This is a genomic window from Echinicola arenosa (genome assembly GCF_014841125.1).
In the GTDB taxonomy this organism is placed as follows: Bacteria; Bacteroidota; Bacteroidia; order Cytophagales; family Cyclobacteriaceae; genus Echinicola; species Echinicola arenosa.
In genome coordinates this window covers 1-57671 of sequence record NZ_JACYTQ010000001.1, presented here as the reverse complement: position 1 = coordinate 57671, position 57671 = coordinate 1, and the positions used below count along the sequence as shown (strand labels likewise).

The 57671-nt window shown below is 39.5% G+C and carries 55 protein-coding genes (1 of these 55 running past the window's edge); 41 read left to right on the top strand and 14 right to left on the bottom strand.

Annotation, left to right across the window (positions count from 1 at the left end; translation table 11 throughout):
• Positions 1-743, top strand: the 3' portion of a protein-coding gene (locus IFO69_RS00270) for a Gfo/Idh/MocA family oxidoreductase (RefSeq protein ID WP_192006957.1). Its footprint begins 742 nt before the window's first position; the window shows 743 of its 1485 coding nt (coding positions 743-1485); its start codon lies off the left edge, out of view; the stop codon is at positions 741-743.
• 36 nt (positions 744-779) lie between these two features.
• Here the strand turns inward: IFO69_RS00270 and IFO69_RS00265 are convergent, their stop codons facing one another.
• Positions 780-1610: an AraC family transcriptional regulator gene (locus IFO69_RS00265; RefSeq protein ID WP_192006956.1), complete on the bottom strand. Its 831-nt coding sequence runs from the start codon at positions 1608-1610 to the stop codon at positions 780-782.
• 68 nt (positions 1611-1678) lie between these two features.
• Between IFO69_RS00265 and IFO69_RS00260 the strand changes: the two genes are divergently transcribed.
• The 3 genes from IFO69_RS00260 to IFO69_RS00250 all read left to right on the top strand — a co-directional run bounded on the left by IFO69_RS00260 (position 1679) and on the right by IFO69_RS00250 (position 3248).
• The gene (locus IFO69_RS00260) at positions 1679-2089 is read left to right on the top strand and encodes a MauE/DoxX family redox-associated membrane protein (protein ID WP_192006955.1); all 411 of its coding nucleotides are present in this window, start codon (positions 1679-1681) and stop codon (positions 2087-2089) included.
• A 3-nt stretch (positions 2090-2092) separates the two neighbouring features.
• Entirely contained in the window at positions 2093-2887 is a 795-nt protein-coding gene (locus IFO69_RS00255; protein ID WP_192006954.1) for an SDR family NAD(P)-dependent oxidoreductase, read from the top strand.
• A 67-nt stretch (positions 2888-2954) separates the two neighbouring features.
• The gene (locus IFO69_RS00250) at positions 2955-3248 is read left to right on the top strand and encodes a hypothetical protein (protein ID WP_192006953.1); all 294 of its coding nucleotides are present in this window, start codon (positions 2955-2957) and stop codon (positions 3246-3248) included.
• A gap of 815 nt (positions 3249-4063) precedes the next feature.
• Here the strand turns inward: IFO69_RS00250 and IFO69_RS00245 are convergent.
• Positions 4064-4579 (bottom strand): class I SAM-dependent methyltransferase, encoded by a 516-nt coding sequence (locus tag IFO69_RS00245; protein WP_192006952.1) that lies wholly within the window; start codon positions 4577-4579, stop codon positions 4064-4066.
• A 162-nt stretch (positions 4580-4741) separates the two neighbouring features.
• Here IFO69_RS00245 and IFO69_RS00240 point away from each other — a divergent pair, with 162 nt between their 5' ends.
• The 3 genes from IFO69_RS00240 to IFO69_RS00230 are packed head-to-tail and all read left to right on the top strand — an operon-like array spanning position 4742 to position 6668.
• Positions 4742-5245, top strand: coding sequence for a QcrA and Rieske domain-containing protein (locus IFO69_RS00240; protein ID WP_192006951.1), 504 nt, complete (start codon positions 4742-4744; stop codon positions 5243-5245).
• Entirely contained in the window at positions 5245-5805 is a 561-nt protein-coding gene (locus IFO69_RS00235; RefSeq protein ID WP_192006950.1) for a YceI family protein, read from the top strand. Before IFO69_RS00240 ends, IFO69_RS00235 begins: the two co-directional genes overlap by 1 nt.
• Before the next feature lie 2 nt (positions 5806-5807).
• Positions 5808-6668 carry a DUF5777 family beta-barrel protein gene (locus IFO69_RS00230; RefSeq protein ID WP_192006949.1) on the top strand — a complete coding sequence of 287 codons (861 nt, stop codon included), beginning with the start codon at positions 5808-5810 and terminating at the stop codon, positions 6666-6668.
• Here the strand turns inward: IFO69_RS00230 and IFO69_RS00225 are convergent.
• A complete protein-coding gene (locus IFO69_RS00225; RefSeq protein WP_192006948.1) occupies positions 6582-8249 on the bottom strand; it encodes an ArnT family glycosyltransferase in 1668 nt (555 codons plus the stop codon). The two genes, IFO69_RS00230 and IFO69_RS00225, sit on opposite strands and share 87 nt — an antisense overlap.
• 130 nt (positions 8250-8379) lie before the next feature.
• Between IFO69_RS00225 and IFO69_RS00220 the strand changes: the two genes are divergently transcribed.
• Complete coding sequence (locus IFO69_RS00220) at positions 8380-9318, top strand: helix-turn-helix transcriptional regulator (RefSeq protein WP_192006947.1); 939 nt, start codon at positions 8380-8382, stop codon at positions 9316-9318.
• 11 nt (positions 9319-9329) lie between these two features.
• Here IFO69_RS00220 and IFO69_RS00215 read toward each other — a convergent pair whose 3' ends face one another.
• Positions 9330-9911 carry a DUF4377 domain-containing protein gene (locus IFO69_RS00215; RefSeq protein WP_192006946.1) on the bottom strand — a complete coding sequence of 194 codons (582 nt, stop codon included), beginning with the start codon at positions 9909-9911 and terminating at the stop codon, positions 9330-9332.
• 1019 nt (positions 9912-10930) lie between these two features.
• On the opposite strand from IFO69_RS00215, the gene IFO69_RS00210 reads away from it, so the two are divergent.
• Entirely contained in the window at positions 10931-12406 is a 1476-nt protein-coding gene (locus IFO69_RS00210) for a S10 family peptidase (protein WP_192006945.1), read from the top strand.
• Here the strand turns inward: IFO69_RS00210 and IFO69_RS00205 are convergent.
• Positions 12403-13287, bottom strand: a complete 885-nt coding sequence (locus IFO69_RS00205; protein ID WP_262891599.1) for a glutamate--tRNA ligase family protein — start codon at positions 13285-13287, stop codon at positions 12403-12405. The two genes, IFO69_RS00210 and IFO69_RS00205, sit on opposite strands and share 4 nt — an antisense overlap.
• Before the next feature lie 180 nt (positions 13288-13467).
• Between IFO69_RS00205 and IFO69_RS00200 the strand changes: the two genes are divergently transcribed.
• The 4 genes from IFO69_RS00200 (at position 13468) to IFO69_RS00190 (ending at position 16547) form a co-directional block, all read left to right on the top strand.
• Entirely contained in the window at positions 13468-14208 is a 741-nt protein-coding gene (locus IFO69_RS00200) for an NYN domain-containing protein (RefSeq protein ID WP_192006943.1), read from the top strand.
• Between the two features lie 29 nt (positions 14209-14237).
• Positions 14238-14363, top strand: a complete 126-nt coding sequence (locus IFO69_RS21675) for a hypothetical protein (protein ID WP_262891598.1) — start codon at positions 14238-14240, stop codon at positions 14361-14363.
• Positions 14364-14654: 291 nt separating this feature from the next.
• A complete protein-coding gene (locus IFO69_RS00195; protein WP_192006942.1) occupies positions 14655-15449 on the top strand; it encodes a M48 family metallopeptidase in 795 nt (264 codons plus the stop codon).
• A gap of 162 nt (positions 15450-15611) precedes the next feature.
• Positions 15612-16547: a serine hydrolase gene (locus tag IFO69_RS00190; protein ID WP_192006941.1), complete on the top strand. Its 936-nt coding sequence runs from the start codon at positions 15612-15614 to the stop codon at positions 16545-16547.
• 50 nt (positions 16548-16597) lie between these two features.
• Here IFO69_RS00190 and IFO69_RS00185 read toward each other — a convergent pair whose 3' ends face one another.
• Both IFO69_RS00185 and IFO69_RS00180 read right to left on the bottom strand, forming a co-directional pair.
• Positions 16598-17065, bottom strand: coding sequence for a carboxymuconolactone decarboxylase family protein (locus tag IFO69_RS00185; protein ID WP_192006940.1), 468 nt, complete (start codon positions 17063-17065; stop codon positions 16598-16600).
• Between the two features lie 57 nt (positions 17066-17122).
• Complete coding sequence (locus IFO69_RS00180) at positions 17123-17959, bottom strand: sigma-70 family RNA polymerase sigma factor (protein ID WP_192006939.1); 837 nt, start codon at positions 17957-17959, stop codon at positions 17123-17125.
• Between the two features lie 373 nt (positions 17960-18332).
• Here IFO69_RS00180 and IFO69_RS00175 point away from each other — a divergent pair, with 373 nt between their 5' ends.
• The 19 genes from IFO69_RS00175 (at position 18333) to IFO69_RS00085 (ending at position 35566) form a co-directional block, all read left to right on the top strand.
• On the top strand, positions 18333-18905 hold the full coding sequence (locus IFO69_RS00175) for a YceI family protein (protein WP_192006938.1): 573 nt from the start codon (positions 18333-18335) through the stop codon (positions 18903-18905).
• 17 nt (positions 18906-18922) lie between these two features.
• Positions 18923-20188, top strand: coding sequence for a hypothetical protein (locus IFO69_RS00170; RefSeq protein ID WP_192006937.1), 1266 nt, complete (start codon positions 18923-18925; stop codon positions 20186-20188).
• A 76-nt stretch (positions 20189-20264) separates the two neighbouring features.
• Entirely contained in the window at positions 20265-20840 is a 576-nt protein-coding gene (locus tag IFO69_RS00165) for a YceI family protein (RefSeq protein WP_192006936.1), read from the top strand.
• Positions 20841-20931: 91 nt separating this feature from the next.
• Positions 20932-21642, top strand: coding sequence for a Crp/Fnr family transcriptional regulator (locus tag IFO69_RS00160; RefSeq protein WP_192006935.1), 711 nt, complete (start codon positions 20932-20934; stop codon positions 21640-21642).
• A gap of 215 nt (positions 21643-21857) precedes the next feature.
• Positions 21858-22481: a hypothetical protein gene (locus IFO69_RS00155; protein ID WP_192006934.1), complete on the top strand. Its 624-nt coding sequence runs from the start codon at positions 21858-21860 to the stop codon at positions 22479-22481.
• Positions 22482-22561: 80 nt separating this feature from the next.
• Complete coding sequence (locus IFO69_RS00150; protein WP_192006933.1) at positions 22562-24994, top strand: heavy metal translocating P-type ATPase; 2433 nt, start codon at positions 22562-22564, stop codon at positions 24992-24994.
• On the top strand, positions 24985-25170 hold the full coding sequence (ccoS, locus tag IFO69_RS00145) for a cbb3-type cytochrome oxidase assembly protein CcoS (RefSeq protein ID WP_192006932.1): 186 nt from the start codon (positions 24985-24987) through the stop codon (positions 25168-25170). The genes IFO69_RS00150 and ccoS overlap by 10 nt, the downstream gene beginning before the upstream one ends.
• A 2-nt stretch (positions 25171-25172) precedes the next feature.
• A complete protein-coding gene (gene ccoN / locus IFO69_RS00140; RefSeq protein ID WP_192006931.1) occupies positions 25173-27323 on the top strand; it encodes a cytochrome-c oxidase, cbb3-type subunit I in 2151 nt (716 codons plus the stop codon).
• A 12-nt stretch (positions 27324-27335) separates the two neighbouring features.
• Complete coding sequence (locus IFO69_RS00135) at positions 27336-27527, top strand: cbb3-type cytochrome c oxidase subunit 3 (protein WP_192006930.1); 192 nt, start codon at positions 27336-27338, stop codon at positions 27525-27527.
• Entirely contained in the window at positions 27514-28449 is a 936-nt protein-coding gene (locus IFO69_RS00130; protein WP_192006929.1) for a c-type cytochrome, read from the top strand. The genes IFO69_RS00135 and IFO69_RS00130 overlap by 14 nt, the downstream gene beginning before the upstream one ends.
• 86 nt (positions 28450-28535) lie before the next feature.
• Positions 28536-29963: a cytochrome c oxidase accessory protein CcoG gene (gene ccoG / locus IFO69_RS00125; protein WP_192006928.1), complete on the top strand. Its 1428-nt coding sequence runs from the start codon at positions 28536-28538 to the stop codon at positions 29961-29963.
• A 12-nt stretch (positions 29964-29975) separates the two neighbouring features.
• Positions 29976-30401, top strand: coding sequence for a FixH family protein (locus IFO69_RS00120; RefSeq protein ID WP_192006927.1), 426 nt, complete (start codon positions 29976-29978; stop codon positions 30399-30401).
• Entirely contained in the window at positions 30402-31106 is a 705-nt protein-coding gene (locus IFO69_RS00115; RefSeq protein ID WP_192006926.1) for a sulfite exporter TauE/SafE family protein, read from the top strand.
• A gap of 158 nt (positions 31107-31264) precedes the next feature.
• Complete coding sequence (locus IFO69_RS00110) at positions 31265-31828, top strand: RNA polymerase sigma factor (RefSeq protein ID WP_192006925.1); 564 nt, start codon at positions 31265-31267, stop codon at positions 31826-31828.
• Positions 31797-33044 (top strand): hypothetical protein, encoded by a 1248-nt coding sequence (locus tag IFO69_RS00105; RefSeq protein ID WP_192006924.1) that lies wholly within the window; start codon positions 31797-31799, stop codon positions 33042-33044. Before IFO69_RS00110 ends, IFO69_RS00105 begins: the two co-directional genes overlap by 32 nt.
• A gap of 126 nt (positions 33045-33170) precedes the next feature.
• Positions 33171-33677 carry a CHRD domain-containing protein gene (locus IFO69_RS00100; RefSeq protein ID WP_192006923.1) on the top strand — a complete coding sequence of 169 codons (507 nt, stop codon included), beginning with the start codon at positions 33171-33173 and terminating at the stop codon, positions 33675-33677.
• A 70-nt stretch (positions 33678-33747) separates the two neighbouring features.
• Positions 33748-34110: a 2-polyprenyl-6-methoxyphenol hydroxylase gene (locus tag IFO69_RS00095; protein WP_192006922.1), complete on the top strand. Its 363-nt coding sequence runs from the start codon at positions 33748-33750 to the stop codon at positions 34108-34110.
• 10 nt (positions 34111-34120) lie between these two features.
• Complete coding sequence (locus IFO69_RS00090) at positions 34121-34657, top strand: YceI family protein (RefSeq protein WP_225443933.1); 537 nt, start codon at positions 34121-34123, stop codon at positions 34655-34657.
• A gap of 3 nt (positions 34658-34660) precedes the next feature.
• Positions 34661-35566, top strand: coding sequence for a DUF5777 family beta-barrel protein (locus IFO69_RS00085; protein WP_225443932.1), 906 nt, complete (start codon positions 34661-34663; stop codon positions 35564-35566).
• 178 nt (positions 35567-35744) lie between these two features.
• Here the strand turns inward: IFO69_RS00085 and IFO69_RS00080 are convergent, their stop codons facing one another.
• Positions 35745-36818 (bottom strand): LacI family DNA-binding transcriptional regulator, encoded by a 1074-nt coding sequence (locus IFO69_RS00080; protein ID WP_192006920.1) that lies wholly within the window; start codon positions 36816-36818, stop codon positions 35745-35747.
• A gap of 584 nt (positions 36819-37402) precedes the next feature.
• On the opposite strand from IFO69_RS00080, the gene IFO69_RS00075 reads away from it, so the two are divergent.
• Entirely contained in the window at positions 37403-40816 is a 3414-nt protein-coding gene (locus IFO69_RS00075) for a SusC/RagA family TonB-linked outer membrane protein (protein ID WP_225443931.1), read from the top strand.
• Positions 40817-40850: 34 nt separating this feature from the next.
• On the top strand, positions 40851-42434 hold the full coding sequence (locus IFO69_RS00070; protein ID WP_192006919.1) for a SusD/RagB family nutrient-binding outer membrane lipoprotein: 1584 nt from the start codon (positions 40851-40853) through the stop codon (positions 42432-42434).
• Positions 42435-42520: 86 nt separating this feature from the next.
• On the opposite strand, the gene IFO69_RS00065 is transcribed toward IFO69_RS00070, so the two are convergent.
• Positions 42521-43612 (bottom strand): serine hydrolase domain-containing protein, encoded by a 1092-nt coding sequence (locus IFO69_RS00065; protein WP_192006918.1) that lies wholly within the window; start codon positions 43610-43612, stop codon positions 42521-42523.
• A 242-nt stretch (positions 43613-43854) separates the two neighbouring features.
• The gene (locus IFO69_RS00060; RefSeq protein ID WP_192006917.1) at positions 43855-45039 is read right to left on the bottom strand and encodes an MFS transporter; all 1185 of its coding nucleotides are present in this window, start codon (positions 45037-45039) and stop codon (positions 43855-43857) included.
• Between the two features lie 234 nt (positions 45040-45273).
• On the opposite strand from IFO69_RS00060, the gene IFO69_RS00055 reads away from it, so the two are divergent.
• Positions 45274-45555, top strand: coding sequence for a SelT/SelW/SelH family protein (locus IFO69_RS00055; protein WP_192006916.1), 282 nt, complete (start codon positions 45274-45276; stop codon positions 45553-45555).
• Positions 45556-45559: 4 nt separating this feature from the next.
• On the opposite strand, the gene IFO69_RS00050 is transcribed toward IFO69_RS00055, so the two are convergent.
• Positions 45560-45931, bottom strand: coding sequence for a DUF1801 domain-containing protein (locus IFO69_RS00050; RefSeq protein WP_192006915.1), 372 nt, complete (start codon positions 45929-45931; stop codon positions 45560-45562).
• A gap of 261 nt (positions 45932-46192) precedes the next feature.
• Here IFO69_RS00050 and katG point away from each other — a divergent pair, with 261 nt between their 5' ends.
• A complete protein-coding gene (gene katG, locus IFO69_RS00045; protein WP_192006914.1) occupies positions 46193-48424 on the top strand; it encodes a catalase/peroxidase HPI in 2232 nt (743 codons plus the stop codon).
• Between the two features lie 94 nt (positions 48425-48518).
• Positions 48519-48776 (top strand): hypothetical protein, encoded by a 258-nt coding sequence (locus IFO69_RS00040; RefSeq protein ID WP_192006913.1) that lies wholly within the window; start codon positions 48519-48521, stop codon positions 48774-48776.
• Positions 48777-48942: 166 nt separating this feature from the next.
• Here IFO69_RS00040 and IFO69_RS00035 read toward each other — a convergent pair whose 3' ends face one another.
• Positions 48943-49938: an IS110 family RNA-guided transposase gene (locus tag IFO69_RS00035; RefSeq protein WP_192006912.1), complete on the bottom strand. Its 996-nt coding sequence runs from the start codon at positions 49936-49938 to the stop codon at positions 48943-48945.
• A gap of 1497 nt (positions 49939-51435) precedes the next feature.
• Between IFO69_RS00035 and IFO69_RS00030 the strand changes: the two genes are divergently transcribed.
• A complete protein-coding gene (locus tag IFO69_RS00030) occupies positions 51436-52599 on the top strand; it encodes a glycosyltransferase family 39 protein (protein WP_192006911.1) in 1164 nt (387 codons plus the stop codon).
• A gap of 386 nt (positions 52600-52985) precedes the next feature.
• Here IFO69_RS00030 and IFO69_RS00025 read toward each other — a convergent pair whose 3' ends face one another.
• Entirely contained in the window at positions 52986-53426 is a 441-nt protein-coding gene (locus IFO69_RS00025) for a hypothetical protein (RefSeq protein ID WP_192006910.1), read from the bottom strand.
• A gap of 212 nt (positions 53427-53638) precedes the next feature.
• On the opposite strand from IFO69_RS00025, the gene IFO69_RS00020 reads away from it, so the two are divergent.
• From IFO69_RS00020 to IFO69_RS00010, 3 genes are all read left to right on the top strand, one after another.
• Entirely contained in the window at positions 53639-54235 is a 597-nt protein-coding gene (locus tag IFO69_RS00020; protein ID WP_192006909.1) for a hypothetical protein, read from the top strand.
• 105 nt (positions 54236-54340) lie between these two features.
• Positions 54341-54967, top strand: a complete 627-nt coding sequence (locus IFO69_RS00015) for a hypothetical protein (protein WP_192006908.1) — start codon at positions 54341-54343, stop codon at positions 54965-54967.
• Between the two features lie 409 nt (positions 54968-55376).
• Complete coding sequence (locus tag IFO69_RS00010; RefSeq protein WP_192006907.1) at positions 55377-56390, top strand: HEPN domain-containing protein; 1014 nt, start codon at positions 55377-55379, stop codon at positions 56388-56390.
• A 515-nt stretch (positions 56391-56905) separates the two neighbouring features.
• Here IFO69_RS00010 and IFO69_RS00005 read toward each other — a convergent pair.
• A complete protein-coding gene (locus tag IFO69_RS00005; protein WP_192006906.1) occupies positions 56906-57052 on the bottom strand; it encodes a hypothetical protein in 147 nt (48 codons plus the stop codon).
• Between the last annotated feature and the right edge of the window lie 619 nt (positions 57053-57671).

The window sequence follows — 57671 nt, the reverse complement described above, 5'->3', positions numbered from 1 at the left end:
GGTTAACAACTGCTCAAGAACATAATTATAACAAGGACTTTATCAATGGGCAGTGGAGGTGTTGGTATGACTTTGGTATGGGCGCTTTGGGAGACTGGGGAGCGCATATAATGGATAGCTTCCACCAATTCTTAGACTTAGGATTACCATATGAGGTTGACCCTGTAAAAATCGAAGGCCACAATCCTTTATTTTATCCCCAAGCCACCACTTTGGCATTTAAGTTTCCTAAAAGAGGAAAAATGCCGAAACTTACTGTAACATGGTATGATGGTCTCGATAATGTTCCTGAGGTGCCTGCAGGTTATGGTACTTCAGAGTTGGATGCGGATATTCCTGCAGCTAGTAATGGTAAGATTCAACCATCTAAGCTTAACCCTGGAAAGATTATTTATGGAAAGGATTTGACGTTTAAGGGTGGGTCTCATGGTAGTACACTTTCCATCATCCCGTCTGAAAAAGCCAAGGAAATGGAAGGCAAGCTTCCTGAGGTACCGGAAAGTACTTCAAACCATTTTGCCAATTTCCTTTTAGCATGCAAGGGAGAAGAGAAAACCAGGTCTCCTTTTGAGATTGCAGGACCATTGAGTCAGGTATTTACTTTGGGTACTTTAGCACAAAGGTTAAATACCAAACTGAAATTTGACAGGGACAAAAAAGTGATCACCAATAATTCGCTGGCCAATGACTTGCTCGTTGGTGAGCCACCTAGAAAAGGTTGGGAAGAATATTATAAAGTTTAATAACTAGTTTGAAAGGCCTGAAAAATCAGGCCTTTTTTATTTGGAAGGATTTGCAGCCTCCTTTAAGTTTTTTCCGGTTTTTGTCTTTACAAATTTGTAAAGATGGCTTTCATCCACAAACCCGAATTCAGCAGCGATCTGTTTGTTGCTTAGCTGTTGTTTTTCAAGTAATCGTAAAATAAGTTTAAGTCTAAATTCTCCAATATATTCTCTGAGTGAACTTCCGACTTGTTTTTTAAACCAAATGCCTAGGTAGTTGGGAGAAAGATGAAAACAAGTTGACAAATGTTGGATGGTAAGTTTATCGGGATCCCGAATATTTTGATCTATATATTCTAAAATTTCTTCTGTGATAGGTTTAGATGTGGAGCTATAAAAATCCTCTTTAAGGTTTCTCTTAATGATCAATGCGAGTGCAATAAACAATTGATAAATCACCTGGCCACTGTTGGGCTTCAAAGATTCTACAATTATTAACTCCATTAATCTCGAAGTTTGTTTTTTGTCTGTGTCAAGTTTGATCAGGCTTCCTCTTTTTCTTGCAGGGTGTTTGATTAAGGTTTCAGAAAGCGATTTCCAAGTTGCAGGAATAGTCAGTGGACTTGGGTCGTTAATGTACCTTTTAGTGAATTTGAAATAAATAAATCTAGTCTTTTCATCAATCATAAACTCATGTTTATCTGAAGGTCCCAAAAGAAATAAATCTCCTTGGCTATATGCTATTTTTTGCCCATTCAGAATATGTAAACCAATTCCATGGGCGATAAAAATGATTTCATAGTGATTGTGGTTATGAAGCGGATGATTCCAAGAACTGAGCTCAAAATCATCAATAATCAAGTCATCAAATTGCTTGTACCTTTTCATAATAGAAATTTACCTAATTAACATTGAAATATACACATATGATCAAATAGTGTATTCGTTGAATAGGTATGGTTAAAGAAATAATACACAGACGAGAAATGGCCTTTACCTTGGCAAGGTTGCCGATTGGCTTTAGTTTTTTGGGACATGGAATAGTCAGGTTGCCCAAGCTTACCGCTTTTGCTGAAGGTATGGCCCAAGCTTTTGACATGACTTGGCTTCCTGATTTCTTGGTAAGGGCTTTTGCGAGTGTCTTACCCTTTGTGGAACTCCTACTAGGTTTGACCATTTTGCTCGGTCTATGGGTAAGATTTACCAGCGCTTTTGGGGTATTGCTTGTCTGTCTGTTGATTTTCGGGTCAAGTTTACTGGAGAACTGGGATGGCGTAAGTATCCAACTTTTCTATGGACTATATCTTACAGGTTTATACCTGTTTCATGATTATAATTCAAATATATTTTCAATTAATAAACACTAAGAAATGGATTTACAGCTTAAAGGAAAAAGAGCATTAGTCACTGGATCTACTGCCGGTATTGGTTTTGAAATTGCACTTTTATTGGCAGAAGAAGGCGCACAAGTCATTTTAAACGGTAGGAAAGAAGTGGATGTAAATAAAAAAGTAGAGGAAATTCAGCTAAAAACTGGAAATAAAAATGTGTCTGGAATTGTGGCCGATTTTTCAAAGGTAGCAGAGGTAAATGCTTTGTTAGAGAAAGCTTCAGATGTAGATATCTTGATTAATAATGTAGGGATTTTTAATCAGGTTGACTTTGGAGAGATTTCAGACGAAGAATGGCAAGAAATGTTTGACATCAATGTGATGAGTGGAGTAAGGTTATCTAGGTATTATTTTCCTAAAATGCTTGAGCAAAATTGGGGTAGGATTATTTTTATCTCCAGTGAATCTGCTATCAATATTCCGACAGAAATGGTGCATTATGGGATGAGCAAGACCGCGCAATTGGCCATCTCAAGGGGGCTAGCGAGATTGAGCAAAGGGACTGGTGTTACAGTGAATTCAGTATTACCTGGCCCGACGTGGAGCAGGGCCAACAAAGCTGATATTTCAGCTACAGCAAATGAAAAGGGAATTTCGGAAAATGAGGTATTGAAGGAGTTTTTTGAAAAACGACGCCCTACTTCGTTGATCCAGCGCTTTGCAGAGTCCCGAGAGGTAGCGAATATGGTTGCATATGTTGCTAGTCCACTTTCTTCAGCCACTAATGGAGCCGCGCTTAGAGTAGATGGAGGTGTTGTAAATTCAATTATCTGATTTCACGATTATGGAAAATATTTGTTAGGGAATTGCTTTTACGGCTTTGGGAGACACAAGGTTACTTGTGTCTTTTATTAGTGATGGGTTGTTTGTCCTAAGAGGAAAGTTGTTTTTAGGCCATTTAGTTGTCAAGCCTCAAATGGTGTTCTACTATTTGAAAGCATTGAAAGGGAGCATAAACAGCGCAGTGATCATCGATAAGGTGAGTGTCACTCCGAACCCTAGAATTCTAAATGGTAATACCAACAACCATATTAGGGGATATAGCAAAAGTAAAAGCAAGGCAAGTGGCCAACAAAGTACAAAAAGAATGGTCCAAAGAACGAGGCTTATGAATAGTTTCATTGATGAAAATTAATGGTAAAATAGATTTCCATCTTCTTGTACCAAAAATATGCCAATGGCCTTGGAAGCGTTTTAAACAAGATTTTCTATTGTTACATTGATAAAAACGAACAACAACTGGTCGATAGTGAACATTGATTTTGAATGTGATCAGGGATAATTTCTATTTGCTTGATTGCTTTTTTAGTTAAGGTCTGTGGAACCAAGCTTGTCTGAATCAGATGCAGGTGAGCTTGGTTTTTGTTTTTTGAGTCAAATTATTATTTGGTGTAATATTGGATGTATAGATATTAAATATACTTTTTATAAAATATACTATAACTATATATTTAATTATAAAATATTTTATTAATGTATTTATGGCGATAAAAAAAGTTTTACCTTTGTAAGGTAAGTTTGTTGAATGTTAGGGTGTTGAGATTGGCAAATCTGTCTTACATTTTTGTTTAAGCAAAGAGGTTTGATTTAGTAGTTGAAGTCCTGTTTTGTTTGATAAATTGTTGGGCACTCACCCTTTAAGACTTACTTATGGGTTTATTGTTAATTGATTAAAGCTATGGGACTTTGTTTCATAGCTTTTGCTTTTTAACCTAAATTCAAAATTTTGATCAGGTTATACATTTCTATTTTTCAATCTGATTATCCGCAATGATGCCAGTAACCTTAAATCCTTTGCTTAAAGTGGTCAGAAGTTTGAAGCCTGAAGACCGAAGCAGTTGATATTTTAATTAAAACAAACATTTCGACTCGCTTTTAACCTTTACTGGTGCAATTGCGGATATACATTTTTTCAAATATAATAATAGAAGTTTCCTACTTCGATTGATATTAAATGATTTGAGCAGAATATATTTCCCCACCATAGATTGACTTTGTTTTGTTCAATAATCTAATTTTTGAAAAACCTGCTGCAAATATGACATCACTGAGTCGGAGATAGTTTAGAGGGTATGGAATCCAAGGATTGGGTTTATCTGTGTTGTATTCGATAATTATAATACTTGAAGTGGATTCAAGCCTTTTTTTAATAGACTTTAAAAAGGTGCCAGGATCCTTTACATAATGCAGGCTATTAGCCATAATAATTCCGTCGAGTTGGACTGCAGGTAGGTCATGATGTATAAAGTCCAACTGTAAAAATTGAATTTCAAATTTAGTATTGATCCATTCTTCTACTTCTTGGTAAGTTTTGTCAATTGCATAGATGGTGCTATTTGGAGGCAGTATATTTCCTAGCGCCCTACTGAAAACTCCTGAACCACAGCCCAGATCCATCCATTTTTGCCCATTATGATCCTGAATATTTGCTGACTCTATTAGCGTAATGGCTTCTTTTAAAGTCATGTTCCCGAGTAGTTAGTGAAAAATGAATTCTCAATTTACTATTTCTAACTGACTTATTTTCAGTTTGGTAAGTGTCAATAATGTTAATTAGTAAAGAATGGTGTGATTAACAAAATATTATTCCGGAAATCTGCGAGGTAGCCAATGTGCGTATATCTCGATATGAAAAAGCAAAATAACCCAAACTCAGGAACACTCTCACAAGATAGGAGGGAGTTTTTAGCCAAAGCAGGATCACTATCGGTAATGTCCATGTTTGGAGTATCATTTTTTACAGCTTGCGGCAGCTCTGAAGATATGGAGCCCTCCATTCCTTCCAACCCTAGCAATGGCAACAACGATGGTATTTCAGTTAATGGAAATTTGGTAAGCGTGGATCTAAATAAGCAAGTTGGGCTTAAAACCTCTGGTGGCTGGTTGCTGATAGCTTCCGCAAAAGTATTGGTGGTCAATACAGGTAATAATGATTTTAACGCCTTGACATCTATTTGTACCCATCAAAATTGCGATACCAATTGGTCTTTTCAAAGTAACCAATTTATCTGTGGTTGCCATGGTTCAAGGTTTAATGTGTCAGGATCTGTAGAAAATGGCCCTGCATCGACCCCATTGAAATCTTATACTACTTCGGTACAAGATGATATTTTGACCATAACCAAAAGATAATGAGGAAGCTCTTCATCATATTTTATATCATTTACTTGGGGAATACCCAACATGCTTTTAGTCAAGCTTATCAAACGACGTCTGGTCATGTGGAATTTCTTTCAAATGCTGCTCTGAACGAATTTAAAGGGAAATCTGATCAGTTGAATGGACTGATTGATTTAGATAAAAATCTGGTGGATTTTTACATTGATCTCAATACTTTACAAACAGGGATAGGCCTAAGAGATAGGCATATGAGAGAAAATTACCTTGAAACAACTGAGTTTCCATATGCAGAATTTACCGGTAAGGTAGTGGATATGGATGAAGCGCTGAAGGAACAATTCAAAAATGGCAAAGAAGTCATGGTGGATGGAGAGTTTAAGATTCATGGGGTAAGCCAAGACATGAAAATCAAAGGCACCTTGAAACAGTCAACTGATGGAGAAGTACTGGAATTGTCAGCCCAGTTTAAAGTCTTATTAGGTGATCATGGTATTGCTATTCCCAAAATCATGTTTTATGAGCTTTCTGAAGAACAAACGATTACTGTAAAAGCTAACCTTAAATCACCATAACTATGAAGAATATCGTTTTTTTATTGGTTTTGTTTTTTCTCTCAAACTGTGTTTTAGCGCAGTTGGAGCGAAAGCCTGCAGAAGAAAACAGGAAAGTTGATTTGATTTTTCATGCTCCTAGACATATTAATTTACTTACGGTGGAACCTTTGGAAAAGAAGAGCCTTCATTTTGCCATCATGCATACTTTTGGAACTTTGGATGGAGGGATTCAAAATCTTTTTGGCTTGGATAATGGGGCGAACATCCAATTTAGTTTTGAGTATGGGGTTTCTGATAGGTTCTCATTGGGTATGTCCAGGTCAAGTTTGGACAAGGTTTATGACCTGTATGGTAGATACCATTTATTTCAGCAGACTTATAACAATTCAATACCTTTTTCTGTCAGCTTAATGGGAGGAGCCGGGATAAACTCAGTAGATTATTCCTATGTGACTGAACCAGAAGTTAGCTTTTCAGATCGGTTAAGTTATGCTGCTCAGGTAATGTTAGCGAGAAAGTTTAACGATAAAATCAGTGTACAGTTAAGTCCAATGTTAGCTTATTTTTCCAACCCACTTTCTGTATTCAGAATAGAAGAGAATGAGAATTTGTATCTGGCGTTGGGGATGAGTGCAAAGTATAAAATTACGGGAAAATCCTCCTTGACATTTCAATATATCCCGAACCTCAATAATGATTTGAAAAACAACCTAGGACTAGGGATTGATGTGGAAGCAGGAGGGCATGTGTTTCAGATGTATTTTGTGACCAGTCAGGCTTTAAATGAGCAATATTTATTGGCCGGTGTCAATGGAACTCCAGGAGAACAGTTCCGAGTAGGGTTCAATGTTAATCGAATATTCGCTGTTGGAAAAAGGTGACAAAGGAGAAACTCTCTTGAAGTGGGTGATTTTTATCCATTTGTCTTCGAAAATATTCACAGGGACATAGTGGTTGTTTTCCGTAATACGGTTGACCTCATTTACAAAACCCACTTCTTCTGGGTAAGCATGTTTGTAGTATTTGTAAATAAACACTTGAAATTCTTCTGGTTGCTGATCAAGACGGACTTTTTCTTTTAAGCCGTCCAAAGCAAGTGCATGAGGGGCTTTGTTATAGTTTCCTGTAATTACTCCTCTGCTCTTCAACAGAAAGTCGTGTGTAACTAAAGGGAAAGAAGAGCGGCTTTTTTCCATTGCTTTTGTAAATTCCTCTTTCAAATGTGGGTAGTTTTTCAAATGCTTTTGATATCCAACAGAAATAAAAGTGGGCAAAATCAGTAGAATGACTAATGATACTGTTTTGATTGGTTTGGGACATAACAGCAATGCACCTGCAAAAAGAATATAGTATGTTCCCAATTTCCAATCTAGCGCTCCAAGGGCTATGAAACCACCAAATGCTATCCAAAGTGAGCAGAAGCGGTTCCAAAAAAAATTGTCCATCCATCTTTTACTTTCCAAAGCAATGTTTACTGAAAATGGGACTAATAGAATAATGAGGTGTCTGGGATTCAGGTAAATAGGGTTGTAATAGGAAAAACTAGTACTCATAAACCAAAAGCCCAAGATCAGGCAAATTGAGCTAAAGGCAAAGATCAACGATAAATCTCTTTTGTTTTTAAAAGCCCTAAAAATCCCAGGAACTGCTAAAATAAACCAAAGCCAATAGGCTCTTTCGACAAATGTAAAAACAGGGGAGTAGGTGATGCGCTGAAGCATAACTTTCCAGTCTTTGTCAAAATAAGTATATGGAGAGATATAATGACCGTCTTGAATACTTTTAAAGCGAAACAATGGATCTTCAAATTTTAAAGAAAAATAAGTAAGGTATCCAATAGCTAAGATTACCAAAGAACTAAAAAAATAAACATAAAACAGCCTTTGTGCTTTATTTCGGAAATCCAACCACCATAGCATTAAAGGAAGTGGAGCCAGAAATACGATGGTTTCTTTTGTGCAGAAACCAACAAAGAAAGCTGCGGACATAAGGAGAGCGGACCATAAGGGTTTTTGATGACGATAGAATGCAGCAAACAGAATTAAGGCCGTCCAAAATACTAACGCAGCATCCGGATAAACTTTGGTCAAAAAGTGGAGTAAATAGACATTGCTGGCAAAAAAAAGCACAAAGAACCCTCTGGAGGTTGGGTTGGGAAGGGTTTTCCAAATCATTAGCATTGCCCCTAAATAGTAAATCAAAGATGAAAGTGATGCCAGATGATCGTTGTAGCCAAAGAGAAAGGTGATCAAGCCAGAAAATATATAAGCTCCCCACCGACTAGTAAAATGGTCATTGGTCAGCACCTCTTCCCCCATCCAAAACCTTTGGCCAAGTTCAAGGTAAGAGACGTCATCACTGAAAGTAATCCCATCATAGCCAAATATCCAATAGACTACCAGAAAGAAACCCCCAGCTCCTAATGTTAAATATTGCTGGTTTTGATTGAGTTGATTAGGCATATAGACTTCAAATAGGCTGGCAAAACAATACTTTGCCAGTGCACGTAATAATTAAAAATTGACAATTCGTGTCACTAAACTGCACTTTTATTTACTAAAACTTAAATTGCATTCTGAAATTTAATGGGTCATGGCTAAAACTAAAAGTGTAGAGCAACAAAAAATACTGAGGGTCTTTAAATTAATTAATTTGCTCCGTTCTAATGTTGGTAAACCAGTAGGACGGTTAGCGGAGTCTTTAGGGACTGATAGACGTACGATATACAGGTATTTTAATCTTTTGAAAGAACTGGGGTTTCAGGTAAAAAAACAATATGGGAAGTTTAAAATTGAAGACCGAATAGATCATCATAAGGATTCATTTTATGGAACTTTCACCGAAGATGAAACTTCCTACATCATTGATTTGATGAATAAAGGAGTGAAGAAAAACCTGTTGAAGGATTCTATACTTCAGAAGGTTCATATAAGATCGGATTTTCAGCAAAGCGTCTCTCAACTTTTTAATGCGCACTTAGGAATGTTTGTGGATGAAATTAGTGATGCCATTAAAAATAAGTTGCAAGTAACACTCAAAGATTATTATTCATTGAGCAGTGATTCTATTTCTGATAGGTTGATTGAGCCGGTGGCATTCAATAATAATTTTGAATCTGTGTATGCTTTAGAAGTGGCTAGTAAAGAGATGAAGCTTTTTAAACTGGAACGGATTGGAGCAGTTCATGTGAGTACTAAGAAGCAAGAGTATGAGCCATTGCACGAAGTTTTGGAGCAGGGACTTTTTGGTTTTACAGGAAAAGATCAATTTAAAGTAAAGCTTAAATTGTCAAAAAAAGCCTATCAGTTACTAATGGAAGAGCATCCTGATGCCAAGCCTTTCACTTATGTCAAAGGCGGGCGATATTATTTTGAGTCTGAGATACCTGAGTTACCTGGCGTCGGTAGGTTTATTTTGGGATTGCCTGGAGAGGTAGAACTGGAAGAAGGGGAGGAATTGAAGGCTTATTTGGAAGAACAAATAAAAAAGGCTGAAAAAATTTTCTCAGCCTTTCAACATAATAAAGTATAACTTGTGGTAGCCTACTTTAGTTGAATTAATTTTATGTATCCATCTCCCTCGTGCTTGAAGACTCCTGCCACTTCTGCGTTTGTGGCTAGATTTGATTCCAAATCATTACAAAGAGAAGTACAAATGATGGGGATTTCCCCAAGCAATTTGTAGCCAAGTTCCACACTTCCATAAACAAGATTGGTAGGATTGTATGCACTCGATTTAAGGGGTATTTCAAATGTTGTGTTTGAGCTAACTGGCTCTTTTGAAATTTCTGAAAGTAAAGTGTATTTTACATAATACATATCCGAGGCACTGTGATATGCCTCTTCTTTTCGTATGCTTAATTCATAATTATTACCAATTTCATAGTTAAAGCCCTCAATATCATGGATAGCTATTTCAGACCACTCATCTGTCCCTTTTTGGTGGCTAAACTGAACCCTTAACCATAACGTAGGATTGTCAACATCATTGTTTTTGACTATAGGGTAATGTTGAACATTAATTACTTCTTCTTTCATTGGGGTTTCTTCCATACAGGATACGAAAGCCACTATTGATACCAGCAGAAAACTAGCAATTGGACATTTCTTTAAAAATATTTTCATTGGTCAAAACATTGATAATTAGGATGTATTTTATTCAGTACATCCATTTGCAATAAAAGTGCCATAAGTACACCATTATTTGAGGGTACAACTGATAATATCGTTCCCTTAAAATCACTTTTTGACCACCATTATGAATCTTGCTAAATGTAGTCTAATAAATTTTTCTGAATATCCGCCATGACGCCAGTAACCATACATTCTTTGCTTAAGTGGTCGGAAGCCTGTCTAACTGCCAGATAGAACTGAAGCCTGAAGCAGTGGATACCTCAATCAAACAAAACGATCGTTTCCATACGCTTTTAATCTTTTCTGGTACAGTTGCGGATGTACCTATTATTAAAAATGTTTCCTTGCACATAAATCATTTGTTTAAACTATTAAATGGATCAACTCAAGCATTTACAATATAGCTTTTCTTCAGTATGCATTTATTAAAGCCCGATGCTACAATTTGACCAAAGTAGGATAGCAACCTTTGTGTTGGTCGAAATATGTGGCAAGAAAGAAAATCTTATCCGAGCTATCTGATCCCCCAACAATTCGAAAAATCAAATCAGCCATTCAGCTCCTTAATAGTTGGAAAAATATTGGCTTATCGCGATGAGGGACAGAAGGATTCCCAAGGTTCTTATAACCAAAACATTGAAAGGGATGTACCCAAGTTTTTCCAGTACTTAAGGTGTAGACAAGCCTGAATCACTGATAAGAGAAACACGGCTAAAACACGGGATAAACACGGCTTAACTAGGGGTTAAATATGGGTTAAAGAGTCAATGTTAAAAATGTTACATTCATTAATATGGACCAATTTCACACCAGTAACCTGACTCCCACTGCCTGTCCGTCCCGCAACGGAGATTCCATGGACCTAGCAGGGGCAGTAGAAAGGTTTAGACAATCATTTCTGTGAGATCTGAGCTGTCCTTGAGAGAATGTTTTGAAGGGTTAAATGTCCTGGTGAAATAGCGGATATACAGATAAATTTTTATATTCAGCCCTCACTTAATTTAGATTTTATGAAAAGATCGATACTTTCAGTATTAACATTTTTAGGGATTTCATTGTCCCTTATGGCGCAGGAAAAGCTAAACTCTGACTCTTCTGCTACCTCCAAGCATCAGGTTACCATAAAAGGAAAGGTCGTACCCTATTCTGCCACAGTTGGGACGCAACCAGTTTGGGATAATGATGGTAAAGAAGTGGCTTACCTTTTCTACACTTATTATGAGCGTAATGATATTTCTGATAAAGCCAATAGGCCTTTGGTAATTTCATTCAATGGTGGCCCAGGATCGGCTTCGATTTGGATGCATATTGCCTATACTGGGCCAGTATTGTTGAATATCGATGATGAAGGTAATCCTGTCCAACCTTATGGGGTGAAAGATAATCCGCATTCAATCTTGGATGTAGCAGATATTGTTTATGTGGATCCGGTGAATACAGGTTATTCCAGGATAACTGACAAGGAAGCAAAGCGATCCATGTTTTTTGGAGTAAATGCCGATATTGATTATTTGGCAGAATGGGTTAGGACATTTGTTAACCGCCAAAACAGGTGGGCTTCACCAAAGTTCCTAATTGGAGAAAGTTATGGCACTACCCGTGTATCAGGTTTGGTCAATAGGTTGCAGGGCAATGAGTGGATGTATTTTAATGGGGTAGTTTTGGTTTCTCCCACAGATTTGGGGATCGATCGGGAGGGGCCAATCGCTGCAGCAAACTACCTCCCTTATTATGCTGCAACGGCTTGGTATCATGGCGTGCTGGATCCAAGTCTACAAAGTAAGGATTTAGAGGAAATATTGCCTGAAGTGGAAGAGTTTACCGTTAGTGAATTGATTCCTGCTATGGTTAAAGGAGGTTTTTTGGAAGAGGAAAGAAAAGAGTCTCTAGCCAAGAGAATGTCTCTTTACTCAGGCTTGGATGAACGAGTGATTTTAGAACATAATTTAGCTGTTCCTACAAGCTACTTCTGGAAAGAGTTGTTAAGGGATAAGGGCTTGACCATAGGTCGCTTGGATAGTCGATATAGAGGGATTGATAGGCAAGATGCCGGAACACGATATGACCATGACCCCGCTTTGACGGCTTGGAACCATGCATTTGCTCCTGCATTCAATGATTATATGATCAATGGCCTGAATTTTAAGACTGACTTAAATTATTACCTTTTTGGCCCAGTTCACCCCTGGGACAGGTCAGGAGATAGGACAGGTGAGAATTTACGTTCTGCTGTAGCTCAAAATCCTTACTTACATGTCATGATCCAATCGGGATATTATGATGGAGGTACAGATTACTTTAATGCCAAGTATTCCATGTGGCAAATGGATCCAAGCGGAAAGTTAAAAGATAGGTTGGAATGGAAAGGATACCGAAGTGGACACATGATGTACTTGAGGTCTGAGGACTTGGAAACAGCTAATGATGACATTAGGGACTTTATCCAAAAAGCTTTACCTGAAAAGGGAGCTCCTGCGAAATATTAATTTTGAATAGCCGGGTTTATCCCGGCTTTTTTTAAAAATGCATCTTGGAAGGTGCTTAAGTCATGGACAGTATTATTAAACTGTAGGATTTCACCAAGCATCTGGTAGATATCTTCTTTGCGGGCTCCAGCCTTTCTCAATGCTTGAATAGATTTAGCTCCTTCGGACTTTGATAGTTTTTGCATTTTTTTATCCCTAACCAACTCGTGGTGGTAAAAGACAGTTTTAGTGAACTTGTTCTTTTGGATTTTTTTGGCCAAATGCAGCTGCATTAATGTGGAATCATAGAGGTCTTGTCCTCTTACTATCAGGTCCACACCATAGTAGATGTCATCCACCAATGAAGCTAATTGATAGGCCGGCATCAGGTCTTTTTTCCTTACTATAAAATTTTGCTGTTTTTCTGGAAGCCTTGTCTTTATTTTAGGTTCAAAAAGACTTCTCATTTTGATAGCTTTTTGATCGGTAATCAAGCGCCAGTTTACTTGATCATGAAAGAGATTTAATCCTTTAGTTATGCAAGTGCCGGGGTAACTTCCCTCATCTGTTTTTTCCAAAATATCCTTTCTGCTACAATCACAGGCAAATAATTGATGGGTTCCTATAAGGTGTTGTAAGACCTCTTCATAAAAATTCAATCGATGGGTTTGAGAATAAAAGTTTTTATAGGCCTGGTAGTTTTTTGGGCCTTGGTCCCAAGGTATTTCCAGATAGTTTAGTGTGTCGAAAATATCCTCCACGTAGGCTTTTCTTACTCTGTCTTGATCGAGGTCATCGATTCTTAGCATGATCTTGGCTTCAAAGTGTTTGGCTAATGAAACGGTAATGGCAAACGACAATGCATTTCCCAAATGTAAATAGCCGCTTGGTGTTGGTGCCAATCTGGTTAATTTAAACTTTAAAGCATTATCGGGCATTTGATATCAGGCTGTTATGAGATTCTAAAATACAAAAGTTGGTGGATGTCAAGCAATGGTAAATCATAAAATTGCCATTTAATGCCTTAGCCAATTTATTTCGGTAACTTTAAGTGACACTTTTAAAAATTTGATAATCCAATAATGGAAAACGAACTAAAACTTGCCGTATTAATAGATGCGGACAACATCCCTTCTAATTATGTGCAGGAAATGATGGAGGAAATCGCTAAATATGGAAATCCAACCGTAAAGCGAATTTATGGTGACTGGACCCAACCTCAGTTGGCAAAATGGAAAGCAGTGCTTTTGGAAAATGCCATTACACCCATGCAACAATACAGCTATACCTCTGGGAAAAATGCGACAGATTCCGCAATGATTATTGACGCAATGGATATCCTATATTCTGAAAAAGTAAATGGGTTTTGCTTGGTGTCAAGCGACAGTGATTTCACTAAGCTGGCGACAAGACTTCGGGAAGCAAGCATGAAGGTTATAGGTATTGGAGAGAAGAAAACACCCACTCCTTTTATTGCTGCATGTGATAAGTTTATCTATTTGGAGATTTTAAAGCAGGAAAGCAAAGAGGATAAAGTGGATGTAGGGAAGGACACCAAGGGTAGTTCTGATGTCGATAAAATCACTAATAAAGTAATTCGATTAATCGCCAATACCATTTCAGATTGTGAAGATGATGATGGCTGGGCATTTTTGGGAGACGTAGGGAACCTGTTGCAAAAGAAGCAGCCAAACTTTGATTCCAGAAACTATGGCTTTCAGAAGCTGACTCCAATGATTGGTTCAATAAATAAATTTGAAATCGAACAGCGAGAAAGTCAGAGAGGAAGACATAAATTGATCTATGTAAGGAATAAAAAATAATTTTTTTCAAGTGTATTAAATTTAAAGGCTTGAAATTGAATAATCTGATTATCCGCTATGATGCCAGCAACCATACATCCTATGCTCAAGTGGTCGGAAGCCTGCCTAACGGCCAGGTAGACCTTAAGTCTGAAGCAGTTGATACTTTAATTTAAAGGGCAGTTTCTACTCGCCTTTATTCTTTTCTGGTAAAATTGCGGATATATATTGAATAATATTTAAATGCGATTTATGAATAAAATTTTTGGGTTTATTTGTTGGTTTTCTGTGGTTTAACCTATTTGAAAAAATAATGAACATTACTTTTTTGGTACTAGTACTGTACTATCAAAAAATGTTCTCCTAATTTGCATTAAAAACAGCCTTGGTCTGAATTTGAGCTCTTAAGGTTTATTTTGGTCTGGCACCTTTTTTGGTTTAAACCTATTAATCAATTATTAAAAGATATGTTGAAACGAATATCAGTTTTATTATTAACAGCTTTGGTTTTGTACAGCTGTGCAACTGTTCCTTTGAGTGGCAGGAAGCAATTAAGTTTGGTGGATAACTCAGAAGTGCTTCCTATGGCCTTTCAACAGTACAATGAAGTAAAGTCAGAAAGTAAAGTGGTTACCAATACCGCTGATGGTGAGAGTGTGGTGAGGGTTGGGAAAAGAGTAGCCGCTGCAGTTGAAACTTACCTGAATGATAATGGCTATGGAGATATATTAGAAGGGTTTCAATGGGAATTTAACCTGATTCAAGACGATCAGGTAAATGCTTGGTGTATGCCAGGAGGAAAAGTGGCTTTTTATACTGGAATTCTTCCAGTTTGCCAAAATGATGAAGGCATTGCAGTGGTAATGGGGCATGAGGTGGCTCACGCCATTGCCAGCCATGCCAGAGAGAGAATGTCCCAAGGATTGGTAGCGAATGGTCTTTTAGGTGGAGTACAGGCGGCACTTGGTCAAAACCCTACACTGACAGAAACGATTTTTATGCAAGCTGTTGGTATGGGAAGCCAAGTAGGAATGCTTAAATTCTCTAGAGACCAAGAGTTGGAAGCTGACCAATTGGGACTGATTTTTATGGCGATAGCAGGATATGATCCCCGAGTAGCACCTGAGTTTTGGGAAAGAATGGAAGCAAGTTCAGGGGGGGCAGCTCCACCTGAGTTCTTGTCCACTCACCCCGGTCCTGATAGAAGGATAGATGAACTTAAGTCACAAATGCCGGAAGCACTGAAATATTACAAGAAATAATTTTTAGGATAAAACTAAATAGATAAAGGCTGCAGTCACTGAGGATTGCAGCTTTTTTTGTGCTTTTCACTGAAAATGGGGATTCAAAGATGGCTTTTAATTCGTTTATTGTAGATGAAAATTAATTGGTTTTAAGGGTTAATCCTTTATTGTTTTGTTTCGATGAAAAAAATATCAATTCTTACCATTTTAATGGTAGCAATGGGTTTAACTTTGGTGAAGGCCCAAAATTTAAAGCTTGATAAAAAGCTTCAAGAAAAACTTAAGCCCCTGATTAGCCAATTTCATGGTACTGCCGGAATATATGTGGAGCACCTCCCCTCAGGAAAATATGCTGCGATTAACGCTGATACCATTTTTCCTACAGCCAGTATAGTGAAGATTCCCATTTTAGTTGGGGTATTTCAGAAGATAGCAGATGGGGAACTCGAGTATCATCAGCCAATGGTATACCATGATTCTATTCAATACGGGGGATCAGGGTTGATGCAGTTTTTTAAGGATAGTACAGTTACTGATCTGAGCACACTCTTGGCATTAATGATCAGCTACAGTGATAATACTACCTCGCTTTGGAACCAAGCTTTGGCAGGAAGTGGGGAAACCATCAATCCAATTTTGTCATCATACGGTTTTGAGTTTACCCGGGTGAATTCCAGAACCGAGGGCAGAGAAGAGAACTGGAGGCAGTATGGATGGGGGCAAACCACACCAAAAGAAATGGCTACCCTTCTCAAGATGATCAGGAAGGGTGAAATAGTCAATAGGGCAGCTTCTGAAAGAATGTATCGCCTCATGACCAATATTTATTATGATGATTATGCGCTTTCCCAAATTCCTCCCTATATACAAACAGCCTCTAAGCAGGGAATGGTGAATGCTTCTCGTTCTGAATTGGTGATGGTTAATGCTCCTCATGGAGACTATGTTTTTTATATAGCTACCAAGAATAATGAGGATAAGAGTTGGAAACCGGACAATGAGTCCTGGGTTTTAGCGCGAAAAGTATCTGCCCTTCTTTGGGAGTATTTTGAGCCAAAGTATGAATGGAGGCCAGCTCAAGGTATTGGAGACTTTCAAGAAGGTTTGAGTTATTGAGGAATGAATTTGTTGGCCTTTCAATCAAAATTGAAAGGCCAACAAATTCATTAAACATTAGTCTTACTTTGAACTTTATATTGACCAGGAATAAAGCCGAAAGACCTTACCAAACGATTCCACGAATTGATTTGGATAATGGCTAATGTCAGGTTAGCAATTTCTTCTTTGGAGAAATATTGATCTAGCTTTTCATGGATATCATGGCTATGTTCTTCCTCAGCCATTCTAGTTAGCTTTTCAGTAAACTCCAGCACAGCTTCTTCTTGAGGTGAATAGTAAGGTGTTTCCCTCCAGGCTGATACAGAAAATAGCCTCAAAGCGGATTCTCCAGCTTCAATTCCCTCCTTAAAGTGCATATCCATACAATAAGCACAGCTATTAATTTGGGATACTCTCATTCTGATTAACTCCAATAATCCCAAGTCGATCCCACACTGGTCCACATAGTTTTGGGGTGACATCATCGCATTGTACAGCCCCTTGGGTAAGTTTTGATAAGCAATTCTTTCTTTCATTGTTTTGAAATTTTTGATTTGCTCTAATGACAAATTATGATACTTATATGTGACAAGTTAATGAGGCTTTTTCTCTAAATTTTTCAGTTTATCAGGATTACGGATAAAGTAGACGTGGCTGATTTGTCCCTTATCTACTGCGAACACCTGGCAATTGTTTAAGGAGCCATCGGGTGAATAGTAGAAAATGGCAGGTTGGTGATTGACCTGTCGAAACTCGAGGTGCGCTTCTTTATAGAATTTTTTATATAAGCCCATAAACATGGCGATGGAATCAGTGAGGCCAATGATGGTTTTTCTACTTGCAGAAGCTTTGCCACCACCATCAGAACTGACAAGAATATCTTCTTTCAATAGCTTTTCTAAACTGCCAATATTACCCTCATGGATAGCATCAATATAGTTTTGAACAATCAAAGAATTATTAGCTAGCTCTTTTTGATTAGTTTCATTTTTCAAGTTTTTTTTGGCCCTACTTAATAGCTGTCTAGAAAGTTCTTGGCTAATTTCGAGAGTTGAACTGATCTCTTCATGGCTATAATCAAAAGCTTCTCTTAATACAAAAACAGCTCGTTGTTTGGGGTCTAACTTTTCCATCAATATCATCAATGAATAGGTTAGGATTTCTTTTTTTTCATATTCTGAGTTCTCTGTATCTATAGGCTCTGGTAGCCAAAGCCCAGGATAGCTCTCCTTTTGAGATTTTGAGGATTTTTTAAGGTTTATGGCACCGTTGATGACCATTCTACTTAGGTAAGATTTTTCATTTTTGATGGTGCTTTGATCTAATTTCAAATACTTAAAAAATACATCTTGAACCAAGTCTTCAGCTTCTTCAACAGATCCAAGAATATTATAGGCATAGGTAAAAAGTAATGGTCTGTAAATTTCCATTTTTAAGTTTTATCTAATTCAAAATAAAGAATTCTACTTTAAATTTAAGGTATATCTTCCTTAAAGACGTAAATGTATCAGTTAAACGTTGAAATGAATATATGTAGTTTTAAGTGTTATTTCTAATTGTTATCTGGAGTTAGTTATGTTTGGTTGGGTATTTTTTTAAATAAATCTGTTTGTTGATAAAATAAATAGATTTATAGATAGTTTATATTGACTTATTTTTAGTTTATTTTTAAATTAAAAAGATGATAAAAGTCATGTTTTGAGGCTTTTTTGCTCATGTTAATCCTACAGGTTTCAGTATAATTTTGATAGAAACAAAAAGCACAAGGCGTTTTTAAATACTTACCAACTAAATTGAAAATTTATGAACTCTCTTAAACACGCTCTATTATCTCTGCTCTTGGTTTGGATCGTTTTTCACGTGAATGCCCAGAAAAGTTTTACATTATCAGACAAGCAAGAATTCAAGGTTTCTGGTACTTCCACACTGCATGATTGGGATATGGTTTCTGAAAAGGGAGCTACAGGAACCATGAGTGCAAAGCTAAATGGTGCAGTCATAGAAGAAATAAAATCTTTGAAAATCACCCTACCTGTGAGTGAATTGAAAAGTGGCAAGTCTGCTATGGACAAGAAAGCCTATGAAGCCATGGATACCAAAAAGAATCCCAATATCTATTTTGAACTGGAAAAAGTAAATGAAATTACCAGTGATAAGATCAATGCTACTGGTAAGTTGACCATTTCTGGAAATAGTAAATCAGTCAGTATGGATGTCGGGTATAAAGTGAGCGGGGGAACAGTGACTTTCGAAGGTGAGGTTCCCATTACTTTTACCATCTTCAATGTAGATCCTCCGACAGCTATGTTCAATACGATCAAAACAGGAAATGAGCTTAAAATCGCCTTCAATACTCAATTTAAATCTGCCAACTAATCTCAAAAATTAAAGTCATGAAAAAGTTTAATAGAAGTATTACTTATACCGTCCTTTTTCTGATGATGTTTTTCATTGTAAACGCATCATGGGCGCAAAGGGATCTGATGTATTATAGACCAGATAACTCGCTCGGGTTGAATGTATTTGAAACCACCAAAAGTACTGATTATGTTTTTGATGGTCTTCAGGTAAAAGTAGGAGGGGACTTTGCCCTCCAGTTTCAAGGCTTGAACCAAGAAAACAGTTTGGACAATTTGGTAGAATTAGGCTCCAACCTTAATCTTCCCACTGCCAATCTCAACTTGGATGTCCAATTGGAAAATGGGCTGAGAATGCACCTTAGAACCTATCTTTCTGCCAAACACCATCAAGAAGCTTGGGTGAAAGGGGGCTACCTTCAAATGGATAAATTGGATTTTGTATCGGATGGTTTTCTGGAAGGTATCATGCAGTTTACTACTATCAAGGTGGGTATGGATGAAATCAATTATGGCGATGCCCATTTCCGCAGGACTGATAATGCAAGGGCGATCTTTAACCCATTTGTAGGAAACTATATCATGGATGCCTTTAGTACAGAAGCTTTTGCCGAGGTTTTTGTGCAAAATAATGGTCTACTGGCACTCGTTGCCATTTCAAATGGTAAGCTTAATCAATCTGTAGTGGTCAATGACAATACAGATAACAAGCTGTCTTTTTATGGGAAATTGGGATACGACGATTATGTAAGCGAGGATTTCAGGTTGAGGTTGACAGGATCTTGGTATATTAATCATGGAACATCCACTGGATCCTATATTTATGGAGGTGATAGAGCGGGAGGAAGATACTATAATGTGATGCAGACTTTGGATGGTGATGGCTCTGATTTTGAAGGAAGGTTTAATCCTAGGTTCACAGAGTTGACTGCTCTGCAATTCAACCCATTCTTGAAATACAAAGGTTTAGAATTCTTTGGAATCTATGAAGTGGCTATGAATGGCGAAGACCAAGGCAATGGCCAGTTTACCCAATTGGCTGCAGAACTGTTGTATCGATTTGGTGAGGATGAGCGTTTTTATCTAGGAGGGAGGTATAACCAAGTCAAAGGTGAGCAAACTGAGGATGCCGCTACCTTGACCATTGATCGTTTTAACATTGGAGGAGGTTGGTTTATGACCAAAAATATTGTAGCTAAGATTGAATATGTGAAACAAAACTATGACGGTTATCCAACTGAGAGTAAATACAACGGTGGGGAATTTAGTGGCCTTAATATTGAAGCAGCAATAAGTTTCTAGTATGAATAAAAGGAATAAGGGATAAACAATCCCTTATTCCTTGACTTATATGCAACGATAAAAATAGATTGGTTTTATGATGACTTTTTATATAGTGATTTTGACCATTTTACAGCTTTTGACTTCAGGGGAAGAAAAAGTAGTCATTTGGGATGTTTTAGGGGAAAGCACCTTGGAGATCAAAGGAAATACCAATGTCAATAGTTTTAATTGTTTGTCCAAAGAGTATAAAGGAAAGGATAAATTAAGAGAAACAACAGTTGATGGGACAAACTATTGGGATGGAGCAATTAAAGTTCCTGCAGAAGGTTTTGACTGTTTTAATAAGATGATGACCAAAGATTTTAAGGAAACCATCAAGGCTAATGAATTTCCATTGATTGAAATGGAGTTTGTAAAAATGAAGAAATCAGAAAGTCAAAGCAACCTTTTATCTGGTGAGGGGATAGTGACACTTGCCAATGTCTCAAAAAGAGTAGACTTAACCTGTGAGCTAGAGGAAGTGGGAAATGGTGTAAGAAAACTTGTAGGGATTAAGAAATTCCTTTTTTCTGACTTTGGTATAGATCCACCAAAGAAATTTTTAGGAACGATCCGGGTAAAAAACGAGCTGGAAGTCGAGTTCTCTATACTGATTAGTGTTGCTGATTAATCTCTTCAAATGAGATTAGTATGACAAATGTCATGTTTTTTTTATAGGTTTAATCTTTACTTTGCAATGAACACAATTTTTATAAACCAACATGACAGAAAAAAATACCCCTTGTGAACTATGTTTAAGCCGGAAATTTTCCATGTTTTCTGGTTTGTCCGAGGAGCATTTATGTAACCTGTCTGACAGTAAGAACCTGATTTCCCATAAAAAGGGACAAATTCTTTTCTATGAAGGTACCAAGCCTTTAGGTGTATTTTGTATTAGTTCAGGGATTGTTAAGACTTATAAAACAGCTTCCAATGGTAAAGAGCAAATCATAAGGTTGGCCCAGAAAGGTGATTTTCTTGGTTATACTTCTCTTTTGGGAGAGGAAACCTATACCAGCTCTGCTACCATTGTGGAGGATGCGAAAATATGCTTTATTCCCAAAGAGACGTTTTTGGATATATTGTCCAAAGACAATAATTTCCACCGTAGGTTGACCAAATCAGTTTGCCAAACTTTGGGGATGATGGAAAATCAACTTACCGATGCTACCCAAAAAACCATCCGGGAGCGATTGGCTTTTACTTTGATCAAGCTAAGTGAGTCATATGGAGTGGATGGAGGTGAGAGCCAAAAAATTGACCTTGTACTCACACGAGAGGAGATAGCTGGTCTGGTGGGTACAGCTACAGAGACGGTGATCAGGTTGTTGTCTGAATTTAAGAAGGACAACTTGATAAAATTTGATGGAAAAAGAATCATAGTCCTAGATCAAAAGGGCCTAGCAAGGCTTTCAGACTTTTACAATAACTGATAAGTTTAGTAGCCAACAACTTAAGAAGGGAAGAGTTCGAATCTATGGTTCGGACTTTTTTTATGATTGATTTTTTTGAGTTTGTACAAAACCTTTTTTGCGTATTTGAAATGGTAGTATCAAAACCTGACAAAAGTCAGGTTCTGGGTTTTTAAATGTCATGCCTTCGTACAAGGTTTAAAAGTAGCTTTGTGTAAATCATCAACGGGTAATTTATGTACAGCAATGATCTAAGCCATATTGAAATTCCATCAGATATTCTGATGCCGGTTTTCGATAGCCGTATCCCCGCTGGTTTTTTTGGAACAATAGCCCAAAGCACAGCCAATGCTATAGAAACGGACCAGGAAATAAAAATGATTCTCGCCAATCTCCCAAAAGTGTTGGATTGGTTACATGAAGCGGATTATCCACAGGTCTTGGAAAAGCGTCCTTGTGGAATTCCCTTGTTCTTGTATGATAAAAATATATCCTTTAGAAAGGTACTCTTTCATTATGATGGTACTCCTTCATCTGCAAAAATTATTAGGGATTTCTTAATGATGTTTGAGGTTCAAGTAGTGGAGAGCCAAGCCACAATCATCTCACCTAGTTTTATACCTAAGTCGAAAATAGCAGAAGAACAAGCTCTGATTCAGCTTATCAGTGACCATACCAAGGAAACCAGTTTTATCAAATTCAATTTCACAAAAATTGGGGATTTCTGGTCTTATGCTACTAAAAGGGATTGTTCTTTACTGGTGACGACCAAGGACTATCAGGCAGATTTGGCAAAAGTACTTTTTCATTTTTATAAAGGTGATGTTTGGCATGATAACCTGTCCTTTTATTTAGCCTAGTATAAATGACCTGTTTTAACTGTGATATCTTGATTAATAGGGTAATTTATAGTTAAATTGTAATATAACCACTAACAAATATGGAAGATATAAAAGATGAGCATATCGTGTTGTGTTTTCATTGTGGTGAAAAATGCCAAGAAGATGCGCTTATCTTTGATCAACGAGAATTTTGTTGCCACGGATGCAAATTGGTATATGAGGTGCTTCAAGAAAATGGTCTCTCTAGTTATTATGCTTATGGCGAAAATCCCGGCACAAAAGCACCCATTGGCGATCAGGCCACTAACCGCTTTGATTACCTCCAAGAGCCTGAGGTGATCCAGCAATTGGTAGATTTTCAAAATGATATAGAAACCCACATTACTTTTTCTGTTCCTGCCATCCATTGTGCTTCTTGCATCTGGCTATTGGAAAACCTACACCAACTGAATGAGAATATAGTTTCAGGAAGAGTAGACTTCATAAAGAAAGAGGCCAATATCAAATTTCATCATCAGCAGCTTAGTTTGTCGGAAGTGGTCAGGCTATTGACTAAAATTGGTTATGAACCTGCAATCAACCTTTCTAATCTAGAAGCGGATAAATCAAAAAGCAGCATTGACAAAAGACTGGTCTATCAATTGGCTATTGCCGGTTTTTGCTTTGGGAACATGATGTTTTTTAGTCTTCCTGAATATTTCAGTGAGGTAAGCTTATTGGAAGAGAATTTTAGAGGCCTCTTCAATTATTTGAACTTATTTTTGGCTTTACCAGTGGTGTTTTACGCCGCTTCAGACTATTATCGATCAGCTTGGTTTTCCCTGAAAAATGGTCGTGTCAACATGGATGTTCCTATTGTCATAGGAATCGTGGCTTTATTTCTTTACAGCTTGTTTGAAGTTTTATTTACAGCGGGTTCTGGGTATTTTGATTCACTAGGTGGCTTACTTTTTTTCCTTCTGTTAGGAAAGTATTATCAACAAAAGACCTTTGAAACACTTTCATTTGATCGTGATTACAAGGCATACTTCCCTTTGGCCATTACCCGGATTTCAGGTCAGATAGAAGAGGTGGTTTCCTTGCCGAAATTAGAAGTCGGAGACACCATAAAAGTCAGGAAAGGAGAATTGATTCCTGCAGATAGTCTACTCATAGATGGTGAAGCACAAATCGACTATAGCTTTGTGACAGGAGAGGAGATACCAGTACCTGTAAATAGAGGTCAAGTGATTTATGCAGGCGGGAGACAGCAATCGGGTCCCATACTGTTAAATGTGCAAAAGTCTCCCTCTCAAGGCTATTTAACGAATTTATGGAACCACGATAGTTTTAAGAAAAAAAAGAAATATGGATTAGGTTCATTGGCTGATGCACTGAGTGGAAAATTCACTTTGGTGGTATTACTAACAGCTTTCGGGACACTGGCCTATTGGAGCTTTTGGGACATTTCAATGGCGGTCAGGGCTTTCACCAGTGTACTGATAGTGGCTTGCCCATGTGCTTTGGCGCTTTCAACTCCTTTTACACTTGGAAACACCTTGAGGGTTTTCGGAAGAATGGGCTTCTACCTGAAAAATAGCCGGGTGGTGGAAGATCTGGCCAAAGTGGATACTTATGTTTTCGACAAGACTGGAACCCTAACGGATCCTGCTACGGCGAAAGTAAGCTTTGTGGGGATTGGACTGACGGAAGAATTAAAGGCTGCTATCAAGGGTATGGTGCAATATTCAATTCATCCATTGAGCATTCGGATCAATTCATGGCTGGGTCAAGTTAAGCCCGCTTATGTTGAAGGGCTTGAAGAATACCCAGGAAGGGGAATAGAGGCCATATATTGTTCCGGTATCATCCGGATGGGATCTGCTAAGTGGCTAGGATTGGGAGAGGTGCATACCGCCGATAATGGTAATCGGGTCTATTTATCAGTTGAAGGAGAAGTATATGGCTATTTCCATATCCAAAGTAGTTTGAGGAAAGGTGTCGTTAAAGTAATTGATGACCTTAAAAGTTATGGGTCAATTCACTTATTATCTGGTGATCATGACCATGAGCGGTCCAATTTGGTGAAAGCCATGGGTGCTGAGGTGATCATGAATTTTAACCAAGGACCTACAGATAAACTGCAATATCTCAAAAAACTCAATGATCAGGGCAAGCAAACTTTAATGGTGGGAGATGGGCTCAATGATGCTGGTGCACTTCAAGAAGGGCTCGTTGGAGTAGCAGTTTCTGATCAGGTAACTCATTTTTCTCCTGCAAGTGATGCCATAATGAACGCTTCAATATTGGGTGACCTACCCAATATGATTGGATTGGCTAAAGATAGTAAAAGGGTCATCATCTCCAGTTTTGTGATCAGCTTCTTCTACAACCTTTTAGGGGTCACTTTAGCCGTGCAGGGGATGATAAGTCCCGTTGTGTGCGCCATCATAATGCCCTTAAGTAGTATTTCAGTGGTGCTCTTCACCACTTTAGCAGTTAATTATTTCGCAATGAAAAGGGGACTAAAGAAAAATTGGACATGGAAGTGATATTTATTTTGATTGGAATAAGCTTGCTCCTCGCCATTGGATTTTTATTCCTTTTTATTCGGGCAATGAGGAAGGGGCAATATGATGACACCTATACTCCTTCGGTGAGGATCTTATTCGACAAAGCAAAAGACAATAAATCAAACAAAGATAAACCGTCAACTAAAACCAAATAAATATGTCAGATGCATTACTGGAAAAGTTCAGTTACGATAATAAAATCGTAAAGTACTTTGGAGCTGCCACCATGATTTGGGGCATAGTCGGGATGCTGGTGGGTATTTTGGCCGCCACACAGCTTTTTCTCCCTGAGGCCAACCTTGGAAATCCATACACCACTTATGGGAGAATCAGGCCCTTGCACACCAATGCAGTGATATTTGCATTTGTGGGCAATGCCATATTCGCAGGAGTTTATTATTCCATGCCCAGGCTGCTCAAAGCGCGGATGTGGAGTGATGCTCTGAGCTGGATCAACTTTTGGGGATGGCAATTGATTATTTTGGCAGCAGCCATAACGCTTCCATTAGGTTTGACCACCTCCAAGGAATATGCAGAGTTGGAATGGCCGATTGATATTGCCATTGCAGTCGTATGGGTAGCTTTCGGAGCCAATATGATCGGTACATTGCTCAAAAGAAGAGAAAGACACATGTATGTAGCCATTTGGTTTTATCTGGCTTCATTTGTGACAGTGGCGGTGCTGCATATTTTCAATTCTTTGGCATTGCCAGTGTCCTTCTTTAAAAGTTATTCGGCTTATGCTGGGGTTCAGGATGCTTTGGTGCAGTGGTGGTATGGCCATAATGCTGTGGCCTTTTTCTTGACCACTCCCTATCTAGGTTTAATGTATTACTATTTGCCAAAAGCCGCCAATCGTCCGATTTATTCCTATAAGCTTTCCATTATTCACTTTTGGTCGCTGATTTTTATCTATATCTGGGCTGGACCGCACCATTTGTTGTACACAGCGTTGCCCAATTGGGCACAGGTGCTTGGGGTTGCTTTTTCAATTATGTTGATCGCTCCATCTTGGGGAGGTATGGTGAATGGACTTTTGACATTAAGAGGAGCATGGGATAAAGTGCGGGTAGATCCGGTATTGAAGTTTATGGTAGTGGCCGTAACCGCTTATGGTATGGCCACACTTGAAGGGCCATTGCTGTCTTTAAAATCAGTGAATGCCATTGCTCACTATACGGATTGGATTGTGGCCCACGTACATATCGGTGCCTTGGGTTGGAATGGTTTCTTGACATTTGGAATGCTGTACTGGCTATGGCCTAAGTTGTGGAAAACCAAGCTTTTTTCTACTAAGCTGGCCAATACCCATTTTTGGTTAGGCACCTTGGGGATTATTTTCTATGCCTTGCCCATGTACGTTGCTGCTTTGACGCAAAGTTTGATGTGGAAGGAGTTTAATGAAATGGGCAGACTTGCTTATCCAAACTTCTTGGAGACTGTTTTGGAGATTGTTCCCATGTACATGTTCAGGGCATTTGGAGGGGTACTTTATCTAATTGGTGCCTTGCTTATGGTTTATAACTTGATCAAAACCTCTAAAATCGGAACTTTTGTCGCAGAAGAAGCTGATGAAGCTCCTGCCTTAACCAAACATGTCGCCCAAAAAGGAGAGTACTGGCACCATGTATGGGAAAGAAAACCCATCTTCTTTACATTGCTAGCCACCCTTGCTATCCTTATTGGTGGAGCCATTGAGATTGTGCCGACTTTACTAGTAAAGTCCAATGTCCCGACCATCAGCAGTGTGGAGCCTTACACACCCCTGGAGCTTCAAGGGAGGGATTTGTATATCTCGAATGGATGCGTAGGCTGTCACTCCCAAATGATCAGGCCTTTCCGGTCAGAGACGGAGCGTTATGGGGAATATTCCAAGGCAGGTGAATTTGTTTACGACCGGCCATTTCTTTGGGGTTCCAAAAGAACTGGGCCTGACTTGCACAGGGTAGGACGTAAATATCCGGATAGCTGGCATTATCACCATATGTTGGATCCGAGGACCATGTCTCCGGGATCCACGATGCCTGCCTATTCATGGATGATTACCAACACCATGGATCATGAGGATATGCCCGATAAGATTCGGACCATGCAAAAGCTTGGTGTACCATACCCAGAAGGCTACGCCGATGGACAGGCAATGATGGATTTGGAAAAGCAAGCCGAAGAAATAGTAGCAGGGCTTTCAGAAGATAATATTGAAGTGTTGCCTCATGCAGAGATCGTGGCTTTGATTGCTTATTTACAGCGTTTGGGAACCGATATTAAAAAGGTAGATGCGCCAACAGACAACAGTTTAGCCAAATAAAACCTGAAAGTCATGCAAAAAGAAATATTAAGTTCGATCGAAAACGTGGAAATCTATCCGATCATCTCACTAATTATCTTCGTGCTCTTTTTTGTCGGCATGGGCTGGTGGGTGTTCAGGGTGGATACCAAGTACATTGATCACATGAAATCACTACCAGTAGATGGTGACCACCAAAAAAAAGATGACCATGAAGAAAAATAAGTTTTTAGCATTACTGTCTTTATTGGGAATGGCAAGCTCTTCAGTATTTGCTCAGAAAGCATCTGGAGAAGGTGTCATAGCCGCATTGAGTAACATGGATAGCAGTCAAATCACCTTGTTAATTCTGATTGTGGTTGTGTTGGGTGTCATGGTTTTGTTACTGATCTTGATGATTTACCTCATGTCCTTTATGGGGGCGGTACTGAGAAAGGAAAACCCTGAATTGGCCAATGAACCTACTTGGTGGGAAAGTTTTAATGAAAAGTATATTTCCGGAAAGTATCAGCCCATCGAAGAAGAAGAGGAAATTATGCTGGATCACAGCTATGATGGCATTGTCGAACTAGACAATTTTATGCCTCCCTGGTTAAAATATGTTTTCTATGGTACCATCATTTTTGCAATTGGTTACTTGGTCAATTATTCTACACTGGGATGGGGAAAGACTCCGTCAGAAGAGTATAAGGCTGAATTAGAGGCGGAAGCTATTGCAGCTGAAAGTCGAAAGGCCTTGGCTTTGGCATCTATCGATGAAAATAATGTTGAATTTGATCAATCTGATCAAGTCCTGATAGCGGGTGGAAATATCTTTCAAAACAACTGTGTGGCTTGTCATGCCGCAGATGGAGGTGGTGGCGTGGGACCGAACTTCACCGATGAATATTGGATTCATGGCGGAAGTATCAAAGATGTCTTTACCGTGATCAAATACGGTGTACCTGAGAAAGGAATGATTCCATGGCAAGATCAGCTAAGCCCTGAGGAGATCCAGCAAGTAGCCAATTTTATATTGTCGCTTAAAGGAACAACACCCGCCAATCCAAAAGAGCCACAAGGTGAATTATATGACCCTGAAGAAGAAGGAAGCATCGAAAGTGGAGAGGACAGTGCAGCAATGGATAGTACAACAGTAGCTTCGTAATGTAATTGAGGTTGCCTCTAAGGTTATTTAGACGTCTTCCTATCCTCGAAATGACCAATTATGAGACAACCTCAACTAACAAGGATATGAGCAAGCAAGTAGAAAATAGTAGCCATAATGAGGCTTTTAGAGATTCTCTTTCCACGGTGAAAGCAGATGGAGAAAGGAACTGGGTATACCCTAAAAAGGTAAAAGGATTCTTTTACAAATGGAGAACTTATCTCTCATGGTTATTACTAGGTTTTTTGTTTGCGGGGCCATTTCTGACCATAGGAGGTAAAACCTTTTTACTGCTCAACATATTTGAGCGTAGATTTGTGATCTTTGGTCAAGTATTTTGGCCTCAGGATACACATATTTTGTTGTTCTTGCTGTTGATCCTCATCTTATTCATCATCCTGTTTACGGTGGTGTTTGGGCGGGTGTTTTGTGGTTGGGCGTGTCCACAGACTTTATTCATGGAAATGGTATTCCGAAAGATTGAATATTGGATTGAAGGAGATGCCAACCAGCAAAGGAAGCTCAATGCGATGTCATGGAATCGGGAGAAGATTTTAAAGAAAGGAGCCAAAATGGTGATTTTCGTATTGATTTCTTTATTGATAGCCCATTTGGTAATGGCTTATTTAATAGGAGTGGAAAAAACCTTTCAGACGATCTCAGGTCCTCCTACTGATAATGTTACTGGTTTTGTAGGATTGATGGCGTTTACAGGGATTTTCTTATTTGTTTTTACTTGGTTTCGCGAACAGGTTTGTACGGTAGTTTGTCCATACGGGAGACTTCAGGGAGTCCTACTAGACACCAACTCCATCAATGTATCCTATGATTATGTGCGGGGAGAACCGAGAGGAAAGATCAAAAAACATACTGTGGAAGAAAGTCCAAAAGGAGATTGTATTGATTGTACTTTATGTGTACAAGTTTGTCCTACCGGAATAGATATTAGGAATGGCGTACAGATGGAGTGTGTCAATTGTACCGCCTGCATTGATGCCTGTGATGAAGTGATGCTGAAGGTGGATAGGCCTACTGGTTTGATTCGATATGCTTCTGAAAACAGCATTAAAGAAGGACATCAGAAACTGTTAACCCCGAGAGTAATGGGGTACTCCTTGGTCTTACTATTATTGATAGGGGCGTTTATTGGGCTTTTGGTGACACGGACAGCGCTCTCTGCCACTATTACCAGATTTAGAGGAATGACCTATCAGGAGCGAACAGATGGGCAGATTAGTAATTTATATGAGGTTACTTTCATCAATAAAACCTTTGGTCCGCAAAATGTTCAGGTGAGAGCTGTTGATGAAAGGTATAGTATTGAAGCGACAGGAGAAGGAAACTGGGAAATGGAAGGTCAATCCAAGCTGGAGGGAAGGTTTTTTCTTGTCATGGATGCGCAAGCGGTAGCTCAAATCAATGAGAAGGTGAAACTGCAACTGTTACAGAATGGTGAAGTCATTGATGAGATTGAAACCAATTTTATGGCGCCTTTACCGAAGAAAAATGACTAAATTAATTTAACTATGAATTGGGGAACAGGAATCGTATTAGTATTTGTAGGTTTTGCTGCGGTGATTTTTACCATGGTGGGGATTTGTATGAACCAAGATGACATCCATTTGGTCACAGCGCACTATTATGAAGAAGAAATAAAATATCAGGAACAGATAGAAAAAGCCTCCAATACTGCCCAGCTTGAAGAGAAGGCGCTAGAGTTTGATACTCGAGGCAAGTCATTGATGATTCATTTAGATAAGGGTGATAAAGGAACATTATGGCTTTTTAGACCTTCAGACGCTAGATTGGATCAGAAGATAGAAGTGGTTTTTGCGGATGATCTGGTTAAATCCATTTCTTTAGGTCAGCTAAAGCCAGGATACTGGAAAGTGAAATTAGCTTGGGAAAGAAACGGAAAGTCCTTTTACGAAGAAAAGAAAATCAATATTTAGATGATTTGGACAGCACTTCTTCTGGGTTTTTTTGGATCATTCCACTGCTTGGGCATGTGTGGCCCAATAGCCATGGCAGTGGCGGCCGCTGATACCAAACGGTATTGGCCTAGGAAACTTTATTACAATCTTGGACGAACCATTACCTATAGTTTACTGGGACTATTGATTGGTACCATGGGATGGGGGCTTCAGCTTGCAGGAATTCAACAGTGGATGTCCATTGCCTTAGGAGTGATGATCATTCTTTTCGCCATGATGTATAAAAAGGGCGAACAAGCCATCGTTAAGGGCGGTCTTTACCAATTGGTTGGCAGGATCAAGTCGGGGCTGTCTTTTTGGTTAGGTAAAGGAGGAACTTGGGCATTTTTCATGACCGGATTGGTCAATGGACTTTTACCTTGTGGTATGGTATACATTGCTTTATTAGCTTCTCTTGCGCTTTCAAGTCCCTTGGAAGGTGCTTTGTATATGTTTGCGTTTGGAACAGGAACTGTTCCTTTACTCTTTGTTTTGATGCTGGGGGGGCAATTATTTAGTTTGTCCACTCGGCAGCGCGTATTTAAATTGATGCCTTATGTGGCGGTGTTCATAGGTTTGCTTTTTATTGTTCGTGGCTTGGGTTTGGGGATTCATTTTTTAAGCCCAGAGCTTAGCTCTTTAGTCCCATCAATAGCCCCTACAGAAATTACCATCTGCAAATAACCAGAAAGGGGAGCTGTTCAACTCTGAAAAGCAGTTAATGTCCTTTATAATTTTTGTAAATTAAATCAGAAGTCCAGGACTAATTGAGAAAAAAATCCAGAGGAACGCAACCCTTTTTAGAACATTCTTGTATTGGCTTTTGCAACCCTTTCAACAACGTGAACCATGAACCAACTAAAGCGCTGATTGAGGGGCTTTCTAGCAATGATAGAAAGTCTCAAGAACTGCTATACCGGCAGTTTTACAGCTATGGTATGAGCGTTTGTTTGCGGTATACTGCCAATAGGGATGAAGCAGTGGAGGTGCTTAATGATAGCTTTATGAAGGTTTTTTCCAAGATTAATCAGTTTAATCCTGATTTGTCTTTTAAGACCTGGTTTAGAAGGATATTGATCAATACAGCGATCAATCACTTTAAGCATGAGCTAAAACATGCCCAAACTGAAAGCTTGGATCAAGCGGAATACTTAAATGGTAAAGATCATGGCGTGATCAGTCAAATGAGCTATGAGGAAATGATTGAGGCGATCAGAGGATTGTCACCAATTTATAGGACGGTTTTTAATTTATATGCAATAGAAGGTTATACACACGAAGAAATAGCAGCGCAATTGGGGGTGACCGTTGGAGCTTCCAAGTCAAACCTATCCAGAGCTCGGGCAAATTTGAGGGAAATATTAAGAAGAAATCATGAAAAAGGACTGGCGAAATATGAGCGATAGCGAGCTGGATGATTTCTTCAAGGAGAAATCATCTCATCCTGAAATTCCCTTTTTGCCAGAGGATTGGGAAAAGATGAAGGAGAAATTAGCTAACTCCCCAATGGGGACGAAAGTGAATTGGTATAAGAAACCATGGGTTTGGCTTGTTGGGATTGTTCTATTATTTCTAGGAAGTATTGTGGTGTTTGACTGGAATGCAAAGGAAGCAGGTAAAGTAACAGAAAGTAATCCAGTGGTGCAGGAAAATGGTTCCGTAAAGAGTGGGAGCACTTTATCATTTGAAGAAAACAATGTTTATGAAAATAATGGTGAATCTATCCCTCAGCAACGAAATGAAAATAATTTGTTGGAAGAAACCAAGAGTAATACAAGTGATGAGTTTACAGAAAATTCATCCAAGTCTATAGCTGGCAAACAACAGAATAATTCTCCCCAAAACGAAAGGGAAGAACATTGGGGAGGCTCTACGGCTTTCAATAAAAATGACTTGGAAAGCCTGTCTGGAATAAAGATATGTAATAGAAACCTGCCACAGCTAGATGGGCCGTTGAAGGAAGTTGCCTTGGTTGAAATGAATCAGTTTGAAGCCCCTTTGGATGCCCAAAAGGAACACAGTAACGATAAATTGGTATATAGAAATGATCGAAGGTGGAGCGTTGCTGTAGTGCTTTCACCAGATATAAGTGCACTGAAGTTAAATGATGTTCATGGGGTTGGGACAAGTTTGGGTATTAATGTGGAATATTTCTTCCATCCTAGGTGGAGCATTAATATAGGAGGCTTGTATGCCTTCAAAACCTACGAAGGAAAAGAAGGTTACTTATCACCTGGATATGGAAGTTCTCCGACTGGAGTAAAAGGGGATTGCTATGTGTTGGATATTCCTTTAAATGTTCGCTTTTATGCTATCAGAGGAGATTTGGATAGTTGGTACATCAGTTCAGGATTATCTTCCTATTTGATGTTAAGGGAAAAATATGAGTTAGAATATGCAGGAAATGGTGGGTATCCATCTTACTCGGATTTGGATATCAAAAATCAAAACCAGCATTATTTTAAAATAGCCAATATCAGTATGGGATATGAAAGGGTGTTATCAGAAAAACTATCCCTACAGGTAGAACCCTATTTTAAAGTGCCTTTGACCGGAGTAGGTGAAGGTCAAGTAAATCTAAAGAGTGCCGGTGTATGGATAGGATTAAAATACAATTGGTAAGCAAAGCCGGCTAATCAATCTAAAAAAAATTAAGTGTACAAGGTAAACTTTCCAGCCAAAAAAAATGGCTTCTGAAGGTTTAGTGGAAAACTATTGTGTCAAATCTAACCAAGAAATGATGTATTAATGATGAAAAAGCAAGTAAAATACTTCGTTGCAATGATACTGATGGTCACTATGGTGATTGTGGTTTCCTGCGACGATAAAGATGATGAACCAAGTCCACAAGGTCAGAAAAAGGTTTATACACTTAACTCTGTGGCAGGATCAGGAGTGACAGGTACGGTGACTTTCACCAGACAAGATGATGGCACCACACAGATTTCCATCGTCTTGACAGGGACAGCTGCGGGAGATATGCACCCTTCCCATATTCATGCTAATTCAGCTGCTGAAGGCGGAGGGATAGTTATTGACCTAACTGATGTGGATGGTGCAAGCGGAATGAGTGAAACCATTGTAGATGAAATGAATGATGGTACTCCTATTACCTATCAGGAGTTAATCAATTTCGACGGCTATGTAAATGTCCATAAAAGTGCGTCGGAACTCTCTACACTGGTTGCCCAAGGTGATATTGGAAGTAATGCTGATGGGTCAGCTGATGACGATGGAGGGGGAACAGGTTATTAATAAAGTTGGAGGAGGTGAAATGCCTTCTCCTCCCTTTGGATAATGTTTTAAAACCAAACTAGATAAAACTATGAAAAACCTTTTTTGTATTGTCATCGGACTACTGTTGGTTACGGGGTTGGCTTGTAGCAGAGAAAATGAAGAAGATATTATCCCAACCCCCACCCCAGATAAATGTGCAGATAATACCGCTACCTTGTCAGGGGAAGTATCGACCATTATCCAAAACAATTGTGCGGTTTCTGGATGCCATGTTGCGGGTACTGGTAGGGTGAACTTTACCATAAAGCAAAATATTATCGATAATGCCACTCAAATCAGGACTTATACACAAAGTGGATTTATGCCACCTTCTGACTCAGGAAGGAGTTTGACAACATCCCAAAAGGATGATATTTTCTGTTGGGTATCAGCCGGTGCTCAAGATAACTAAGCAGAATGTTATGAAAGGTTTAATTATGACTTTGTTGCTCTGGACCATGACATTACCGACAGTAGGACAGTCCTATCGAACTGCTGTTTGTGAGCTCAGCTTTTTCTCTAACGCTCCATTGGAAGATATTAAGGCCAATAATAAGGAAGCGATTGGTGTATTCAATGCTGCAACAGGAGATATCGCTTTAGTGGTCCAAATCAGAGGATTTCAATTCGCCAAATCTTTGATGCAAGAGCATTTTAATGAGAATTTTATGGAATCCGAGGAATTTCCCAGGGCTACTTTTGAGGGAAAGGTTAAAAAGTTTGATATGGAAAAAAGTGGAAGCCAAAATGTTGATGTATCTGGTGATATGACCATCCATGGGGTAAAGAAACCGATGGATATTAGTGGTCGGTTTGAAGTAAGAAATGGGATCGTTTTTATGGATGCCGTCTTTCCGATTAGGCTGGAAGACCATGATATTGAAATTCCACAAATATTATTCAAGAAAATCGCAGAGGAGGTAGAGGTGACAGTGCATTTTGAACTTAAAAAAGACTAGCAAATGCAGCATTGTCTTAGAACAATTAAGATCATTATTTCCTTGGTTATGGCTTATTATGCAAACCCATTGAAGGCGCAAGATAGCTTACTGGATCAGTTGGAAAGTCAAGTTCAGCCCATGGATGAATGGGTGATGGGGACTTTCAAGGGAACGAGGCTGATTAATGGACATACCATTGAAACGCGGGGAGAAGGAAACCTGGACTTTATGATCTCTCATAGATTCGGTAGAATTAATTCAGGTGCCTATAACTTTTTTGGGTTAGACGAAGCGAATATTAGGTTGGGGCTGGAATATGCATTTACCGATCGGCTTACGGTTGGGGTTGGGAGGAACTCCTTTCAGAAAGTTTATGATGGGTTCGCAAAGTACCGTTTATTAAAGCAGCAGACAGGGGCAAAACAGGTACCTATTTCCATGACATTGTATTCCAGTATGGCAGTCAATACCTTTAAGCGACCGGAACTTCCCATGACATTTGAAAGAAGGCTTTCTTATGCGCACCAATTATTGTTGGCAAGGAAGTTCACAGAAGGGCTTTCCCTACAGCTTATGCCTAGCTATGTCCATCAAAATTTGGTGCCTACCAATATGGATAAAAACGATCTTTTTGCGGTAGGTTTAGGTGGTCGACTGAAACTTACCAACAGAACTTCACTGAATATGGAGTATTATTATAGGGTAGCTCCCAATGAGAATGATGGCTTTTACAATGTGGTGGCTCTCGGTTTTGACATTGAAACAGGAGGCCACGTTTTCCAATTGCATTTGACCAATGCCCAATCTATGACGGAAACGGGCTTTATTCCATCAACTACCGGGAATTTCTGGGATGGGGATATCCATTTTGGTTTTAATATTTCCAGGTCTTTCCAATTAAAGAAGAATGAAAAACAAGCATGGTAAAAACTGTTTTTTTGAGGGGAAATGTTGGTTATTGGTTAATCTGAGAGTAAAGCCATTTATTTAGCCAATTTCTGGTAGTGTCAGGCTTAGTAGGGTCGAGGTTTAGACATAGCCTTCGACCCAGTTAAGTGTGATATTTTTTCTTTTAGCCCTAAACTAAATGGCATTACACCTGGAATTAATGTATGGTTGATTTGATATAGGAATCTACATTTTCCCTTGTAATAACCTCTAGTGGAAAAAGCTCTTTTTCAGGTGCTTGTTTATTGAAGAGCAGGAGATTGGCAAGGTGATGGATTCCTCTAAATACCTGTCTGTTTGGGTTTTGGTTGATCAGGAAATTGATGTCTCCTGATTTTAGCAATTCTACGTTTTCTTCCAGGAGATCATAGCCTACGATGCACATGTCTGAAAGCTTGTTTTTTCTTAATATCTCCGCAGTCAGTTTGGCTCCAGAGGAGGTGGGGATAAATAAACCTTTGATTTTATCTTTTTTTATGGCCTCAATAAGTTTGGATTCAAAGGATTTCATGTCGTCTCCTTCAATGATAACAGACGAAACAGTGACGATGCCATTGTTGAGGGAACTGAAGTAATCTCTGAAGCCTCTTTCCTTTTCTTTAAAGTGAACGGAAAACTGTATACTCTCACTTACGTGGAGGATAGAAACTGTATTGTTGTTGCAGTCGGTGCCTAGATTAATCAATGAGGCCCCAAGTCTGCCACTTTGATAGAGGTCCTGCCCAATAAAAGCCAATGGAGAAACATCAGGAATCATGGTATTGAAATGCACATAGGGAATATTAAGCTCGTCAAGCTCCTTGAAAAACTCCAAAGCTTCATTGAGGAAAATAGGAGCACTTAAAACAGCATCAGGCTTGCTGTCCATTAACTTTTTGGATGCGCTTTTAAAAGAACCAAAATCATGGAGTTCAAAAAAGTGGGGCTCTAATACCATATGGTAGGGTCTCCATTCGACCTTTGACGCTTCAAGGCCCTGAAGGGACAAATTCCAATAAGGATCTTGCTTAGGGTTGGGAACGAGCAAAGCGATTTTGTATACTTTGCTTGAGCCAAGGGTCTTGGCCAATAGGTTTGGTGTATAGTCAATTTCCTTTAGGACTTTTTCCACTTTCTGCCTAGCAGCTTCGGAGACTTTGCCTCTTTTATGAATTACCCTATCCACCGTGCCAACGGATACGCCAGATAGCTTGGCAATGTCTTTTATCCTGATCATTTTATTTTTTTCCATAATAGGGTCTGTTAGGTCAATGGATTTTTGGTCTTTTTGAAAAAATAATAAATCACGAAAGTAATAGTTTTTTTGATCTGTACATAATCGGACTATTTTAAAACCACTTACAATAATTAACTGAATTAATGATTTGTTAATGTAAATGGATGGTACTATTTCAAATTATCAGCTATGCCTTCATTCTTTGTTATAATTCTAATCAAAACCAATTATTAGGTCTTTTGTACTACGTTATTATTCTGTTTGGTGGCTTTGTGTTTCCGCAAACAAATAGATTGTGCGCGGAAACAATTTCAAAATATTTTTTGATTAATACAATTTAATTTCTACTTTGGTGATGTATAAAAGATTAGTGTGTCATTCTTTATTTATTAAATAATTATTTCTTAACAGATGGGATGTGTAGTTTTTTATTAAGCAATTGTTAAGGAAGTGGAAATATTGAATGGTTTCAAGAATCTGGATTAAGCCCTCTGGGTTTGGTAAGAAGTGGCTACTAATAAATAGTGAACAAACTCACTTCTTTTAATGATTTGCTGACTTCTGAAATTGAAAAATTCTAACACCTATAAATCGCAAATATGAAAAAACAAATTACCCACAAAACTAATCCCTCTTCGCTTTTCAAAAAGAAAAGCAAACTTCTGCTAGCGCAAAGTATGCTGGTAGGCGTCGTGTTTTCTGGTTCTGCGTTTGCAGGAACTGTTGAAAATACTGCGACTTTTAATGAGATTGTCAGTATCAGGGAGGCTGACATTAAAGTAAGCGGAACCGTTCTTGATAGTAACGGTGATCCACTGCCTGGAGCTGCTGTTTCTGTTCAGGGACTTAGTAGAGGTACTGTGACTGACTTGGATGGTAAGTTTAGTATTGATGTTCCAGAAGGTTCCACTTTGGTGGTTTCTTTTTTGGGCTTCACTACTAAAACTGTAGAGGTTGGAAACCAAACAGAAATCCGGGTCGTGTTGGAAGAGGAAGCCTCTGCCCTTAATGAAGTGGTGGTAACTGCCTTTGGTATGGATAAGCAAGAAAAGGCACTAGGTTACGCAACCAGTACTATTAAATCTGATGAATTGGTGAAAGTAGCGACACCAAACTTGGCGACAGCATTATATGGTAAAGCTCCAGGGGTAAAAATTGCTACAGGTGCCGGTGGTGCGACTTCGGCCGTTAACATCCAAATACGTGGTGTAAACTCCATAACAGGTAAAAACCAGCCTTTGATCGTTTTGGATGGTGTGCCTATCCGAAATGAGGAAGTGACCAACAACAACTATTGGGGTGACCAGCGTCTAAGAGGTAACGGCCTTTTGGACATCAACCCAGCTGATGTTGATAATATTTCAATTTTGAAAGGAGCGTCTGCGGCAGCATTGTATGGTTCAGAGGCGGTAAATGGTGTGGTTTTGATCACTACCAAAAAAGGTAAGGCAGGAGAAAAAGGAATCAGAGTAGACTTTAACGCAAACTTTGCGGTCGATCAAATTGCGTACTTGCCAAGATACCAGAATGTAAGAGGGCCAGGTATGCCATCCCATATTCAGGATTTAGGTCAATCGGAAGATGGATTTAATTATACCGAAGATGGTGTAAGGACCGTTCCCAATACAACTACAAACTTCGGCCCTGCATTTGATGGACAGCCGATGTTGGCCTGGGATGGAATATCAAGACCTTACGTGGCTCAGGAAGATAACTATGCTGCATTGTTCAATGATCCTATTAGTTCTCAAGTAAACGTGGCCATTTCCAATGCTACCGACAAAGGAAGTTTCCGTTTGTCACTTACTCGTCAGGATAATGAGGCATTGAGTTTGAACTCTAAAAACAGCAAGAACATCCTTAACCTTAACTCATCTTACAAGGTTAGCAAGAAGGTTAAGACGGATTTGATGATCAACTATATCAATCAAAACACCAAGAACCGTCCTTATTCCATTGACCGAATGATTAATAACTTTACAGGTATGATGACCCGTTTTGATAATGGTGCATGGTATTTGGATAAATATCAGACAAGTAGAGGTTATCGGTTTGTAACTGGTAATAACCAAAGTTTGACTCCAGATGAGAACATATCGGGAAATGGGTTCTTATCAGATATAGCGGATTATGTTTGGAGAGTAAATAAGCATTACTTGGATGAGACCAGTAACCGTGTGATTGGTAGTTTAACGAATACAATAGATATCACGGAAGGATTGAATTTAAGAGCTCGGGTTTCCACTGACATTACCAGTAGATATTCAGAAGATTCTCGTTCAACAGAGAGACCATTGGCGTTTGGCCCTTCAGGGTCTTTTGGAATGACTTCCGAAATGTTCAGCATTCTCTATGGAGATGTCATGCTAAACTACCGTAAGCCAATTACCGATGAAGTGACGTTTAGTGCTATGGCAGGTTATACGGCTAGACAAGAAAGCTATAATAGTATAAGTAGAAGTACAAATGGAGGTTTAAGCTCTGAGAACCTTTTCGATATCGTAGCATCTACCAATATTCCTAACTCAGGTTCTAATCGTACCGATCGTGTTATTGATGCTTTTATGGGAACCGTTAATTTGGATTATAAGGGAGTGTGGTTTTTAGAAGGAACTTTGCGTAGAGATAGAATTTCTACCATGAACCCTAATAACAACACATTTTTCTATCCATCAGTTAACTCCAGTTTTGCGATATCTGATGCAGTCACTTTGCCAGATTTCATTACTTTCTCAAAATTGAGAGGTTCTTGGGGTATAGTAGGTAATTATCCTGATGTGTATTCTGCTAACATTGCATATACTCAAAACTCACTAGGAGAGCAACAGCCAAATGGTTCCAATGTACTTTATACCGTAATTCCTTCAAGCTTTGGAAATGATGGTATCAAACCTGAGCAAAAGCATGAATTTGAATTTGGTTTGGATACTAGATTTTTCAACAATCGTTTCGGCTTGGATGTATCCTATTATAATGCACAAATCAGAGATCAGATTTTGCCATTGACTTTGCCATCTTCTGCCGGTGCTACTTCGGTATTGACCAATATTGGTACACTTAGAAATACGGGGGTGGAACTTGCCTTGAACGGACAAATTGTAGAAAGTAGAGATTTTGGATGGAATGCAGTGATTAACATTGCCAAAAACGTCAATAAAGTAGAGAAATTGGCTAATAATGCGACAGAACTCCTACATGCTGATTATGATGGTAATGCCGCTCAGTTGAGATCAGTGGTGGGTCAGCCAATGGGAGATTTCTATGCTCGTCCAATTGCAACTGATGCAAATGGAGACAAAATTGTTCAACCAAATGGTCTTTACAAAATTGATGACCAAAACTGGATCAAAGTAGGAAATGCCATGCCGGATGCAGTGGGTGGTATCATCAATGACTTTAGGTACAAAAACTTTTCTTTATCGGCTGTGATGGACTTTCAAATTGGAGGTAGTGTAATGCCAACAGGGATCAACTGGATGATCTCGCGTGGTCTGACGGAAGAAAGTTTGAATTATATGGATGAAGCAAGCGGAGGATTGGCCTATTATCTGGATGGAGATGGAAATGGCGTTCAAGTAGACCATTCTACTGGACAAGGTCCAAATGGAGAGACTGTTTACCATGATGGTATGCTCATGGATGGCGTTATCGCTGACGGTTCTGCCAATAGCAATGTGGTTTCACAAGCTTATTACTACTGGAATACTTATAACTGGGGAGGGCCTCAATACAGTCAGTCTAGGTATGAGCTTTATATAAAAGATAACGACTATATCAAAATGCGGGAATTGTCCATCAGCTATGCAATTCCTAATCACATCTCATCCAAATTTGGGGCTTCTGATGTTAATATTTCAGTATTCGGAAGGAACTTGTTTTTCCTTTACAGAAACATCAAGGATCTAGATCCTGAAGTTTTGACCGGTGGATCCAGATGGACTCAAACATTGACCAGTGCGGGTACTAATCCTGCTACTAAAACTTATGGTGTAATATTAAGAGCCAGATTCTAAAAGCTAGTTTAAGAACAATTCATATAATTAAGACATGAATATCAATAGACTATTTATATATATACTTCTGGTTGGCAGCTTAGTTAGCTGTACAATTTCAGACTTTGAAGATAACTACACAGATCCTTCCAAACTTGCGGAAACTTCTGTTGGTAAGCAGTTTACTGGGATGATGTATTCCAATAGACTTTATGTGTTGCCCGGTTATAGGGATTACTTTGTAGTAAGAAGAATTACTTCTAACCGATATACTCAAGCGGTAGGCTGGGTCAATGTAGAAAACCAATATGTGCCAGGTTCTGCTGCTGTAAGTGAGCGTTGGGATGTGTTTTATAACTTTATGGCTCAGTATAGAGAGCTTCAAAAAGTTTACAATGAGCTATCTGCACAAGAGCAGGCAGATAACCGCCTATTTATGATTACAGCTGCGGTTTATTTCTATGACCGTACCCAACAAATTGTGGATTTGTATGGTGATATCCCGTGGAGTGAGGCAGGTATGCTAAGCCAAAATGGAGGAGATTATTCGAAGTCTTACCCTGCTTATGATACCGCTGAAGAGATCTATACTACTATGCTGGACGATTTGGCTGGTTTCGCTGATGAGTTGGGTACATTGGAAATCAATGCGGCTGTTGAAACTGATTTTAATACTCAAGATTTGATCAACAGAGGAAGTATCGATTTATGGATCAAGTATATCAACTCTTTGCGATTGAGAATGCTGACACGGGTAAGTGGAAGCAGTGAATTTGCTTCAAGGGCTACTGCTGAAATTGGAGAGATTCTCTCTAATCCGACTGATTATCCTGTTGTTACCAACAATGATGATAACATCTTATTCCATATCCATACCCTTGGGACTTTAATGAGTGCTACTGACTTCCAAAGTGGATTGGAAGATTGGGATGGTAACTTAGCAGGAAAACAGATTTTAGATCATATGGTGAATAATCAGGACCCAAGATTGACATATGTGTTTGAACCTGGATTGGAATCGAACGGGGAGTATCTTGGACTTGACCCATTAATGAATCCAACAGATCAAAATGCTTTGGTTCTTGAGCAAACTCTTTCTTTCTATAACAGGTCCACACTAAGTAGAAATCAGTATTTCCCAGGTGTGATTATGACTGCAGCAGAAGTACATCAGCTTGCAGCAGAATATTATCTAAACCAAGGCCAAAGTGCTATGGCTAAAGCCCATTATGAAGAGGGAATTAGGCAGTCTATTGGCTTTTACCAATACCTAAGAAGCATTAGTAATAATGCAGACGCTGATGCGCCTATTGTACCAACGGATGCTTCCATTAGCAATTATTTGGCTATGGATGAAGTTTCTTGGGACGCTGCATCTAGCCCAGAAGAGCAATTAACTTTAATTGCAGAACAGAAATGGCTCCATTTTAACGTCATTCAATCTAATGAAAGTTGGTATGAAATCAGAAGATTAGGTGTGTTGGATTTTGACTTTTGGGTTGATAACTCTAATCAGCAGAGTCTACCCCCAGCTCGTTGGATGTATCCAGGGTCTGAGCAAACTTATAATATGGAAAATTATTCTGTTGTACAGGGAGAAGATAAGCTGACGAACCAATTATTCTGGGATGTCAATTAATTCAATGATTTGATAAAATAGGTTTAAGGGACCTAGGGCCGCATGCTTCAGCTTTGCTGTTGGTGCGGCCTTTTTACTTTTTCTGTTTATTCTTCTAGACTTTCCATTAGTTCAAAACTGAGCTGATCTATATTGCCTTTATTGGGATGAAATGCTGAAAGGTTGGAAAGGATAATGACGGCATTTTGATTTTTGATATCGATCACCATGGAGGAACTATAGCCACCTGTGCCGCCATTATGCCAACACCATTTGTTTTTAGGCTCTCTATTGATAATTGCCCATCCTAGACCTATATCTACATTATTGACCACATGAACTGTCTTTTGGCGAGTCAGGGCCAAAGCAGTGTGGCTGCTGTCAAATTGGGCCAATGCAAACTTGGATAAGTCTTCCACATTGGATAAAATTCCACCCGCTCCACTTAACACCTCCATGTCCCAATTGGAGGTTTCCTGTCCCAGGGGGCCCTGTCCTTTGACTAATCCTTTATTTATCTCTTGTCTGTTGGCAGTACTACTGCTCATATGTAGGGGCGCGAAAATTCTTTGTTGCAGTAGTTCGGAATAAGCCTCTTCCTCGATTATTGCAATTGTATAGCCCAAGAGGCCTACTCCGAGATTGGAATATTGTGACTTCATTCCGCTAGTGTCCAGAAGGCTAAGTTCTTCCGTGAAATAAGCTTTTAGCTTATCTTCATCATATCCTTTATAAGGGTTTTGGGGATTAGCCATGGCGAGGTTGGAGGGGATTCTAGGCAGTCCTGAAGTGTGGTTAGCGAGTGACTTAAAAGTGATTTTGATGTCATCCTTCATGGGAAAGGGTAAAAAATCATTGATATTGTCATTAAGGTTAATCTTATTTTCTTCTACCAGGTAGGCCAAGAGGGTGGATGTAAATACTTTGGTGATTGAGCCGATTTCAAAGATACTTTCACTGTTATTGATGCTTACAATGCTGTCATTGAGCCTTTTGACTCCATAATAGTAGGTTTGGCCATTTTTAATAAAGGCAAATGCCAATTGGGTGTTGTTGGGGAAAGTGTTGACCTTGTTAAATATCAGGTCTGTTTTTGACTCGGGTAAAATATCTTTTGTTTGTGCATTGGTGGCAGTATCAATTTGAGAAAAGGCGCTGTTTGACCAAAAGCAAAGAAGGAGGATCAAAGCATATTTCATGGGCGTGTTTGATAAATGGTGTTTATTTAAAACTACCAATTATTTTTGTTTCTCCCCATCTGGTGATGCTATATTTGGGTTTTAAGGTATTGGATAGTTGCAAGTTAGCCTGTTGGGTAAGAGATGATCACCTTGTTTCCAGTGGCATGATGTTTTCTAACATCAACCACTGAATCAGGAAAGATAAATAGTGTATCTGATTTTTAAGTTAATGACTATAACTTGCTGGCATGACAGGTTGTTTAAGAGTAACTGGCTTCCATAAGCTCTCTTTTTTTCTCTTTCTTCTTTCTGACCATCAGGATGGCAATGGCAATAAAAAGACCAGAACAAGCAATACCTGCTCCCACCAGGTCAGCAGAGGTAAAACCATAGCCCATGGCGATAGGTAAACCTGCCAGGTAAGCTCCTAAAGCGTTCCCAATATTGAAAGAGCTTTGATTAAGGGAAGAACCCAAGGTTTCAGCGCCTTTGGAGGCTTTGATAATCACAATTTGAATGGGGGTAACCAGACAAAATGAAACGGTACCAATGATAAAGGTCATGATCAGTACGGCTGTTTTATCGGTGGCCAGATAGGCGTTCGCAACAAGCATTACGGCCATCATGACCAAGGTGATCATCACTGCATAGAGTGGAAGCATTTTTTCTGCTAGTTTTGCACCGATAAAATTACCAAAGACCATTCCCAGGCCTGCCAGTATCATGGCATAAGGAACCACTGTTTCTGGGTGACCTGCTACATCGGTAATCAGAGGGGCAATATAACTGTACCAAGCAAAAAAGCCTCCAGTCCCAATAGCGGTCAAAAGGATACTTAACCACAGTTCTGACCGCTTAAAAATGCTGAATTCCTGGGATATGCTACCAGAGGAAGACTTTTCCATGGTAGGCATCCATAATTTAACACTGGCCAAGGTAAGTAATCCGATGATGCCGACGATTAGGAAAGTAATGTTCCACTGAAAGTGTTTACCGAGAAAGGTAGCCAGTGGTACGCCAACTACATTGGCAACCGTGAGTCCTCCAAACATAATGGAGATGGCTTGGGCTTCTTTTCCTTCATTGGAGAGTTTTCCGGCTACCACAGCTCCTATCCCAAAAAAGGCACCATGAGGTAGCCCGGACAGAAATCTCATGATCAGAAAAGAAGTGTAATTATTGGAAAATGCCGAAAGTGTATTGAAGATGGTGAACCAGATCATCAAGGCAAAGAGTACTTTATTTGCCGGCCACCTGTTGCCTATAGTGGTCAGTATAGGTGCTCCAACCACCACGCCCAAGGCATAGGCAGCGATAAAGTGACCCGCTTTTGGAATGGATATTTGGAAGGCCTCGGCAATCTCAGGTAAAATGCCCATAATGACAAATTCTGTCGTACCAATACCAAAACCACCAATAGCCAATGCAAGTAGCGCCTTTCTCATATCTAAGTTCTTCAGTTTAGGGTTTGTGAAAAGAGATAAGTAGTAAACTGTCTGAAAAGTTCATTATTCGAAATAATTAATGAAATATTTAATGATTATTTAAATAATCTATTGAATCGTAATCGATTGCATAATGAGCAGGAGAGGCTTAGAATGCTCGAAGGCTTATTGATGCAAAACCTTTTGCAATAGAAAATCCAATGTTAACTTGCTCCTTTATAAATAGAGGGAGAGATGGATAATCAAGTCGAAATACATTATTGTACCCAATGCCGATGGATGTTAAGAGCTGCTTGGATGGGGCAGGAATTGCTGACCACTTTTGAGCAAGAATTGGCTGCTTTGACACTTAAGCCCGGGACGGGAGGAGTTTTTGAGATAAGAGCCAATGGAAAATTGATATGGTCACGCAAAGAGAAAGGGCGATTTCCGGAAATTACGGAGCTAAAACAGCTTGTCCGCGATGTAATTGCGCCAGAAAAAGACCTTGGGCATGCAGACAAGAAAAGGACCTAAGAGTTTATGATTTGATTTTAATTACACCATTTTTATATAGGTCCAAGGCTTGACCTAAAATTTCAACAATATCACCCAATGGTAAATCTTCAGTAGGCTTGACCCTGAATATTTTCATTCTACTTCTATTCCCTGTTTCCAGTTTGGGATGCTCAAGGTGTTTGCCTTCTACCATCAGGAGATATGGTTCATTTGTTTTCTTATCTGTCCATAGATAGCAAAACATTTTTTTTCTATAGCAAAAGCAAGGCATCCCATATTTTTTGGTTTCAGATACCTCAGTGTCATGACTTAGAATAACCTTACGCAATGCCAATAAACAGGACCTGTTGGGCTCTTCCTGATGGGCGTAGAATTGATCTGTTTCTTTAAGCATTTTGTCTTCTTTGCGAATTTGGTATTACCTGTTTATTTATTTGATATGCCTATAATGGGTTTTACATTCTGGTTTGCATTAAGAATTGAAAGCATTACCCATTAGATTTATTTTGAGCTATCTACAAAGCTACTGATACCTTGCCGAAATGAGGATAAATTTTTAACTTAAAGAAGTTTGAAAATAGTATTTGAAAGTAAGAAGAAAATCAAAATAACAATTCCTTTAAATTTTTTACCAATAACAATAAAACACAAAAAAATGGAAAACAATAATGGATCCCGAAGTTTTGATGTAAATGACAGCAGTCGCAAATGCCCCTTTTCAGGTGGAGCTCCCAAGAAAAGCGCTGGGGGAGGAACCAGCAATTTGGATTGGTGGCCTGATAGGCTGAGGGTAGATATCTTAAGACAACATTCCTCCTTGTCCAACCCAATGGATAAAGATTTCAATTATGCCGAAGCTTTCAAAAGCCTGGACTACGAAGGGTTGAAGAAGGATTTACATGCATTGATGACGGATTCACAAGATTGGTGGCCGGCAGACTTTGGACACTATGGAGGGCTTTTTATCAGGATGGCCTGGCATAGTGCTGGAACTTATCGAATTGGGGATGGCCGAGGAGGAGCAGGAGCTGGACAGCAGCGGTTTGCCCCGCTGAACAGTTGGCCGGACAATGCCAGTTTGGATAAAGCCAGAAGATTACTGTGGCCCATCAAGCAGAAGTATGGTAAAAAGATTTCATGGGCTGACCTGATGGTCTTGGCAGGCAATGTAGCATTGGAATCTATGGGCTTTAAAACCTTTGGCTTTGGTGGAGGCCGTGAAGATGTGTGGGAACCAGAGCAAGATGTATATTGGGGTTCTGAAAAGGAGTGGCTGGAAGACAAAAGATACTCTGGGAAAAGGGATTTGGAGGATCCATTGGCTGCAGTGGTGATGGGCTTGATTTATGTGGATCCTGAAGGGCCGAATGGCAATGGGGATCCTATTTCTGCAGCGCATGATATTCGGGAGACCTTTGGTAGGATGGCCATGAATGATGAGGAAACGGTGGCTTTGATTGCAGGAGGACATTCCTTTGGAAAGACCCATGGTGCGGCGGATCCCGGAGAGTTTATTGGGCCTGAACCTGAGGCAGCCCCCATTGAGGCCATGGGATTTGGCTGGCAAAATACTTTTGGGTCTGGAAAGGGACCTGATGCGATTACCGGTGGGCCTGAGGTGACTTGGACGCAAACCCCTACACAATGGAGTAATTTCTTTTTCGAAAATCTATTTAAATATGAGTGGGAAATGACCAAAAGTCCCGCGGGAGCCAAACAGTGGGTGGCCAAAGATGCTGAGGAGAGCATTCCTGATGCCTTCGATTCCTCCAAAAAACATCGCCCTACCATGTTGACTACGGATTTGTCCTTACGTTTTGATCCGGAATATGAGAAGATTTCAAGACGCTTTTACGAAAACCCGGACCAGTTTGCAGATGCTTTTGCCAGGGCTTGGTACAAGTTGACTCACCGTGATATGGGACCACGGAACAGGTACCTCGGGCCAGAAGTGGCACAAGAGGAGCTGATCTGGCAAGACCCTATTCCTGCTTTGGATCATAAGGTGGTAGATGAACAGGATATAGCATCTTTAAAGTCCAAAATATTGGCTTCTGGTTTATCTGTCTCTCAGCTAATTTCTACCGCTTGGGCTTCTGCCTCTACTTTCCGAGGTTCGGATATGCGTGGAGGAGCCAATGGCGCCCGTATTCGCTTGGAACCGCAAAAGGACTGGGAAGTAAACAATCCGGCAGAACTGTCCAAAATTTTAAAGATCTATGAAGGGATTCAAAGTGATTTTAATGGTGCCCAATCTGATGGAAAGAAAATCTCTATAGCGGACCTCATTGTGCTGGGTGGTTGTGCAGGTTTGGAAAAGGCAGCGAAAGACGGAGGCCATGAAATAAAAGTACCGTTCACTCCAGGTAGAATGGATACTTCCCAAGAACAAACCGAAATAGATACCTTTACCTACCTTGAGCCTGTGGCCGATGGCTTTAGAAATTATAGAAGAACACGGTTTGATGTGTCCACCGAGGCATTGCTAATCGATAGGGCCCAGCTCCTGACTTTGACCGCACCAGAACTGACCGTGCTCATTGGTGGCTTGCGTGTTTTGGGTACCAATTATGATGGATCCAAACATGGTGTGCTCACTCATAACCCTGGTGTGCTTTCGAATGACTTCTTTTTGAACTTGCTGGATATGGGAACGGTATGGAGTCCGATGTCTGAAGATAATAAGGAAGTCTTTGAAGGAAGGGACGCCAAAACAGGGGAGGTAAAATGGACCGGCACCCGAGCTGATTTGGTTTTCGGTTCCAACTCTGAGTTGAGGGCTTTGGCAGAGGTTTATGGTTGCCAGGATTCCAATGAGAAATTTGTGAAGGACTTTGTGGCAGCATGGGATAAAGTGATGAACCTGGACCGCTTTGATTTGGATTGAAAGTCCTAAGGTCGTATTGTAATCCAAGAGGAAAGAGGCAACTGGTAGGTTGCCTCTTTTTTGTTATGAGATATTTTTGAGCTAATTTTTGGAGATGAAATATGTTTTTCTTTTAGTAATTAATATCATGTTGACAGGCTTGGTCAAAGGACAAGATACCTACGTTTTATTCAAAGGCGGAAAGACCTATCAAAAAAAATCTGTTTTGATGTTTTATGATTTAATAGAAGGGTGGGAGCTAAAAGAAACAGATGATCAGATCATATTTACTTTTAATGGATTAATTGAGTATTTACCCTTTCAACAGCTTGTATACCTAAAGGACTATCATGAATCAAGATTGGGAAAATAATAGAATATCGGTATAACTATTTTTACAGTTTAATATATGGATATGTTTTTATCAGTGATTAAGACTGTTTTCAAGGCTTAACTCTTCATTTCTTTTCCTTAGATGAAAAGAAACGAAGCAAACCTGCCTGTATTCTAAGGTTAAAACAAGAAGAATTTAAAATATTTTAATTGATATATTTTACGATGTCTACATAGTTGGTATTACGGTTGACTACGGCAAAGGCTCTTGAAAGAAGTTTATTTCTAATAACGTTAAGCGTACTCATTTTACTTTTCCCTTCGCTTACCCTCTTCTGGTAGTATATCTTCATTTCTGGACTATATTGAATAGCTGTTCCTGCACATAGGGTCAATAGTGTTTTTATTCTCTTATTTGCCAATTTGCTTGTTCTTGTTGTGCCTCTAAATGTGCCGGACTGGTTAGGGAATGGCGCTGTTCCTGCATAGCTGGCAAACTTTCTCCAACTATTGAATAAGGTAAAACCTTCTGTTAAAACGATAAGGGCAACAGCAGTTTGCGGCCCTATTCCCTTAACAGAGTTAATCAGGTTGTATTGATTCAGCAACAGTTCTTCCTTGTGCAAAAGCCTGTCTATTTCTCTTTCAACTGTTTCAATCTGCTTGTCCAAACATGCTATCACTGTAGTATGGGATTTTTGGTAGACTTTTAATTTGTTCTTGGAAACGACAGTTTCATATTCTTTGATACGGGTTATATATGCCGCTCTGTCTTTTACAAGCCCCTCTCTGTAATTAAATAGCTTCTTTAGATCTTGAATGGTCTGTGATGGAAGAACCGTGGGAACAAGTTTCTCCTGCTTTTCGTAGAGATATTCGGCTATATCTTTTGAATCCGCCTTGTCTGATTTTCCTCTTCTTATTCCCAAAGACCGCTTCAATTCCAGTCCTGATATGATATAAAAGGGGAGGGAATATTTTTCAAGAAACAAAGCAAGTTCTGAAGAGTAGATTCCTGTGGATTCAAAACCAAAAAGAAGCTCCTTAGCTAGCACTAATCCTGAATTTTCCATAACCCATTCCACCAGCTCCAGGTGCCCTTGTTCGTTATTTTCGAAAATAGCATGGCATTGATTGGTTTTAAGATAAACATCAAGGGTAGATTTACTTACATCGATTCCGATAAATGATTTGAATTTCATAATTTAGATATTGTATTTTAACAAATGAGAGTTGCGGAAACTAAAACCTTTAGCAGGCCTTGGAGCCTAAAATTCTAACTGGTTACTGACAACTCAATTAAGAATGGGGACTGATACAGGCACTAGGTCTGGAAACCTATGCGGCAGGAAAGTTCACCCCATTCTTTTTTAATTTATTAAATATCTGTGTTACCTATAAACCTTTAAGACCCAAGTCTAATTTTCCAAATTGATCCTCCTTTGTAAACCTAAAGGCCGGTAGGAAGGGAAAAATCAAGACACAGCTAAAGCTTCTTCCCGCAAGGCCACCGCTGGCCCGCAGCTGTGTCGACCTCCACGCAATAATGATGTTTAAAGTTGAATGACCTTAACTTACTAGAACAATGGGTTAAGTTAATAATAAACAAAAAGCACCACAAGAAAAGACTAGTGGTGCCCATGGTAGGTGATGATTACAGGTTAACCCCGTATTATGCACTAGCCTATCTACGCCGCGGCCAAGTATTAAGACCTGAAACTACTTAAAAATCAGTTGCTTCGTTGCTGTTTTCGATTCTACCTGAAGGTAGACATGATCACCATCCGCCGCGGCGGATGATTCAATCTCCAAATAGCCTTCAAATTGAGCTGAGTACTGTTTCGATTAGGAATATAATATTTTGCTCAATATGATTTTGGATCTCTAGCTTTAGGCTAAAAATGAGTGGATCTAGATCTCGATAATGATTGCGATTGGCTCTTTAGCATGAGAAACCGATCTGGTAAAGAGTGGGCCTGCCCTGCAAGCTGGCTACTCGCTAAAAACAGTCATTGACTGTTTTCTTTACGCTAGCCCCTCCACTGCGCGAGCTAACTCATTTTCCTAACGCCCTCCGCAACTGCTCCAAAACCGAATGCTCTAAGGGCCATATCGCCGGATTCCGTTTATCAATTTGGGTTTTCCTAGGTACGTACACTCTTTCGGGTACGCATATTTTGAATTTATTTTGGGGCGGTTGGTTTGATTTCAACCTTGTTAGTGGTGTTTGAAATAATAGCGGTAGGAGGACTGATATTGCATTGTTTTTGGTAGTTCCGTTATAGCAGTCTTGGGGATACCTTGGGGTCTAGTAGTATATACGTTCCCTTTTGGCTGTTTTTTAAGAATTCATGGTACTATTCCAGTAATGAAATGATTTGAAATTTAGATCACAATAATTTGTATATTATTTTGCATAATAATAAGTTTTTGATCTTTCATTTGCTGTCTTTATTTTTTGCGTGACCCTAAATGTGGTTAGTTTTGGATGTATCATTAATGCCCATTATTTAAGGGGCGAGATGGCGAATCTGGACCAGCTGAGGAGTTAGTGTAAACGGTAGCCCAAGAGTTTTGAAACCAATTTTAATTAAGCTATTTGATATCAACCTGGACATAGAGTAAGGTTAATTTGATTTTTATAGTTAAGATTGTACAGTTATTGAATTGGCCATTCTAAGTTTTCTTCTATCAAGTCTGTGAAACTATTTCCTTCATTTTCCCTTCAGCAAGTTTATATTTTGATCCTCAGCTTAGGGTTTATATTGGTCAATTTGGTTTTATATTCCAAATTGGGTGTGATGGAGGACAGCGATACTGATCGGTACCTGATTTATGCCCAAGAGATTCAGGAAAGAGGCATTTTCTTTAAGCCCCATGAATTTTGGTACATTGCTTACCCCATCTTTATCATAAGTATGACCAGTATCTATGATTCTTTGGCCATGGTGGTGGTGGGGCAGTTGCTTTTGTCTTATTTGGCCTTACTAAGTGTCTATGCCAGTGCTAAAAGACTTCATGGAAACAGTAAAGCAGGACTGTTGGCAGGTTTGGCTTTTGTGGCATTTTTTATGATTTCTTACTGGAACTTTGAAATTTATTGTGAATCATTATTGATTTCACTCAACTGTCTGGCATTTCACTTTATCCTCTTGTGGTCTGAGGGAAAAAGGGAGTCCAGGCTTGTGATCTTGGGTGTTTTGATCATTGGTGTAGCCGTATTTACCAAGCCCACAGGAGTAGCCTTATTGGCAGCAGTGTTTGCATTTTTAGTGGTGATGTTGTGGCCAAAACTGAAAGGTAGATCATTGAAACTTGTTTTGGTGACTTTTGGAGCAGTATCCATTTTGGTACTTACCAATTTTATGTTGTCCACTTTTACTTTTGTCCGGGATTATCAGGTAGGGGAGATTATTTATAACTTGGAAGTATTGCCTTTTGAGGAGCATGAAGCATGGTTGAAGCTGGATGTTCCGGAGAATCTGTATATTCCAGATGATTCCTTGCCTCCTTTGGTTCAGTTGCTTTTAGTGATCTTAATGAACCCTTGGTATGCCATGAAATTGATGTTGGCCAAACTGTTTTATTATTTGTTTTACCTGCGGCCTTACTATTCCTGGAAGCATAATTTATTTATGATCGTGATATTAGTGCCCATGTATATTGGTTTTTTTAAAGGCATGTTTTCTGAAAAACTACGATGGAGTATTAAGGTAGTGGTAGGTGTATTTTTAGTGGTAAGTATCCTAAGTCCTGTTTTGATGACCATTGATTGGCGAAACCGTTTTTTGGTGGCGGTACTGCCTTGGATTTTCATGGTAGGCAGTGGGTATTTGGCACAACTTAGGAAGACCGAGGTTTGAGGTTGGAAGGATGAGGTTTGAAGGGCGAGAAAGAGATGTCCAACAGCTCAGCTGTTTGGACAATGGGAAATTGGTGGAAGCGGGAATGACGAGGTTGGAAAGGGGGAATTCAGGCTTTCGTAATGAAATCTGGTGTGGGGCATTGCAAATGCCCATTATTTAAGGGTTTAGATTGCAAATTAAGACCAGCTGAGATGTTATTTTTTGTCCCTGAAAGTAAGGGGGACAGGCTTTAAGACTCAAAAAGCAACAAGTTAGTTTGTAGTAGGCCGAAAAGGTAAAACCTGTAAGTAGGTTTCTACCTTTTACTTCAGGGTTGGCTCGTATTTATGGGGGACATTTCGATGGGAAAAGAGTGTAGGCATTTATCTATATTTTTTTCAGGCTTATTGGCTTTTGATTCTTTTTACTTCTTCTTCCAAATCCTGAATGATGCGGTTTTTGAGTTGGACTACATTTTCTTTTTCCACAAGCTGGCCTCTCAATGCTTCGATGACTTGCTTTAGGGAGTTGATCACTTCTTGATGTTGCTCCAGCAGTTTGGACTGATAGATTTCCAATGGTTCATCCACGGGGTGGGTAGGTTTGTCTATTGGGAGTTGATTTTGGGATAATAACATCTCCCCTTTGCCTGTGAGGAGCCATGCGGGGCTTACTTCCGGAAAATGGATAATGAATGAGGAAATCCATTTGGTGTAGACATCCTTGTCTTTTCCTATGGCTTTGGAAAGGGTACCATTGGCGGCTCCTATTTGTAGCTCTATTTGACGTATGCTTCTATGGGTGTATTTAGCGAATTCACCTATTCTATCTATGATTACTGACATTTTAAAGATATATATGGATAAAAAGTTTCTTTTTTAGATAAATAGCGATATATTTGAAATATTGTATTAGCAATATAGCTATTTATGCTATAATAGGCTAAGGTTTGGTGTTTTTCAGGGACTGTCTAAGGTATTGGGGCAGGAGGTGTTGCCTTACTTTTTCAAAACAAGGTAATTGTTTATCGTTTTTCATGAGTTTAAAATTACGTGCTATGTTAACATTAGGACGGAAACTGATCAATCCCTATCAGGTCATTGGGGATTTTTGTTCGATCAGGGAACTGACTTCTCATCGGCAGAAATTGGATAGGTTTTTCCATAGTGCTTTTGGCTATAAGTCACAGGAAGTAATAGATTATCCTTTTGATATCACTTATACCTATGATGGATTGATCTACTGGTTGGAAGCATTGTTTCGCCTTAGGAAAAGTGGGAATTATCCTTATCGAATAAGGACTTATAGGGAGCAGGCTATTGTAAAGATGGTTGTTCACATCAGGAAATTTAGCCAAGCGGAGTATGAGCCATCATTTTACAGTCATACGCCTGTTCATTTAACTTTCCGAGAATTACATCAACCTTACGTTGTTCTGTTTGATATTTTGGACTGGAGGGACTTTGCCCATTGGAAAAAGAGGCTATTCCAGTGGCAGGTCAATGCATTAAGTGGCGTTGAGGACATAGGCAGTCCGATGGAGGAAGATGATCTGGAAATGTACCGATGTTTACATCGACTGATCGAGGTGAGTTTTCTGATTTTTACGGTCGAGCTGGATTCCAAGGAACTGGAAGTTATTGATCAGTTATGAAAGATTATTCCACTGTTTTGTCGGGAGTCTAAAGCATGGCTTTAGGGTTCTTCCCTTACAACTGTTGGATCTACTATAGAATATTGATACTTTAAATTTTCTACTATGCAAGGTGAAATTTCTAAAACATCGGTTTATCAGGTGATCTACCAACTTTTTGACCGAGCGGCGGTTAATTATTATTTGGTCGGAGTGGATCGGCTCTTTTATTCAGGGGTTTATGAGCCGCTCCCGATTGTGAGCAAAAGCCCCGTGTATTTGTTTTCCATGAGGGAGTATTTGATCCAGTTGATTCAGGAATTGAAACAGACCCAATGGGCTGAAGTCCCAGCCTTAAATGAGATCCGGTATTGTCCAGACCTTTTTAGAGAGATGATTGACTATGAAGAAAAGCGACTTTCAGAGATGCCAAGGCGGAAGGAATATAGCGAGTATTTTGCCCCTTGGGAATATATTCCCAAGAATTTAAAGGACAAGGAATTTAGGAAGCCATTGGTGACCCTTAGACATTGTCTGATACAGTTGGAATCACTGGACTATGTGGTTTTGCTGAAGGAAATGCAGGACAATGCTTTTTCAGGGCAATATGAGCGATGGTTTGATGCTTATCCGGAATTGTATGCATTGTACTTTTATTTGAAGAAATTACTGGAAGCCTGTTATGTAATTTATGCGGGAGAATTGCGGTTTGGTAGAAGGCTAAAAAATGTTGAGTCGGAGACTCAATTCTAGTGGTCCCGCAGTACAACTGACGGGACAACGGGACCCCACCTGACCTCCCCTGGGAGGGGAGGGATTCTTGGGTGCTGCTTATTCAAAAATGAGGGTGTAATGGTGAGTCGGAGCTCAGTTCTAGTGATTCTGCACCTGTGCGCTTGGGCGTAGTGCAACTGGGAAATGTTGAGTCGGAGACTCAATTCTAGTGGTCCCGCACCTGTGCGCCTAGGCGTAGTACAACTGACGGGACAACGGGGGTTCTAGTGGTATCGCACCTGTGCGCCTAGGCGTAGTGGAACTGGTGGGACAACGGGGGTCTGAAGACCGAAGCAGTTGATACCTTAATCAAAAGGGTAGTTTCTACTCGCTTTTAATCTCTACTGGTAAAATTGCGGATATACATAATAACTTAAATAAACTGCTTATGGATTTTGATGTAGTATCTCCAAAGGATTTTTATTCCCAATTTGAGAAGGGATTTATTGAAGAGCATTTATGGGAAATGTATAAGGGTTGGGTGATGTATGCCGAAGAGGTGAAGGGTGGTGGTGGCCTGTTGGATGGGGTGTTTTTTTATCAACAATTAAACGGTTTGTTGCGTGGCTTGGATCCTTCAAGTCATTCTCAAATCTGTTTAAAGCAGCCTCCATCCAAAATAGGAGAGAAGGAAGATTGCCTTGATGCTTTAGTGACTGCACTGAGCGTCTTAGTACAACCTGAAATGATCTATCTTATTGATAGGACTGGGGGTAAAGGAACTTTGAGTACCCAGGAAATCTATGTGGTGCTTTCCAGTACTGATTATAGAACTTTTGAGCACTTGAAGGAATGTATGGATTTTTTTGTATTGGGAAGACAGGAGTTTAGCATTCATTTGACCACCAAGAAGGCTCTTTGGAGTGCAAAAGAGGCTGGGGACTTGTTTTTTCTGATGTATTTTCAAGAGTTTCATTTACTGTTTCAGGATAAAGGTAGCCATTCATTTCCGGAGGTCGATCCAGCGGTGCTCAAGATCAGAAAAGCAAAGGCCAAGGAGCAGTTTAGGCTGAGCCTGCAAAGGGCTAAAAGTTTTGAGCAAATGGCAAGAAATGCTAAAGGTGCAGGGGATGGTAATATGGAATTGTTTTGTTGGCACCAATCAGCTGAATTATTATTGCGAGGTGTCATTTTGGCCTGGCAAAATAGAGAGCGGAGATCTCATGAAATACGGGTGTTGTTGAATGATGCTTATAAGTTTATACCTGGTTTGAAGCGCATTTTTCCACAAAATTCTGATGAAGAAAATGCTGTGATCAAGTTCTTGGATGATGCTTACTGTAAGGCAAGGTATGATGAAGGATTTGTCTTGATGGAAGAAAAGTTGGGTTTGGTGAGAAGTCGTGTTATGGAAATGATTGATCTATGTGAAAATGAAATGGAAAGGGTGTTGAAGGACTAGTTTTTTAGCCGGATAATAAATCATCTTAATTGGGGTGAGTGATTTTCAAATAAAGTGAAATGGTGAGTAGGAGGCTCAATTCAAGCGGGACCGCACCTGTGCGCCTAGGCGTAGTGCAACTAGGAAATGTTGAGTCGGAGACTCAATTCTAGTGGTCCCGCACCTGTGCGCCTAGGCGTAGTACAACTGACGGGACAACTGAGAATTGGGAAACGAAAGGCAATCAGGTGGCTGGAAACAGTCTACCGTGGAAAGCCAAACCTGTTCGCCCACTGGCAATTAGTACCCCCAACCCTCGGTAAGAACAGGAGACCTGACTTTGGAAGCGCCGTGTGATGGGAGACTATCACGCACGGTGCTGTGAGAGGTTTGGGGTGAAATTCCCCTTACCTACTCGACAATATTAAAAAGAAATATAAAGAAGCTGGTTTCTGGGTTGCAAATTCTTAGAAAAATGCCCCAAAGTCTACTTTAACCCAGCTTTACCCCAACTTTACCCCAGCTTTGATGTAGCTTTACCCCAGCTTTGCTACTACTTTAGTGGAAGTCGGAAGGATCTTGATATGTGGGAAGTTCCAAGGCAACAATTTATAGAGATTTTGGAACATTCTAGTCTTGAACCAGAAAGGAACGTGTAATGGATCATCCTGCAGGAGTGCCATAAGTATGATGTTATTTTAAAGAGTGATGTTAAGGTATTTAAGTGACAATAGAACATCACAATAGAGGGAGATGTTTCTAAAATAGGGAAATGGTGAGTAGGAGACTCAGTTCTAGTGGTCCCGCACCTGTGCGCCTAGGCGTAGTGCAACTGGCGGGACAACGGGACCCCACCTGACCTCCCCTGAGAGGGGAGGAAATGGATTCTTGGGTGATGCTTATTCAAAAATGAGGGTGTAATGGTGAGTAGGAGACTCAGTTCTAGTGGTCCCGCACCTGTGCGCTTAGGCGTAGTGCAACTGTCTGGACAACGGGATCAGCTCAAGATCAATCCGAAATAGGGAATTGCCCACAGATAAAATGGATGAACACAGATGCAAGATGAGGTTGGAAGGTTGAGGTTGGAAGTGAGAAGTGGAGATGTCCGACAGCTCAACTGACGGGACAACGGGGAATTGGTGAAGCGGGACTTAGGCTTTCGTAATGAAATCTAGTGTGGAGGCTGTCTCAAAACAAGAGTTAAAAAAGTTTGACAGTCGATTTTAGCCAATAGAGGCCGATTTTCATTAATCGGCCTCTATTTTTCTGACCCAAGGTCAGTTTGACTCTGGTTTTTTTGTT

What these genes read in the sequence shown, in the direction of transcription:
- IFO69_RS00265 (WP_192006956.1), bottom strand. Translation starts at nt 1,610, where the DNA reads ATGAAAAGGTACAAGCAATTTGATGACTTGATTATTGATGATTTTGAG.
- IFO69_RS00260 (WP_192006955.1), top strand. Translation starts at nt 1,679, where the DNA reads ATGGTTAAAGAAATAATACACAGACGAGAAATGGCCTTTACCTTGGCA.
- IFO69_RS00255 (WP_192006954.1), top strand. Translation starts at nt 2,093, where the DNA reads ATGGATTTACAGCTTAAAGGAAAAAGAGCATTAGTCACTGGATCTACT.
- IFO69_RS00245 (WP_192006952.1), bottom strand. Translation starts at nt 4,579, where the DNA reads ATGACTTTAAAAGAAGCCATTACGCTAATAGAGTCAGCAAATATTCAG.
- IFO69_RS00240 (WP_192006951.1), top strand. Translation starts at nt 4,742, where the DNA reads ATGAAAAAGCAAAATAACCCAAACTCAGGAACACTCTCACAAGATAGG.
- IFO69_RS00235 (WP_192006950.1), top strand. Translation starts at nt 5,245, where the DNA reads ATGAGGAAGCTCTTCATCATATTTTATATCATTTACTTGGGGAATACC.
- IFO69_RS00230 (WP_192006949.1), top strand. Translation starts at nt 5,808, where the DNA reads ATGAAGAATATCGTTTTTTTATTGGTTTTGTTTTTTCTCTCAAACTGT.
- IFO69_RS00225 (WP_192006948.1), bottom strand. Translation starts at nt 8,249, where the DNA reads ATGCCTAATCAACTCAATCAAAACCAGCAATATTTAACATTAGGAGCT.
- IFO69_RS00220 (WP_192006947.1), top strand. Translation starts at nt 8,380, where the DNA reads ATGGCTAAAACTAAAAGTGTAGAGCAACAAAAAATACTGAGGGTCTTT.
- IFO69_RS00215 (WP_192006946.1), bottom strand. Translation starts at nt 9,911, where the DNA reads ATGAAAATATTTTTAAAGAAATGTCCAATTGCTAGTTTTCTGCTGGTA.
- IFO69_RS00210 (WP_192006945.1), top strand. Translation starts at nt 10,931, where the DNA reads ATGAAAAGATCGATACTTTCAGTATTAACATTTTTAGGGATTTCATTG.
- IFO69_RS00200 (WP_192006943.1), top strand. Translation starts at nt 13,468, where the DNA reads ATGGAAAACGAACTAAAACTTGCCGTATTAATAGATGCGGACAACATC.
- IFO69_RS00195 (WP_192006942.1), top strand. Translation starts at nt 14,655, where the DNA reads ATGTTGAAACGAATATCAGTTTTATTATTAACAGCTTTGGTTTTGTAC.
- IFO69_RS00190 (WP_192006941.1), top strand. Translation starts at nt 15,612, where the DNA reads ATGAAAAAAATATCAATTCTTACCATTTTAATGGTAGCAATGGGTTTA.
- IFO69_RS00185 (WP_192006940.1), bottom strand. Translation starts at nt 17,065, where the DNA reads ATGAAAGAAAGAATTGCTTATCAAAACTTACCCAAGGGGCTGTACAAT.
- IFO69_RS00180 (WP_192006939.1), bottom strand. Translation starts at nt 17,959, where the DNA reads ATGGAAATTTACAGACCATTACTTTTTACCTATGCCTATAATATTCTT.
- IFO69_RS00175 (WP_192006938.1), top strand. Translation starts at nt 18,333, where the DNA reads ATGAACTCTCTTAAACACGCTCTATTATCTCTGCTCTTGGTTTGGATC.
- IFO69_RS00170 (WP_192006937.1), top strand. Translation starts at nt 18,923, where the DNA reads ATGAAAAAGTTTAATAGAAGTATTACTTATACCGTCCTTTTTCTGATG.
- IFO69_RS00165 (WP_192006936.1), top strand. Translation starts at nt 20,265, where the DNA reads ATGATGACTTTTTATATAGTGATTTTGACCATTTTACAGCTTTTGACT.
- IFO69_RS00160 (WP_192006935.1), top strand. Translation starts at nt 20,932, where the DNA reads ATGACAGAAAAAAATACCCCTTGTGAACTATGTTTAAGCCGGAAATTT.
- IFO69_RS00155 (WP_192006934.1), top strand. Translation starts at nt 21,858, where the DNA reads ATGTACAGCAATGATCTAAGCCATATTGAAATTCCATCAGATATTCTG.
- IFO69_RS00150 (WP_192006933.1), top strand. Translation starts at nt 22,562, where the DNA reads ATGGAAGATATAAAAGATGAGCATATCGTGTTGTGTTTTCATTGTGGT.
- ccoS (WP_192006932.1), top strand. Translation starts at nt 24,985, where the DNA reads ATGGAAGTGATATTTATTTTGATTGGAATAAGCTTGCTCCTCGCCATT.
- ccoN (WP_192006931.1), top strand. Translation starts at nt 25,173, where the DNA reads ATGTCAGATGCATTACTGGAAAAGTTCAGTTACGATAATAAAATCGTA.
- IFO69_RS00135 (WP_192006930.1), top strand. Translation starts at nt 27,336, where the DNA reads ATGCAAAAAGAAATATTAAGTTCGATCGAAAACGTGGAAATCTATCCG.
- IFO69_RS00130 (WP_192006929.1), top strand. Translation starts at nt 27,514, where the DNA reads ATGAAGAAAAATAAGTTTTTAGCATTACTGTCTTTATTGGGAATGGCA.
- ccoG (WP_192006928.1), top strand. Translation starts at nt 28,536, where the DNA reads ATGAGCAAGCAAGTAGAAAATAGTAGCCATAATGAGGCTTTTAGAGAT.
- IFO69_RS00120 (WP_192006927.1), top strand. Translation starts at nt 29,976, where the DNA reads ATGAATTGGGGAACAGGAATCGTATTAGTATTTGTAGGTTTTGCTGCG.
- IFO69_RS00115 (WP_192006926.1), top strand. Translation starts at nt 30,402, where the DNA reads ATGATTTGGACAGCACTTCTTCTGGGTTTTTTTGGATCATTCCACTGC.
- IFO69_RS00105 (WP_192006924.1), top strand. Translation starts at nt 31,797, where the DNA reads ATGAAAAAGGACTGGCGAAATATGAGCGATAGCGAGCTGGATGATTTC.
- IFO69_RS00100 (WP_192006923.1), top strand. Translation starts at nt 33,171, where the DNA reads ATGATGAAAAAGCAAGTAAAATACTTCGTTGCAATGATACTGATGGTC.
- IFO69_RS00095 (WP_192006922.1), top strand. Translation starts at nt 33,748, where the DNA reads ATGAAAAACCTTTTTTGTATTGTCATCGGACTACTGTTGGTTACGGGG.
- IFO69_RS00090 (WP_225443933.1), top strand. Translation starts at nt 34,121, where the DNA reads ATGAAAGGTTTAATTATGACTTTGTTGCTCTGGACCATGACATTACCG.
- IFO69_RS00085 (WP_225443932.1), top strand. Translation starts at nt 34,661, where the DNA reads ATGCAGCATTGTCTTAGAACAATTAAGATCATTATTTCCTTGGTTATG.
- IFO69_RS00080 (WP_192006920.1), bottom strand. Translation starts at nt 36,818, where the DNA reads ATGGAAAAAAATAAAATGATCAGGATAAAAGACATTGCCAAGCTATCT.
- IFO69_RS00075 (WP_225443931.1), top strand. Translation starts at nt 37,403, where the DNA reads ATGAAAAAACAAATTACCCACAAAACTAATCCCTCTTCGCTTTTCAAA.
- IFO69_RS00070 (WP_192006919.1), top strand. Translation starts at nt 40,851, where the DNA reads ATGAATATCAATAGACTATTTATATATATACTTCTGGTTGGCAGCTTA.
- IFO69_RS00065 (WP_192006918.1), bottom strand. Translation starts at nt 43,612, where the DNA reads ATGAAATATGCTTTGATCCTCCTTCTTTGCTTTTGGTCAAACAGCGCC.
- IFO69_RS00060 (WP_192006917.1), bottom strand. Translation starts at nt 45,039, where the DNA reads ATGAGAAAGGCGCTACTTGCATTGGCTATTGGTGGTTTTGGTATTGGT.
- IFO69_RS00055 (WP_192006916.1), top strand. Translation starts at nt 45,274, where the DNA reads ATGGATAATCAAGTCGAAATACATTATTGTACCCAATGCCGATGGATG.
- IFO69_RS00050 (WP_192006915.1), bottom strand. Translation starts at nt 45,931, where the DNA reads ATGCTTAAAGAAACAGATCAATTCTACGCCCATCAGGAAGAGCCCAAC.
- katG (WP_192006914.1), top strand. Translation starts at nt 46,193, where the DNA reads ATGGAAAACAATAATGGATCCCGAAGTTTTGATGTAAATGACAGCAGT.
- IFO69_RS00040 (WP_192006913.1), top strand. Translation starts at nt 48,519, where the DNA reads ATGAAATATGTTTTTCTTTTAGTAATTAATATCATGTTGACAGGCTTG.
- IFO69_RS00035 (WP_192006912.1), bottom strand. Translation starts at nt 49,938, where the DNA reads ATGAAATTCAAATCATTTATCGGAATCGATGTAAGTAAATCTACCCTT.
- IFO69_RS00025 (WP_192006910.1), bottom strand. Translation starts at nt 53,426, where the DNA reads ATGTCAGTAATCATAGATAGAATAGGTGAATTCGCTAAATACACCCAT.
- IFO69_RS00020 (WP_192006909.1), top strand. Translation starts at nt 53,639, where the DNA reads ATGTTAACATTAGGACGGAAACTGATCAATCCCTATCAGGTCATTGGG.
- IFO69_RS00015 (WP_192006908.1), top strand. Translation starts at nt 54,341, where the DNA reads ATGCAAGGTGAAATTTCTAAAACATCGGTTTATCAGGTGATCTACCAA.
- IFO69_RS00010 (WP_192006907.1), top strand. Translation starts at nt 55,377, where the DNA reads ATGGATTTTGATGTAGTATCTCCAAAGGATTTTTATTCCCAATTTGAG.
- IFO69_RS00005 (WP_192006906.1), bottom strand. Translation starts at nt 57,052, where the DNA reads ATGGCACTCCTGCAGGATGATCCATTACACGTTCCTTTCTGGTTCAAG.